The following is a 55044-nucleotide window of genomic DNA, read 5'->3' as shown; positions in this document are numbered from 1 at the left end:
GCCGGTCCCGGACGACGGCGCCGATGCCGGCCGGGCGGTCCTCCTGGCAGGCTTGGCGTCCGTACTGATCCTCGGCGCCCTGCTCCTGATGCTGTGAGCCACCGGCGCGGAACGCTTCGGGCCGCGGCCCCGTTGGCGAGTGCCGGCCGGTGACGGCCCCGAGGATTCTCGTATCCATGCGTCAGACCCCGGACGGAACCCTCGCCCTGCTGATCGCGGCCCTGCGCGAGGGCACGGCGCATGTCGAGGCGCTGCTCACGCTGGCGCGGACGGAGGTCGACGGCAATTTCCGGGCGATCGTGTCGCTGATCGCCATCGTCGGCACGATCCCGGTGCTGCTGATCGTCACCTTCTTCCTCGGCCTCGACGCCGTGGTGAAGCTGCTGGCCGTGCCGTTCGGTGCCGAGGCGCCGGCCGCGCTGATCGTCGCCGCGCCGTTCCTCGTCATCGCGCTCGGCCTCGGCTGGATGGGCGCCCGCCGGATGGCGCTCTCGAACCTCGAGCCCTGGCGGACGTGGCGGCAGGTGAAGCGCGACGTCCGGGAGGTGACGCGCGCCGGCGCGTGATACCGGGACCGGAAAACCCAAAGGTATCAACGCGATTCAGAGGAATGCTCGCGCGCGGCCTGAGCGCGGGTCGACCGCGCGCCACGCGCGCCGTGCGGAGGGGCGCGTTCAACCGATCTGCCAGGATCCGTGCTCAAAGCTCTGCTCCGACGACTGAATCCGCCCGAGCCGGGCCGCACCTAGCCCGTCGGCGCCAGCATGGTGCCGAGACCCGGATCGAGCGGGACGTCGAGGCGGCAGCGCAGGCCCTCGGCCTCGAAGGCGAGGTCGACGGTGCCGGCGAGTTCGCGCCGCACGCCGCCGGCGATCAGCCGCGTCCCGAAGCCCACCCGGGTCGGCGCCCGCACCGGCGGGCCGCCGCGCTCCTCCCAGCTGAGCCGCAGGCGCCGCTCCCCGGCCGCGCCGGCGGCGAGCGACCACGCCACCCGGACGCGGCCCTCGCGGACCGAGAGGGCGCCGTACTTGGCCGCGTTGGTGGTCAGCTCGTGGACCGTCATGCCGAGGGCCAGCACCTCGCGGGGGCTCAGCGACACGTCCGGCCCGTCCAGGCGGATCTGGTCGTCGCCGGTCCGGTAGGGTCCGAGCTCGCTCTCCAGCAACTCGCGCAGGGGGGCCCCGCTCCAGTCCTCGCGGGTCAGGAGGTCGTGGGTCTTCGACAGGGCCAGGATCCGCGCCTCCAGGACCTCCGCGGAGCCGCGGGACTGCCGGGCGAGGGCCTGGACGGTGGCCAGGGTATTCTTCACCCGGTGGTTCAGCTCGTGCAGCATCGTGCCCTGCTGCGCCTGCAGGGCGCGCCCGCGCTGGATCTCCGCGCGCAGCTCGGCGGTGTTGCGCTGGAGGGTGCCGGCCATGGCGTCGAGCTTGCTGCCGAGCCGGTCGAACTCCGCGGCCCCGCGCAGGCCGGTGCGGGCGGCGAGGTCGCCGGCCTGCCACGCCGCCGCGGTGCGCAGGAGCCGGTCGACCGGTCGCCGGATGAACACCCGCCCGGCCACGAGGGCGGCGGCGAGCGCCAGGGCCGCCCCCAGGGCGATCAGAACCAGCCCGCGGCGGGTGGCGGCGTCGATATCCGCGAAGGCGGTGGCGTAGTCGCGCCCGACGACGACGCGCACCCCGGCCAGCGGGCCGTCCGGCATCGCGGTGGCGATGATTCGCTTCCGGCCGTCGAGGCCGGCGGCGACGCGGACGTCGCTGCCCTGGGCCTCCAGCATGGCGGCCCGGTCAGGCGGGATCGGCCTGCCGATCCAGGCCGCCTCGTCCGGGCGGCGGGCGATGATCAGGCCGTCCCGGTCCGTCACGGTGATCGCCGTCTCCGGCTGATGGAGCGCCTGCTCTAGGTGATCGGAGAGCCAGTCGAGGTCGACGGCGGCGAGCAGGACGCCCGCCGGGGCCCCCGCCGACTCGCCGACATGGACGGCCCGGGCGAAGTGGATCGACGGCCGCTTCGTCTGGAAGCCGACCGCGTAGCCGCCCATCGCGTAGCCGCCCTGCTCCAGGGCGCGGCGGTGATAGGCCCGGCCGCGGCTCGAGTAGGAGCCCGCGGGCGCGCCGGCGCTGTCGCAGATCACGGCCCCGTCGGGATCGGTGAGGGCGATTAGCAGCACGTGCGGCAGCCGCGCGGCAGCCCGCCGCAGGTAGGCGGTGCAGGCCGCCGGCTCCCGCACCTGCACGGTGGCATCCTCGGAGATCAGGTCGAGGGCCTGCTGCATCCGCTCGGAGATCTGGGCGAAATCCTCCGCGACGTCCCGCGCTGTGGCGCGGGCGTCGGCCCGCACGGCCGCGTCGCGGCTCGCCCGCAGGGCGACCTCGTTGTAGCCCTGGATCGCCAGCGCCGGGGCGAGGGCGAGCAGGACGAGCAGCAGGATGCGGGTCGTCAGTGACAGCGGCATCGGCGGTCAGTCGCGACCGGCGATCGGCGCGGGCGCCCGCGCGGCCAGGGTCTCCACGGAGCACGGCTCGGTGATCATCCGCATCCCCGATTCGAGTCCGCAGGTGGCGAAGGTCGCGTTCTCGGCGGAGCCGGTGATGACCTGGACCCTCGGATCCGGCCGTCGCGGCCACCGGGCAGGCCGCCATGGCCGACCAGCCGCCCGGCCGTCGCGTCCGCGCCCATGGGGCGCCGCCGGATCGGGCGGATGCGATCGGCGCGCGCGTTGGCGGATTCGAGGGCCGGACGCCGTCTCATGTCGGCGTTGTTGCAGAACCGGTCGGCCCTTGCCAGTGCGCCGCGCGGTCGGGGCGGCGGGAGCGTGGGCCGGCTCGCCTCAGCGCCCGCGGGGCCGGCCGGCCTCCGGACGCAGGTGCAGGAAGCTGCGCTCGCCGGTCGCGGCCTCGGCCACGTGCTGGATCGTGTCGAGCAGATCGGACACGGCCCGCGGCCCGACTGGCCGGAAGCCCGCCCTCGGCTCGACCCAGCGTCCCTGCGTGCGGTCCGCGGCGATCTGCGCCTCGCTCAGCGCGTCGAAATCCCGGCGTCGGGTCATGGCTCAGCCCTCCGCTGGGGACTCTGTCGGGGGCATGGTTGACGAAAGGTTAACGCCGGATCCGGCGAGGCGGCGCGCCGCGAATACCCGCCGGCTTGATCCCCGGCACAGGCCTCTCTAAAGAGCGAAAACCGAGGTAAATCAATAGATTAGTGTGATTATAAACTGCGGTCTCCGGACCGGCCCGGATCGCGGCACCAATCGCGGTACGGCGTGCGGGGGGCGATGACGGGTTCCGCCGAACCCGCCATCGGCACCCGGGTCGTCGACACCCTGGCGGCCCTGCGGCCGCTGGCGCCGTTCTTCTGCCTGTACGTGACCTTCGGGGCGACGCTCGGCTTCCTGTCCGGCGGGGCGCCGCTGATCCTGCGGGCGCGGGGCGTGGAGCTGGCCGAGGTCGGGCTGCTGCAGCTCATCAACCTGCCGGTCGGGCTCACCTTCCTGTGGGCGCCCCTGCTCGACCGGCTCCGCCTGCCGATCCTCGGCCACCGGATCGGCTGGATCGCGGCCGCGCAGGCCGCCTCGGTGCTCCTGCTGGTCGTCCTGAGCCTCGGCGAGGCTTGGCCGCTCCTGGCGCTGCTCGCCCTGGCGATCGCCGCCTGCGCCTGCGTGGCGACCATGGACATCGCCCTCGAGGCCCTGGTGGTCGAGACCGTGCCGGCGGAGCGGCGCGCCTTCGTGGCCTCGGCCAAGCTGTGCGGCGCCTCCCTCGGCGGGATCCTGGGGGTCGGCGTGCTGGTCGGCTCCTACGACAGCCTGGGCTGGCGCGGGGCGGTCCTGGCCTGCGCGGCCCTCGACGCCCTCTGCCTGCTGCCGATCCTGGGCTACCGGGAGTCGCGCCTGCGCGAGACCCGGAGCGCCGGTGCCGGCACCGCGGCCGGTGCGGGCCCGGAACGCTGGTCGGGCTCCCTGGCGCGGCTGCGCCGCCTGGGCGGTCGCGTGCTGGTGCTCGGCGCCTACTTCGCCGCCTCCTACCTCGTGGGCGGGCCCAACACCCTGGCGCTCCTCGATCTCGGCGTCCCGCTCGGGCAGGTCGGCACGCTCACCGGCACCGTGCTCCCGGCCGTGAACCTCGTCATGGCGCTGGCGGCCGGATGGCTGGCCGCGCGGTTCGGCACGGTCCGGCTGATCGCCGTGGGGGCCCTCGGCGTCCTGGCCTCCGGGGGCCTGATGGTCGTCGCCTGCGCGGGCCGGGTGCCGGATCTCGGCATCACCGCCGCCGTGCTGGGCTTCGTCGCGGGCGGGTTCCTGGGCGTGCCGGTCTTCAACATGATCTACCGCTGGGCCCAGGGGCCGAAGCCCGCCACCGACTACGCGCTCCTGTTCGGCGCCGCCTTCTTCGCCGCGATGCCGCTGCGGGTGGCGGCCCCGGCGCTCGCCGGCTGGATCGGCTGGCCGGGCTACTTCGCCGCCACCCTGCCGCTCTACGCCGCCGCGGTGGCGTGGCTCGCCGTCGCCGTGGACCGGACCCTGCGCGACGACGGGGCGGCGCGATGATCGCCGAGGTCGCCGCCCAGGTTCCCGACACGCTCGCGGCCTACCGGGACGGGGTCGCCGAGGGCCCAGGCGGCCCGGACGCGCTGCCCCTCGGCGCCCTGCGGGACGAGGCCGTGTTCGACGCGACGATGGCCGCCTTCGGGGCCGGGTTCGGCGCGGAGTTCCGGACCGCCGACCCGCGGGTCCGGGTCTCCTACTGGAGCCAGTTCTACCTCGCGGCCCTGGCGACGCCGGCGCTGACCGCCCTGGTGCGCCTCGGCCGGCCGCTGCCGCTCGCCTTCGACGCGGTCAGCCTCGAGCTCGACGCGGCCGGCCGGCCACGCCGCTTCCGCCTGCCCGCGGACGGGTCGGCCTGCGCGGCCTGCCCGGCGCCCGGCCTGACCGGGCTGGTGGAGGCGCATCTGCGCCCGTTCGTCGAGCTCTGCCACGCCCGGTGCGGGATCGCCCCCAGGGTCCTCTGGGGCAACGCCGCGGTGATCCTCGACTACGTCGCCCGGGAACTCGGGGACCCGCTCGCCGGGCTGGCTGGGGACGGGGAGGGGGCCGGCACCACCTGCGCGAGCGCCTGTTCCACCACCTGCCCTACCGCCCGCGCCGCCGCCTGTGACGACGTCGCGGCCTGCCTCGGATGGCGCGCCGGCCCCGGCTGCGCTAGGAGCCCGCTCGAGAGTCCTCTTGCGCAGGCGCTCTGCCCGGGACCTTCGGGCTGCCGGCGGCGGCGCGTCTGCTGCCTGCGCCACCGCCTGCCGGGGGTGCCGTCCTGCGGCGCGCTCTGCCCCGTCGAGTGCGCCGCCCAACGTTGATCCGAGCCGCGCGATGCTGAAGGCCTTCCTCGCCTATTACCGGCCGTACCGGACGCTGTTCCTGGTCGATTTCGGCTGCGCGGTGCTGTCGGGCCTGCTGGAGCTCGGCTTCCCCATCGCCGTGAAGGGCTTCATCGACAGCCTGCTGCCCCGGCAGGACTGGGGCCTGATCCTCCTCGCCGCGGCCGCGCTGGCGCTGGTCTACGTCGCCAATGCCGGCCTGATGGTGGTGGTCACCTACTGGGGCCACGTGCTCGGCATCAACATCGAGACCACGATGCGGGCGCGGGCCTTCGACCACCTGCAGAAGCTCTCCTTCCGCTTCTACGACGGCCAGAAGACCGGCCACCTCGTGGCCCGGGTGACCAAGGACCTGGAGGAGATCGGCGAGGTCGCCCATCACGGGCCCGAGGACCTGTTCATCGCCGTGATGACGCTGTTCGGCGCCTTCGCACTGATGCTCTACGTCCACGCGCCGCTGGCGCTGATCACCGCGGCGATCCTGCCGCTGATCGCGTTCGTGTCGATCCGCTACGGCGGCCGCATGACCCGCAACTGGCAGGCCCAGTACGGCCGGGTCGGCGCCTTCAACGCGCGGATCGAGGAGAATGTCGGCGGGATGCGGGTGGTGCAGGCCTTCGCCAACGAGCCCCACGAGCGCGCCCTCTTCGCCCTCGACAACGCCCGCTACCGGGACACCAAGCTCGAGGCCTACCGGCTGATGGCGGCCGGCCTGTCGATCAACTACCTGGGCCTGCGCCTCGTCCAGATCGCGGTGCTGCTCGGCGGCGCCGCCTTCGTGGTCCGGGGCGACCTGACGCCCGGGGGCTTCGTGGGCTTCCTGCTGCTGGTGGGCGTGTTCTACCGGCCGCTGGAGAAGATCGGCGCCGTGGTCGAGACGTATCCGAAGGGGGTCGCGGGCTTCCGCCGTTACCAGGAACTGCTGGCCACCGAGCCCGACATCACCGACCGGCCCGGCGCCCGCGCGGTCGGCGCCCTGCGCGGCGACATCCGTTTCGAGGGGGTGGGCTTCGGCTACGGGCCCGGCCGCCCGGTCTTCGCCGGCCTCGACCTCGCGGTGGCGGCCGGCGAGACGGTGGCGTTCGTGGGTCCCTCGGGGGTCGGCAAGACCACCCTCTGCGCCCTGCTGCCGCGCTTCTACGAGGTCGAGGCGGGCCGCATCACCGTCGACGGGATCGACATCCGCGACATCACCCTGGCGAGCCTGCGCCGCCAGATCGGCATCGTGCAGCAGGACGTGTTCCTGTTCGCCGGCACGATCCGCGAGAACATCGCCTACGGTCGCCTCGACGCCGCAGAGGCCGAGATCGACGCCGCCGCGCGGCGCGCCCGTCTCGGCGGGCTGATCGACAGCCTGCCGGAGGGCCTCGACACCGTGGTGGGCGAGCGCGGCGTGCGCCTGTCGGGCGGCCAGAAGCAGCGCATCGCCATCGCGCGGGTCTTCCTCAAGAACCCGCCGATCCTGATCCTCGACGAGGCGACCTCGGCGCTCGACACCGAGACCGAGCGGGAGATCCAGCGGGCGCTCGCCGAGCTCGCCCGCGGGCGCACGACCCTGGTGATCGCCCACCGCCTCGCCACCATCCGGGACGCCGACCGCATCGTGGTCCTGGGGGAGGGCGGGGTCGCCGAGGAGGGCCGGCACGCGGCTCTGCTCGCCGCCGGCGGCCCCTACAGCCGCCTGCACGCGGCGCAGTTCGGGCGCGGCGAATCCGGCGCGGGCGTCCTCGCGGCGGAGTGAGAGCCGGCCTCGCTAGGGTGCCGCCGGCGCACTCGACTCGCGCACGACGAGGCGCGCGGGGAACAGCGTCTGGGCAAGGTCGTCCGGCGGCCGCGTCCCCTCGATCAGTTCGACCAGCGTCGCGAAGGCGGACCGGACCATGTCGAGCACCGGGACATCGACCGAGGTCAGGCTCGGGATCGCGTAGGCCCCCTGGCTGAGGTTGTCGAAGCCGACGACGCGGATCTCCGCGGGGACCCGCACGCCGCCCTCGTGCAGCGCCCGCAGTACGCCGAACGCCACCCGGTCGCTGGCGGCCACGACGGCGTCCGGCCGGGCGCCGGGTCCGGCCTCCAAGAGAGCCCGCGCGGCCCGGTAGCCGCCCGCGGCGGTCCCGTCGCAGGAGACCACGAGGGCGTCGCGCAGGGGCAGCCCCGCCTCCGCGAGGGCATCCCGGTAGCCGCGGAACCGCTCGGTGGCGGCGGCGGGCCGGCGCGCGTCGCCCGCGAGCAGGCAGATCGACCGGCTCCCCGCCGCGATCAGGTGGCGGACGGCCCCGTGGACCGCGTCGCGCTCCGCCAGCGCGACGTAGTGCGTGCCAGGCACCTCCAGGCCGAACACCACGAACGGGCATCGCTTGGCCTGGAGCAGGCCGATCAGCGGGTCGTCCCGATCCTCGGCGAAGACCACGAGGCCGTCGACCCGGGCCTCGCTGACGAGGCCGGCGATCCGGCCCGGGCCGTCCGGGTCGTCGGCGCGGCGGCAGCGGTGGACCAGGGTGTAGCCCTGCCGATCGGTGACGGTGCCGAAGGTCCGGAGGACGTGGCCGTAATCGGCCGTCTCCCCCGGGCGCCCCCCGTCGGCGGCGGGCTCCGGCGCCGGAGCGAACACGCAGGCGATGCTGCGACTGGGCTTCTTGCGCAGGGACCGGGCGGCGAGGCTGGGCACGAAGTCCAGGTCGCGCATGGCCGTCTCGATGGTCTCGCGCGTGGTCCGGGCGACCTTCTGCGGGTGGTTCAGGACCAGCGAGACCGTCTGGAAGCTCACGCCGGCCCGTCGGGCGACGTCCTTGATCGTCGTCTGGCCCATCGTCACCTCGAGAGCCGGTCCGGATGGCCGCGCGCCCCGCGCGGCGCCGCCTCGTTCGGTGCGCCAATCTAGATCTGTATCGATCGGAGATAAAGCCGCGGGCCGGGCGGCGAAGACGGCGTATTCCCGCGCAAAGGCTGCGCAGGACCGGTCATTCGCGCGCGAAATCCGATCCATCCTGCGGTTTCTCGGTGCCCCGATCCCGCCGTTCGGACGGCCCGCCGGGCAGGAACCTTGTCCCCCCTGTGCGGTTCGCCGGGCAGCACCTCAAGCGATGATCGGGGCGTCGGGTGCCTCACCCAATCCGGATGCCACTCCCATGATGCACCGTCGCATGCACAGACGCGCTCTCCTCACCACGATGCTGGGCGCCACCGCGGCCCTGGCGGTCACCCGCACAGCCCTCGCGCAGGTCACACCGGCCGGCGCGATTCCGACCGGCGCCTATCTCCAGATGGCCACCAGCGGCGGCCTGTTCCTGGAGAACACGGCCCGCGACGCCCACGCGAAGACCACCAATCCCGCCGTCAAGAAGTTCGCCCGCGCGGAGGTGGTCGAACAGGTGAACCTCGCCCGCAAGATCAGCGCCTACACGGGCGGCGCCCCGATCCCGGGCGCGGCCGCGGCGGGCCCGGGTGGCCTGATCGGCGGCCTCGTCGCGGCGCCGGTGGCGGTGGCCGGCACGGCCGTGAATGCGGCGGGCAGCGTCGCCGGCGGTGTCGTCGGCGGCGTGCTCGGCGGACCGGCTCCGGCCCAGGGCATGACCACCGACGCGCAGAAGGCGCAGATCCTGGCGCAGCTCAGCGCCATGCCGCCGGGGCCGCAATACGACGCCACCTTCGTGAACGCCTCGCTCCAGGGCCATCAGGAGGCGCTGGGCATCCACGGCGCCTACGCCCGGTCGGGCGAGGATCCCGGCCTGCGCGCGATCGCCCGCGGCGCCCTGCCGCTGATCAACCTGCACATCGCCCGGCTCGATCGGATGCAGGCGATGATGGGCGCTCAGCCGGGGTAAGCGGCCGGACGACGGGGTCGGTGCGCCGCGCGGCGCACCGGCCTCCTCGCGGTTGTCTCGCAGTTGTCTCGCAATTGTCCCACCGGCCTCGAACAGGACCCCGTCAGCCGGCCCGATCGCGCAGGCGCCGCACCAATCTGAGCAGCACGCCGCGGATATGGGATCGAAGCTGGGTGTTCTCTGCCATGGGACGCCGTTCGAAGCGCCGGATCGCGGCGCCTCGAGAAACACATCCCTTGGACGGACCGTTGCTACGTAAAAAGCGGGATCGTTGCCGCGGCCGAGCCGCAGAACCACCCTCCAAGGACGTAGCCCGTGGCCCGGATCGACGGCGCCCCGCGGCCCGTATGATGGGACCGGATCGTCGACAGCACGCTCCTGATGTGCGCGCGCAGCTTGTCCTTGCGGAGCGCGGCCGTCTCGGCGCACGGGTCTGGCGGGTTGGCGGAGGTCGACATGTCACGGGGCCCCGGCTCAGGCGCGCCACCGCTCCGGGCCGTCGGACGACGGCGGGGGGACGCTGGGGATTCTTGTACTTGATAACGTGAGCGGAATCTCGGGCGGACGGCGCAGATCCGAGCAAACTCCATGTTTTAGATGCATTAAGGTTTATCCGACCGAAGACCTTTCCCAGTCGTGTATCGCACTACGTTGAGATATCCGGACGATCGCCGCGGGGCTGCAGCAGGGGGGAGGTCGGTGTCCGAGCGCTTCTACTTCGACCTCGAGAGCGGCGAGGAGACGATCCGGGACGACGACGGCGTGGAGGTCGGCAGCCTGGCCGAGGCCATGGCCGAGGCGCGCAGCGTGATCGCCGAGATGGCCGACGAGGTCTGCGCCGCCGATCCCGACCGGTCCTGGAGCTTGGTCGTGCGCGACGCCGCCGGGTACGCCCGCCACCGGCTGCCGATCCGGCGGTAGCGCCCGACAAGAAGCCCGCCGCGGCCTGGCCGGGCGGGCTTGAAGGTGATCTCGTCTCGGAGAAGGCCCGACCGTAGACCCGCCACAGGGCGACCGCATCCCCCATCCGGAGGACGCCGACGCACGATCCCGCGACCGCCTGCCCGCGACTGCCGACCGGCGACCGCCCGCTGCGGCAGCTCGGACGCCGGAGGACCCGCCCCGCTGGAGGAAAGATCTGCGCAGGGGACTCACGTCCTCGGCGCCGGGTCGGTCAGCCCGCGAAGGCGCGGGGCGGCAGGCCGGCGACGCCGACGTCGAGCTCGAACAGCGCGCCGGCCTCCGGCACGTGCTCCGCCCCCCGCGCAGCCGAGGTGACGAACAGCCGGTCGAGGCCGGGACCCGCGAAGGCGCAGCTCGTGATGTTGGGGGCGGGCAGGGGGATCGCGCGCAGCAGGCGCCCCGCGGGATCGAAGCGGCTGAGCCGGCCGCCGCCCCAGTGGGCGATCCACAGGCAGCCCTCTTCGTCCGTGGTCATGCCGTCGGGCCAGCCCCAATCGTCGGGGAAGCGGAGGAAGGGCTGCTTGCCCGTCAGCGCCCCGTCGGCGGCGAGGTCGAAGGCGTAGACCGTCCGGGCGGCGCTGTCGCTGTGATAGAGGATCCGGCCGTCGCGGCTGAAGGTCGGCCCGTTGGCGACGCCGTAGCTGGTATCCATCCGCCGCCACGTCAGGTCCGGGTCGAGCCGGTGCAGGGCGCCCGACACCGCGGTCTCGGCCTGGTGCATGCTCCCGGCCCAGATCCGGCCGGCGAGATCGACCTTGGCGTCGTTCAGGCGGTTGTCGGGATCGTCGGGCTCGGGGTCGCCGATCGGCGCGAGGCGGTCGGCCTCCAGGTCGTAGGTCGCGAAGCCGCTCTTCAGCCCGACGACGAAGTCGCGCCGGCCCGCGCGGGGGATGATCCAGCCGAGCGGTTCCGGGAACGGGCGCGTGCCCACGGCGCCGTCGGCGAGGTCCAGCCAGTTCAGGGCCGGCGCCTCGATATCGACCCAGAACAGCACGCCCCGCTCCGGAACCCAGACCGGGCCCTCGCCGAGCCGGTCGCGCCGGGGCCGGTCGAGGATGCGGATCCGCAGGTCCATGGCGGGCTCCCCGATCTGGCCGACGCTCAGACGCCGGCCGGCCGCGCTGCGGCGCCGGTCCGGCAGCCCCAGAGCGCGTAGAACAGGACGTAGAGCTCGCAGGCGGCGGTGATCAGGAAGGAGTGCTGCAGCCCGTACCGGTCCGCCGCCCAGCCCTGCACCACCACCAGCGACCCGCCCGCGATCGCCATGATCAGCAGCCCGGCGCCCTCCTCGGTGAGCGGACCGAGGCCGCGGATGCCCAGGGTGAAGATCGTCGGGAACATGATCGCGTGGAACAGGCCGACCGAGATCAGCGCCCACAGGGCGAGGTGGCCGGTCGCGAAGGTCGCCACCAGCATCACCGCGCAGGCGCCGATCGCCGCGCCGGCCAGCACGGTCTCGGCCGGGCGCCGCTGCATCAGGTAGCTGCCGACGAAGCGGCCGACCATCATGCCGCCCCAGAGCAGGAACAGGTAGCGCGAGGCCTGGGCGTGGGTCAGGTCCCCGATCTCGGGCTGCGACACGAAGTTGATGAACAGGTTCGACACCCCGATCTCGGCGATCAGGTAGATGAAGATCGCCGGCACGCCGAGCACGAGGTTGCGGTGGCGCCAGAGCGACAGGCCGGCGCGCTCGGCCCTGGCGGCCCGGGCGGTGATGCCGCCGGAACCGCTGATGGCGGGCAGCGGGAAGCGGGCGATGACCGCGGCGAGGACGACGAGCACCACCGCCACGATCAGGTAGGGCAGCTGCACCGACTGCGCGTCGGCCAGGCGCTCGGCGGGGGTCAGGGTGGCCCCGGCGGCGGCGTTGCCCGAGGCCGAGCGGCCGAGGATCAGGTAGCCGCCGAACAGCGGCGCCAGGGTCGTCCCGAGGGAGTTGAACGCCTGCACGAGGTTGAGCCGCGCCGGGGCGCTCTCGGCCGGGCCGACCACCGCCACGTAGGGGTTCGCGGCGACCTGCAGGAGGGTGATGCCGCTGGCGATCACGAACAGGGCCGTGAGCGTGATCGCGTAGGAGACCCGGTGGGCGGCCAGGATCATCCCGAGCGTGCCCAGCGCCATGATGCCCAGTCCCGTCACCAGGGCGCGCTGGTAGCCGACGCGCTCGATCAGCTTGGCCGCCGGGATCGAGGCGACGAAGTAGGCGATGAACCAGACGGACTCGATCAGCGTGGTCTGCGTGTAGTCGAGGTCGAACACGCTGCGCAGGTGCGGCAGCAGCGTGTTGTTGATGACCGTGATGAAGCCCCACATGAAGAACAGGCTCGCCAGCAGCGACAGGGCCGGGCGGTAGCCGCCCCGGTCGCGCGCGGCCTCCGCCCCCGTCCGGGGCGCCGCGGTCCCCGCGGTCGCGATCGGTCCTGCCATCCGGCGTTGTCCTCTGCCTCTCGGGCCGCCTTGTCGGGGTCCCGTGTTGTTCCTTTTATTTGTCTGAGTATATATCGGGCTCGCGGACGTCAACCGCGAGTCCCGTCGCGGTCCGGCGCACGACCGGCGCGGCGGGCGGAATCACGAAGGGGGAGAGCGCGATGCGTGGAGTGGGATCCCTGGCGCTGTGCGCCTGTGCGGCCCTGCCGGGCCTGACGCCGGAACCGGCCCGGGCGGCCGAGCCGACCCGGGCGGTGTTCGGCACGCTGCCGGACGGCCGGACGGTGGAGGAGGTGACGCTGACGAACGGCAAGGGCGTCACGGCGCGGATCCTGTCGTGGGGGGCGCTCCTGCGGAGCCTCGACGTGCCGGACCGCTCCGGCAAGGCCGCAGACGTCGTGCTCGGCTACAACGACCTCGCCTCCTACCTGGCCAAGGGCAACTATTTCGGCGCGAGCGTCGGGCGCTACGCCAACCGCATCCGCGCCGGGCGCTTCACCCTCGACGGCCGGACCTACACGCTGGCCACCAACGACGGCCCGAACGCCCTGCACGGCGGCGCGTCCGGCTTCGACAAGCGGCTCTGGACGATCACCGCGGTCAAGGGCGGCGCGGCCCCCTCGGTCACCCTGCGCTACGTCAGCCCGGACGGCGAGGAGGGCTATCCCGGCACGCTGACGGCGACCGCCACCTACGCGCTGGACGAAACGAACACGCTCACGGTCACCTACGAGGCGACGACCGACAAGCCGACGATCGTCAACCTGACCAACCACAGCTTCTTCAACCTCGCGGGCGAGGGCTCGGGCCGCTCGATCCTCGACCAGATTCTGACCATCCCGGCGGAGCGCTTCACGCCGGTCGACGCCACCCTGATCCCGACCGGGGCGCACCTGCCGGTGGCCGGCACGCCCTTCGACTTCCGCGAGCCCGCGGTGATCGGCGCGCGGATCCGCGACGGGCGGGACGCGCAGATCGTGCGCGGGCGCGGCTACGACCACAACTGGGTCGTGACCAACGCGCCCACGGCCGAGCCGCACCCGGTGGCGCGGGTCGAGGATCCGGGATCGGGCCGCATCCTCGACGTGGCGAGCAACCAGCCAGGCCTCCAGTTCTACGCCGGCAACTTCCTCAACGGGACCGCGGTCGGTAAGTCCGGCCTCGCCTACCGCCAGTCGGACGCCCTGGCGCTGGAGCCGGAGCTCTTCCCCGACACGCCGAACCAGCCGGCCTTCGGCTCGGCCCGGCTCGATCCCGGCAAGACCTACCGGAACGTGATCACCTACCGCTTCTCGACCAGCCCCGCCCACCGGACCCAGAAATGACCGACCGACCGATTGCACGGCCCCTGCGCTCGCGCGCGTGGTTCAACAACCCCGACAATATCGACATGACGGCGCTCTACCTGGAGCGCTACCTGAACTTCGGCCTCAGCCTGGAGGAGCTGCGCTCGGGCAAACCGATCATCGGCATCGCCCAGACCGGCTCGGACCTGTCCCCGTGCAATCGCCACCACCTCGTCCTCGCGGAGCGGATCCGCGAGGGCATCCGCGAGGCGGGCGGGATCGTCCTGGAGTTTCCCGTCCACCCGATCCAGGAGACCGGCAAGCGGCCGACCGCGGGCCTCGATCGCAACCTCGCCTATCTCGGGCTCGTGGAGCTGCTCTACGGCTACCCCCTCGACGGGGTCGTGCTGACCACGGGCTGCGACAAGACCACCCCGGCCTGCCTGATGGCGGCCGCCACCGTGAACATCCCGGCCATCGCCCTGTCGGTGGGGCCGATGCTCAACGGCTGGTTCAAGGGCCAGCGCACCGGATCCGGCACGATCGTCTGGAAGGCCCGCGAGATGCTGGCGGCCGGCGAGATCGACCACGACGGCTTCATCAAGCTGGTGACCTCGTCGGCGCCCTCGACCGGCTTCTGCAACACGATGGGCACCGCCACCACGATGAACACGCTGGCCGAGGCGCTCGGCATGATGCTGCCCGGCTCGGCCGCGATCCCGGCGCCCTACCGCGACCGGCAGGAGGCCGCCTACCTGACAGGCAAGCGCGTCGTCGCCATGGTGGCCGAGGACCTGAAGCCCTCCGACATCCTGACCCGCGACGCCTTCCTCAACGCCATCGCGGTCAATTCCGCGATCGGCGGCTCGACCAACGCGCCGATCCACCTCGCGGCGATCGCCCGCCACATGGGGGTCGCGCTCGACATCGCGGACTGGCAGACCCACGGCCTCGACGTGCCGCTCCTCGTCAACCTGCAGCCGGCGGGCGCCTATCTCGGCGAGGATTACTACCGCGCCGGCAGCTTGCCCGCGGTGGTGGCGCAGCTCATGCGCCGCGGCCTGATCCGCGAGGGCGCCCTCACCGTGAACGGGCGCACCCTCGGCGACAATTGCCGCGGCGCCGTGATCGAGGACGAGGACGTGATCCGGCCGATCGACCGGCCGCTCAAGGAGGCGGCGGGCTTCCTGGTTCTGCGCGGCAACCTGTTCGACGCCGCGGTGATGAAGACCAGCGTCATCGGCGCGGAGTTCCGCAGCCGCTACCTGTCGAACCCGGAGGATCCGGACGCCTTCGAGGGTCCCGTCGTGGTGTTCGACGGGCCGGAGGATTACCACGCCCGGATCGACGACCCGAGCCTCGGCATCACCGAGGAGACCCTGCTGGTCATGCGCGGGGCCGGGCCCGTGGGCTATCCGGGGGCGGCCGAGGTGGTGAACATGCGCCCGCCCGCGCAGCTGATCCGGGCCGGCGTGCACGCGCTGCCCTGCCTCGGCGACGGGCGCCAGTCCGGCACCTCCGGCTCGCCGTCGATCCTCAACGCCTCGCCCGAGGCGGCGGCCGGCGGCGGCCTCGCCCTCCTGCGCACCGGCGACCGGGTGCGGATCGACCTGCGCCGCGGCACCGCCGACATGCTGGTCGACGCCGACGAGATCGCGCGGCGGCGCGCGGCCCTGGAGGCGGCGGGCGGCTACGCCTATCCGGCCTCGCAGACCCCCTGGCAGGCGATGCAGCGCGCCGCGGTGGGGCAGATGCACACCGGGGCCATCCTGGAGGGCGCCGAGGCGTTCCAGCGCATCGCGCAGACGCGGGGCGTGCCGCGCGACAACCACTGAGGCCACTCGGGCCACTCGGGCAATGTCCGGGCCGGCGGCGCCCCGCCGCCGGCACCGTCAGGGCCGCATCGCCAGCTCAGTGTCGGCGAGGGCGAGGCGGACCAGCTCGGTCATCGTCGCGCGGGCGGCGTCCGGGTCGCCCGCCACGATCGCGTCGTAGAGGGCGCGGTGATCCGGCATCGGGTCCCGGGGCAGGCCCTGGCGGCGGTGCTTGAAGATCGTCGTCCACGTGACCGCGGCGGCGATGGAGCTCGACAGGGCGATCAGCGCGCCGTTGCGGGCCGCTTCCAGGATCGTGTTGTGGAAGGCCTGGTCGGCGGCCCGCCCGGCCTCGGTGGCGAGGCCGTGGCGGCCCATCTCCTCCAGGGCGTGCCCCATCCGGGCGATGTCGAGGCCGGAGCGCCGCTCGGCCGCGAGCGCGGCCGCGGCCGGCTCGACGATCATCCGCAGCTCGAACAGGTCGCGGATGAAGGACTCGCTCGGCTCCGACTCGAAGGCCCAGGCGAGGATGTCGGGATCGAGCAGGTTCCAGCGGCTGCGCTGGCTGACGCGGGTGCCGGTGCGCGGGCGGCTCTCGACGAGCCCTTTCGCGCTCAGGATGCGGATCGCCTCGCGATAGGCGGTGCGCGAGACGTTCAATTTCTCAGAGAATTCGATCTCGCCGGGCAGCACGTCCCCGGGCGCGTAGCGGCCGCCGAGGATCGCCGCGCCCAGATCGCGGGCGACCGAGCCGTGGATGCGGCGCGACCCCGAGGCGAGGGGCAGCGTCACGTTCTCCGAGCTCCGCTCCTGCCTCACCGCATCCACCTCCGGTCCGGGCCACCGGGTCGGGGCAGGAACGGCGTGATCGTATCCTGAAGTTGTAGGAGCGCAAAGAGGAACGCCCGCCGCACCGAAGTCGCGGCCGCGCTTGCGGCCGGAGGCGAACTGCTCTAGCCTAATTGTATGAGTAGTGAATCGACAGGATTCGCAACGGTCCGCGGAAGCGTCCGGGTCGGCGCGGGGGTCGCCCCCGCGATGGTGCAGGGCGGTCCGTTCCCGGCGACCTCGGGCGGCCGCAACGGCGCGGTCGGGCCGCTGGCGACCGAGCGGTTCCCGCGCCCGGCCCGCCACCGGGACTTGGCGCGCCGGATCGACGGCGCTCGCGCCCCGCAACCCGGCCGCTGACAGGCCGCCGCGCGACCCTCGACGGCAGCGCGTTCAGGACGCCCCGAAGCGGGCATCCCCGGGAGGACACAGATGGGACGATCACTCCTACAATTCCGCGCGGCCGACGGGCAGCGGGCCGTCGCGCTGCTCGCCGACGGCCGGGCGCGGCGGGTGCTCGGCGTCGACAGCGTGCTCGCCCTGGCGCACAGGGCCCTCGCGGCGGGGGACGATCTGACCGCGACGGCGGAGCGCGCGGGGCTCGGCGCGCCCGTCGATCTCGACGCGGTCCGGCTCCTGCCGCCCATCGACCACGCCGATCCCGCGCACCTGATGCTGAGCGGCACCGGCCTGACGCATCTCGGCTCCGCCGAGGGCCGCGACGCGATGCACCGCGCGGCCGCGACAGACCCGGCGCCGACCGATTCGATGCGCATGTTCCGGATGGGCGTCGAGGGCGGGAAGCCGGCGCCGGGCGAGACCGGCGCGCAGCCCGAGTGGTTCTACAAGGGCGACGGCGGCGAGGAGCCGGAGATCGCCGGGATCTACCTGATCGACGCCGACGGAACGCCGGTGCGCCTCGGCTTCGCCCTGGCGAACGAGTTCTCCGACCACGTGACCGAGCGCGGCAACTACCTGTGGCTCGCCCATTCCAAGCTCCGCCCGGCCGCCCTCGGCCCGGAGCTGTGGCTCGGGGCCCTGCCGCCGGACGTGCGCGGCACGAGCCGCATCCTGCGCGACGGAGCTGTGCTCTGGGAGAAGCCGTTCCTGTCCGGGGAGGCCAACATGTCCCACAGCATCGCCAATCTGGAGCTGCACCACTTCAAGTACGCGCCGTTCCGGCGCCCCGGCGACGTGCACGTCCACTTCTTTGGGACCGCGACCCTGTCGTTCAGCGACGGCGTCGCGACGCGGCCGGGCGACGTGTTCGAGATCGCGGCGGCGCCGTTCACGCTGCCCCTGCGCAACCCGCTGGCGATCGCGCCGGCGGACGCGCCGTCCGTGCGGGTGCTCTGACATGGCGGCCCCGATCCGCATCGGCCTCGTGGGCGTCGGCAAGATCGCCCGCGACCAGCACCTGCCGGCCATCGCCGCCTCGCCGGACTACGCGCTCGTGGCGGTGGCGAGCCGGCACGGCGGCCTCGACGGGGTGCCGAGCTACGGCAGCCTGGAGGCGATGCTGGCGGCGCACGGCGACCTCGACGCCGTCGCCCTATGCCAGCCGCCGCAGGCGCGGTGCGCGGCGGCCCTGGCGGCGATCGCGGCCGGACGCCACGTCTTCCTCGAGAAGCCCCCGGGCGCGACGCTGGCCGAGGTCGGGTTCCTGGTCGCGGCCGCGCGGGACCGGGGCGTGAGCCTGTTCGCGAGCTGGCACTCCCGCTGCGCGCCGGGGGTGGAGCCCGCCCGCCGGTGGCTGTCGGGCCGCAGGATCCGGTCGGTGGCGATCGCCTGGCTGGAGGATGTCCGGCACTGGCACCCCGGCCAGGACTGGATCTGGGACGCGGGCGGGATGGGCGTGTTCGATCCGGGGATCAACGCCCTGTCGATCGCCACCCACATCCTGCCGCCGTTCTTCCTCACCGGCGCGACCCTGTCGGTGCCGGAGAACCGGCAGGCGCCGATCGCCGCCGACCTGCACTTCGCGGACGCCGCCGGCACCCCGATCCGCGCCCGGTTCGACTGGCGCCAGACCGGGCCGCAGACCTGGGACATCCGCGTCGAGACCGACGACGGCCCCCTGGTCCTGTCGCGGGGCGGGGCCGCCCTGTCGATCGCCGGCCGCGACCAGCCGCTCCCGTCCGAGGCGGAGTACCGCGGCCTCTACGACCGCTTCGCCGCCCTGGTCCGCTCCGGCACCAGCGACGTCGACCTGAATCCGCTGATCCACGCCGCCGACGCCTTCATGCGCGGCGAGCGCCGCGCGGTGGAGGCCTTCACGGACTGACCGGGAGGCCCCCCTGCGGGACACGAACGCGACAGAGCCAGGCAAGGCCGCGCGGTTAAGGGGGAGTCACACATGGGAAAGCATCGGGGAAAGCATCGGGGCAAGCATCGGGCAAAGCATTGGCGATGGGCCGCACTGGCGTTCTGCGCCGCGTCGATCACGGCGGGCGCGGGCCCGGCGGTCGCGCAGGTCGAGGCGACGGCACCGGACGGGGGACCGGCCCCGGTGAATCCGAGACCGAAGGCGAGCCCGGCGCAGAAGGCCCGGTACCGGGCGAACCGCGCCCGGCGGCGGGTCATCCGGGAGGCGCGGAGCTTCTCGGGCGCCAGCAGCGCCGCCGCCAGCCTCGACGTGCAGGGCAGCAGCGCGACGCCGCCCAGCCTGCCGCCGGGCACCCTCGATCTCGGCAACGGGATCAGTATGGTCCTGAACTACACGGGCGAGTTCGCCGCCAACCCGTCCGGCGGCATCCGGCAGGGATCGGCCTATGCGGGCCAGATCGCGTTCGGCCTCGACGCCGATCTCGGCCGCCTCGCCGGCATCGACGGCGGCTCGGTCCACACGATCGTTACCCAGCGCCACGGCCGGAGCTTGGCGCAGGATGACATCGGCTTCAACGGCAGCGTGCAGGAGATCTACGGCGGCGGCCAGACCGCCCACCTGACGCTGCTGTCCTACGAGCAGAAGCTGTTCGACAACCGCCTCGACATCGAGGTCGGCCGCCTGCTCGCCAACCCCAACTTCCTGGCCTCGCCACTCTACTGCAACTTCCAGAACAACGCGACCTGCGGCGCGCCCAAGTCCATCTTCAAGCTGACGAACTTCACCTACTGGCCGATCGCGACCTGGGGCGGCCATGCCAAGGCCTGGGTCACCGACAGGGTGTTCCTGCACGCCGGCATCTACGAGGTGAACCCGCGCGACCAGCTGCCGACCCGGAACGGCGTCGACTGGTCGACCAGCGGCGCCACCGGATACCTGGTGCCGGTGGAGGTCGGCTACTCGACCAATTTCGGCAACGACCCGCTGCCGCGCAACTACAGCATCGGCGCCGTGTTCGACCGGTCGGACTACACGGATCCCGTGCTCGACCGGCGGGGCGCCGCCCAGGTCTTCAGCGGCCTCGATCCGCTGACCCGGTTCGGCCGGTCGGCGGTCTACGCCCGCTTCGACCAGATGGTCTGGCGGCCGGATCCGAACGGCGTCCAGGGCCTGTCGGTGTTCGGCGTCGCGATCGGCGGGACCGGCGGACGGCAGACCCAGGATTACTTCCTGGAGGGCGGCGCCGTGCTGACCGGCACCTTCCCGGGCCGGCCCTACGACACCCTCGGCTTCGTCTTCGCCATGGAGAAGCTCTCCCCCGTGGGCACGGCCAACATCCGGGCGGCGCGCGCGTCGCTGGGGCTCGGCACCCGGACCGTCGAGTCCCTGCAGACCATCCTCGAGCTGAGTTACGGCATCCAGCTCACCCCGGCCGTGCGGCTGATGCCGAACCTGCAATACGTGATCGACCCGGACCAGACCCGCTTCCCGTTCCGCCCGAAGCCGATCCCGGACGCCTTCGTGATCGGCGCGAAGCTGTCGGTGGACCTGTTCACCCTGGCCGGACTCGCGAAGGGCCCGGGCAGCCAGTGACGCCCTGACCGCCCCGGCGCCCGCTCCCGGCGGGCGCCGGGCCTTCCGACCTGACCGGGGGAGGGACCGTCCCGCGGCCGCAGAGCCCGCGCTCGCCGGGTCCCGGATCGTCTCGCCGAGGCCGACGTCCGCGCCGCGCGCCCGTCGGGCAGGCGCGCGGTGCCGGCCGCGCGGCGGCGTTTCGCGCTGCGCGCGGCTTCGTGTACGAGACCGGGCTCCGCGGCCCGTCGCGCGGTCGACGGGCCGCCCGCCCGTGGGACGACGGCAGAGACCTCGACATGGCAGTGACCGATCACGACGCGGCACCGGTCTCCACCGGGGTGACCGGCCTCGACCACATCCTGGCCGGCGGCTACGCGTCCCAGCGCTCGCACCTCATCGAGGGGCGGCCCGGATCCGGCAAGACGACGCTGGCGATGCAGTTCCTCCTCGACGGCGTGCGCCGGGGCGAGCGCTGCCTGTACATCACGCTCTCGGAGAGCCGGCGCGAGCTCCTGAACGTCGCGGAGCGCCACGGCTGGTCCCTCGACGGCATCGAGATCTGCGAGCTCGTCGCGCCGGAACTCAGCCTCGACCCCGGGCAGCAGCAGAGCCTCGTCCACTCGTCCGACCTCGAGCTCGGCGAGACCGTCCGGATGGCGATCGCCGAGATCGAGCGGCTCAAGCCGCAGCGCGTGGTGTTCGACAGCCTCTCGGAGATCCGGCTGCTCTCACAGGGATCGCTGCGCTACCGCAGGCAGGTCCACGCCCTGCGCAGCTTCCTGCTCATCCAGAACACCACGGCGCTGCTCCTCGACGATCTCACCGCCGAGACGGACGACCTGAACCTGCACAGCCTCAGCCACGCCGTGATCCGGCTGGAGCAGCTCGCGCCCCTGTACGGCGGCGAGCGGCGGCGCCTGCGCGTGATCAAGATGCGCGGCACGCCGTTCCGGGGCGGTTTCCACGACTACGTCATCCGGCGCGGCGGGCTCACGGTGTTCCCGCGCCTCGTCGCGGCCGAGCATCTCGGCACCTTCCCCGACGACCAGTGCGGCACGGGCAGCCCCGAACTGGACCAGCTGCTCGGCGGCGGCCTCGACCGGGGCACCAGCACGATGCTGATCGGACCGTCCGGCGTCGGCAAGTCGACGGTGGCGCTCACCTGCGTCACCGCGGCGATCGCCCGCGGCGAGCGCGCGCTGATCCTCAGCTTCGACGAGACCACCGGCGTCCTCAGTCGCCGGGCCCGCGGTCTCGCCATGCCGGTCGACGACGCGATCGCCGCCGGATCGCTCATCGTCGAGCAGATCGACCCGGCCGAGGTCTCGCCCGGCGAACTCGCCGACATCGTCCAGAACGCGGTCGAGCACCGGGGCGTGACGACGGTCGTGATCGACTCCCTGACCGGCTATCACAACGCCATGCCGGAGGAGAATTACCTGCTCCTGCAGATGCACGAGATGCTGACCTACCTGAACCAGCAGGGCGTGCTCTCGCTCCTCGTCCTGGCCCAGCACGGCATGATCGGGGCGATGGGCGCGACTGTCGACCTCACCTACCTCAGCGACACGATCCTGCTGTTCCGCACCTTCGAGGCCGACGGGCGGCTGCGGCGCGCGATCTCGGTCGTGAAGAAGCGGACTGGCAGCCACGAGGACACGATCCGCGAATTGCGGATCGACTCCGGCGGGATCCGCGTTGGCGAACCGCTCAGCGCGTTCCGAGGTATCATGACCGGCGTTCCGACATTCGAGGGTGAGCGGTCGTCGCTCCTGCCAACCCGCGCGGCTGATGACCGAGGCTGAACTGCCGGTTCTCATCTTCGCGCCGGGTGGCCGCGACGCCGCCGTCGCCGCAGCGATCCTCGGCGAGGCGCGGATCGCGGCACAGGTGTGCGCCAGCCTCGCGGACGTGGTCTCCCGGCTCGACGCGGCCGCCTGCGCGGTCCTCACCGAGGAGGCGCTGCTGTCCTCGAACCGCCAGGCCCTGGCGGACTGGATCGCCGCGCAGCCGCCCTGGTCCGATCTCCCGTTCATCCTCCTGCGGCTGCGGGGCGCCGAGCCCAACGCGCAGCTGACCGACATGCTCGGCAATGTCAGCGTGCTGGAACGCCCGTTCCACCCGGCGACGCTGATCATGGCGGCCCGCTCCGCCCACCGCGCCAAGCGCCGGCAGCTCGAGGCGCGCGCCCATCTCGAGGAGCGCGAGCGCACGACCGAGCGGCAGGCGCTCTTGATCCGCGAGCTGCATCACCGGGTGAAGAACACGCTGGCCACTGTGCAGGCGCTGCTCGGGGCCTCGGCCCGGTCCGCAACCAGCGTCGACGCGTTCTATGCGTCGTTCTCGGCGCGGGTGATCTCGCTGGCCAAGACCCACAATCTCCTGACCGAGGATTACTGGCAGCAGGCGCCCCTGCGCGAGATGCTGATGAACGAGCTCGGGCCCTACAACGACGTCGAGGGCGCCCGCATCCAGCTGGACGGCCCCGCGATCGACCTGATGGGCGACCTCGCGGTCCCGACCGGCATGGCCATCCACGAGCTGACGACCAACGCGGCCAAGCACGGCGCCCTGTCGGTCCCGGAGGGCCGGATCGCGATCCGGTGGGATATCGAGCAGACGCCGGCCGCCCGCATGCTCCACCTCGACTGGACCGAGCGGGGCGGCCCGGCCACGGCGGCGCCGACGCGGAAGGGCTTCGGCTCGACGCTGCTGCAGCGCGTCCTGAAGGTCCAGTGCCAGGCGGAGATCGCCTTCGATTTCCAGCCGGCCGGGCTGCACTTCACCATGCGGGCGCCGCTGCCCGAGACGCGCGTCGTCCCGGCCTACTGAGGCCGTCCGGGTTCCGAACCCGGCGCCGCGCCGGTCGCGGGGTGTGCGCTTTCACACAGAAGTGTCTTGCGTTCTGCGGCCCTGATCGAACTTATCGCAGGTGCGAGATTTGGGATGTCGCAGCACAGCGATATATCTTGCGATGAATAGATTTGCTCCTCTCGTGGCGGCCGCACTGGCCTGGGCCGTGTTCGGTACCTGGGCCGAAGCCCGTCGCTCGTCCTTGCAGAAGGACATTCCGGCGCTCCGCCCGGGGATCGAGGCCGATCTGGCCGCGAGACACTGTCCGGCCGTCCGGATCGACACGGAGCGCTTCCGTCAGTTCTCGCGCGAGAACCATCTGAATCACGCGGACTTCTTCACGAAGAAGCGCTCGGTCGCCCTGCAGCATGACCTCGACGCGGAGCTGGCGCAGCTCCGCGAGCGTCCCGAGGAGGCCTGCGCGCAGATGTGGACCAAGTACGGCGACGACGGCACCGTGCAGCACCTCCTCGTCCGCAAGTAGGCACCGCCTTCCGATCCGGAGCCGCCCGGGCGCGTCGTCGAGGACGGCGGCGATGACGACGCTGACGACCGCGAAGGTGTCACCGCGGGCAGCGTTCCGGCCGCGCCGGATTACCCCTCCGCCCCGGATCCCGGGCTTGGCGATTCGGTTCCAGGTCCGCCCGCGTACCGAGAACACGCTTCTCCCGCCGGGCGCTCCGAGAGAATAAAACCCCGCCTCTGGCGCGAATGAACCGCCGGCACGCAAGATCTCGCGCCCGTTCTGCGCGGCGGTCGAGATGAAATTCCATATTTGTCGCCCGATTTCGGGGAGAACGTTTTTCCTTCACCGGTCAATTGGGAACGCCGTTTCATTGACGGCGGAAGTCGCAGCCATCAATTCTAGCGGCCTGTTCGGATGTCCGGCCGCGCAACCTCCGTTCTTCGGGATCGGGGCGGTCCGTCATCCTGTCTCGCAGCAAGGCATCCGGAATGACACGACCGAGACTCGTCGGGCTGAGCGCCAACGTGCAGCGGCCCTCGAAGACCCGCACGCTGGTAGATGCCGTGCTCCGCGAGGCCAGCGCCCAGGCTTCCCTCGACGCGGAGATCCTCGACTTCGTCGATGCCGGGACCGGCCTCGGCGCCGCCTGGACCCGGGACCAGCTCTCGCCGGCCGCACGCGGCGTGCTCGCGGCCATCGAGGAGGCGGACGGGCTGGTCGTCGGCTCGCCGGTCTACAAGGGCGCCTATACCGGCCTGTTCAAGCACCTGTTCGACCTGGTCGATCCGGGGGCGCTCGCCGGAAAGCCCGTGGCGATCGTGGCCACGGGCGGCGGCGCGCGCCACGCCCTCGTGGTCGAGCACGCGTTCCGGCCGCTCTTCGGCTTCTTCGGGGCGCTCCAGATCCCGACCGCGGTCTACGCCTCCGATCCCGATTTCAGCGACGGCGCGCTGACGGAGGCCGGGGTGCGCGCCCGCGCCCGCGAGGCCGGCGGGCAGCTCGCCGCGCTGCTCGTGCACCGGGCGGCCGCGGCGCCGCTCACCCTCGCCGCCGCCGAGTGAGCCGGCCGATGCTCGACCGTCGCGCCCTGCTGGCCGCCCTCGCGGCCCTGCCCCTAGCACCGGCCCTCGCGCCGGCCCTCGTCTCGGGCGCCCGGGCGGGCGAGCCCGGCGTGCTGCGGATCGGCTACCAGAAGAACGGCATCCTGGTCGTCGCCAAGCAGCAGAAGATCATCGAGAAGCGCCTGGAGCCCCTCGGATACGCAGTGCGCTGGGTCGAGTTCTCCTTCGGGCCGCCGCTACTGGAGGCCCTGTCACTGGACGGGATCGATCTCGGCCAGACCGGCGACGCCCCGCCGATCTTCGCCCAGGCCGCGCGCTCCAACCTCGTCTACGCGGCCGCCCAGGAGGCCGGCGGCTCCGGCGCCGGGATCCTGCTGCCGAAGGGCTCAGAGATCCGCAGCCTCGCCGAACTCAAGGGCAAGCGCGTCGCCTTCGCCAAGGCGTCGAGCTCCCACAACCTGACCATCGCGGCGCTGGAGAAGGCCGGCCTGAGCTACGCCGACATCGAGCCGGTGACGCTGGCGCCCGCGGACGCCGCGGCCGCCTTCGCCCGGGGCAGCATCGACGCCTGGACGATCTGGGACCCGTACTTCGCCATCGCCGAGCAGGGGGAGGGCGTGCGCGTGCTGGTGCGCGCCACCGACGTGACCCCGCAGAACAACTTCTTCCTGGCGAGCCGGCCCTTCGCGGAGAGCCGGGCCCCGGTCCTCACCGCGGCGATCGACGCCCTGGGCGAGGTGGCGGCCTGGTGCACGCAGAATCGCGGCGCGGTGGCGGAACTCCTGTCGCAGGGCACCGGCGTGCCGCTGGCCGCGACGCGGCGGGCGGTGGACCGGACCGACTACGTGATCGGACCGATGACCGACCGCGTCGCCGCCGAGCAGCAGCGGGTCGCCGACCGCTTCCACGCCCTGAAGCTGATCCCCAAGCCGATCCGCATCGCCGACGCGGTCTGGACGCCCCCCGCCCGCAACGGCTGAGACGACCGCAGAGAGCCATGACCGACCGATCGCCCCGCGCGCTGTCCCTGTCATCCGCCGGCGCCCCGGCCCCGAACCGCCGCCTCCTCCTGTCCGCCGGCCTCTGCCTCGCGGCGGCCGCGCTGCTGCGGCCGGCCCGCGCGGCCGGCACCATCCGCATCGGCTACCAGAAATACGGGTCCCTCGTGCTGCTGAAGGCCCGCGGCACCCTGGAGAAGGCCCTCCAGCCCCTCGGCACCGCGGTGGCGTGGTCCGAGTTCCCGTCCGGCCCGCCGCTCCTGGAGGCGCTGAATGCCGGGGCGATCGATCTCGGCTCGGCCGGCGAGGCACCGCCGATCTTCGCCCAGGCGGCGAGCCCGGAGCTGCGCTACGTCGCCGCCGAGCCGCCGGCGCCGCGGGGCGAGGCGATCCTCGTGCCCAAGGACAGCCCGATCCGCAGCGTCGCCGACCTGCGCGGCAAGACCGTCGCCCTCAACAAGGGATCGAACGTCCACTACCTGCTGGTGCGCGCCCTGGAGCAGGCGGGCGTCCCCTACGACGCGGTGACGCTCGCCTATCTGGCGCCGGCCGACGCCAACGCCGCCTTCGTGCGCGGCTCCGTCGATGCCTGGGTGATCTGGGACCCGTTCCAGGCCGCCGCCGAGCGCGCCACGGGCGCCCGGGTCCTGGTCGACGGGCGCGGGGTCGACGGGCACGCGCTCGCCCCCAACCGCCAGTTCTACCTGTCCCGGCGCGGCTTCACCGACACCAGTCCCGCGATCGTCTCGGCCGTGCTGCAGGCGATCGGGGAGATCGACGCCTGGGCCGAGGGACATGCCGACGCCGTGGCGGCGGAACTGGCGCCCTCGGTGGGCATCCCCGCGCCGGTCCTCGCCGTGGCGCTCGGCCGCCTGTCCTACGGCGTCGCGCCCCTCGACGCGGCCGCGATCGCCGACCAGCAGAAGGTCGCCGACAGCTTCCACCGCCTCGGGCTCCTGCCGAAGCCCGTCCGGGTCGCCGACGCGGTCTGGACGCCCCCCCGGCCCGCGGACGCCCTCAAGTCCGAGAAGCGGACGGAGAACCGCTGATGCGCCCCTCGAAGCTCGTTCGCCTGCGCGACTCCGCCGTGCCCTGGCTGCTGCCGGCCGCCATCCTGCTCGGCTGGCAGGCCGCGGTCTCGGCCGGCCTCGTCTCCAACCGCTTCATGCCGGCGCCCCTCGACGTGGTCCGGGCCGGCTGGGAGGCCGGGCGGACCGGGGAGCTCTGGACCAATCTCGGCGTCAGTACCCTGCGGGCGCTGGCGGGCTTCGTGATCGGCGGCGGCATCGGCTTCGGGCTCGGCCTCGCCAACGGCCTGTCGCGCCTGTCGGAGCGGCTCACCGACACCTCGGTGCAGATGGTGCGCAACGTGCCCCACCTGTCGCTGATCCCGCTGGTGATCCTGTGGTTCGGCATCGGCGAGGAGGCCAAGCTGTTCCTCGTGGCGCTCGGCGTGTTCTTCCCGATCTACGCCAACACCCTGCACGGCATCCGCTCGGTGGATCCGGGCCTCGTGGAGATGGGCCGGGTTTACGGCATGTCCCGCACCGAGCTGTTCACCCGCGTGGTGCTGCCGGGCGCCCTGCCGTCGATCTTCGTGGGCCTGCGCTACGCGCTGGGCATCATGTGGCTGACGCTGATCGTCGCCGAGACGATCTCGGCCTCGTCGGGGCTCGGCTACATGGCCATGCAGGCCCGGGAGTTCATGCTGGTCGACGTCGTCGTGCTGGCGATCTTGATCTACGCCGCCCTCGGCAAGTTCGCCGACGCCCTGACCCGCCAGCTCGAGCGCGCCTGCCTCGCCTGGAATCCCGCCTACAGGAGCGCCTGATGCTGCTCGACGCCGTCCGCCGCGAGGCGCTTCCCGACCCGGGCACGGATCCGCGCCCGGCGCCCGGCCCCGCCCCGGGGCACAGGCAAGCGGATCTGCCCGCGGATCTGCCCGCGGATTCGCCCCCCTCGCCGCCGGCCCGCGGGATCGCCGTCACCGTCCGCGACCTGGACAAGAGCTTCGACGGCACCGCCGTCATCGAGGGCCTGAACCTGTTCCTGCCGGCCGGCGGGTTCACCGCGGTGGTCGGCCGCTCCGGCTGCGGCAAGAGCACCCTGCTGCGCCTCATCCTCGGGCTCGACACGCCCACGGGCGGGCGGATCGACCTGGAGGGGCCGGAACGCTCCCCGCGCCGGTCCGAGCCGCCGAAGCGGATCATGTTCCAGGAGCCGCGGCTGCTGCCCTGGGCGCGGGTCGTCGACAACGTGGCGGTCGGCCTGTCGGGGCACGGCTCCCGGGCCGAGCGCCGGGAGCGGGCGCTCGCGGCGCTCGCCGAGGTCGGCCTCGCCGACAAGGCCGGGCAGTGGCCCGCCACCCTATCGGGCGGCCAGCGCCAGCGCGTGGCCCTGGCCCGGGCGCTGGTGAGCCGGCCGGGCCTGCTCGCCCTCGACGAGCCGCTGGGCGCCCTCGACGCCCTGACCCGGATCGGCATGCAGGACCTGATCGAGCGGATCTGGCGGGCGCAGGGATTCACCGCGCTCCTCGTCACGCACGACGTCACCGAGGCCGTGGCGCTGGCCGACCGCATCCTCGTGGTCGAGGCCGGCCGGATCGCCCTCGACGTGCGGGTCGACGTGCCCCGGCCGCGCCGGCGCGGGGATCCGAACCTCGCCCGCCTCGAGGGCCGCATCCTCGATCACCTGCTCGGATCGCAGCCGACCACCTGAACGCGGGGCCGCCCTTTCCCGGAAGCGGCGGCCCGCCCTAGCTCTCGACGATCACCGGATCCGCGCAGTCGGGTCCGGCTTTTCCGCATCCGGCCACCGGGCCGCACAGGAGATTCCGATGACAGCAGCCAATGACGGGCGCGCCGACGTCCTCTGGTTCCTGCCGACCCACGGCGACGGCCGCTATCTCGGCGCGCGGGAGGGGGCCCGGGACGTCTCGCTCAGCTATCTCCGGCAGATCGCGCAGGGGGCGGACGAGCTCGGCTATTACGGCGTGCTGCTGCCCACCGGACGCTCCTGCGAGGATTCCTGGATCGTCGCCTCGGCGCTGGCGCCGCTGACCAAGCAGCTGCGCTTCCTCGTGGCGGTGCGGCCGGGCCTGATGGAGCCCTCCGCGGCGGCCCGCATGACCGCGACCCTCGACCGGATCTCGGACGGGCGCCTCCTGATCAACGTCGTCACCGGCGGCGACCCGGTGGAACTCGCCGGCGACGGCGTGTTCCTGTCCCACGACGAACGCTACGCCGTCACCGACGAGTTCCTGACGATCTGGCGCGGCCTGCTCGCGGGCGAGACCGTGACCTTCCGGGGCGATCACCTGCGCACCGAGAACGGCCGGCTGATCTTCCCGCCGGTGCAGAAGCCCTACCCGCCGCTCTATTTCGGCGGCTCGTCGGCGGCCGGCATGGCGGTCGCGGCCGAGCATTGCGACGTCTACCTGACCTGGGGCGAGCCCCCGGCCCAGGTCGCCGAGAAGATCGCCGCCGCCCGGGAGGCCGCCGAGGCGAAGGGTAAGACCTTCTCGTACGGCATCCGCCTGCACGTCATCGCCCGCGAGACCGAAGCCGCGGCCTGGGAGGCCGCCGAGCAGCTGATCTCGAAGCTCGACGACGCCACCATCGCCAAGGCGCAGGAGACCCTGAAGCGGCAGGATTCCGTCGGCCAGAGCCGCATGATGGCGCTCCACGGCGGCAGCCGCGACAAGCTCGTGGTGGCGCCGAACCTCTGGGCCGGCGTCGGCCTCGTCCGCGGCGGCGCCGGGACGGCCCTGGTCGGCTCGGCCGACCAGGTCGCCGACCGGATGAAGGAGTACATCGATCTCGGGATCGACCGCTTCATCCTCTCGGGCTACCCGCACCTGGAGGAGGCCTACCGGTTCGCCGAGCTGGTCTTCCCGAAGCTGCCGCTGCGCGCCACGACCGGGCGGCCGGCCGGCAATGCCCGCAACGACGGCCCGTTCGGCGAGATCATCGCCAACGACCTCGTGCCGACCCGCCGCGTCAGCGCGCACTGACCGGCGGCCCCGCCGGCACGGGGCATGGCTGATCTGCGTTCGGGCGGCCCGGGCGTCATGGTCATGCCATCCTTGGCGCCCATCCGCACCGCCCATCGCCGCGCGACCCGCTCGCGCGGCCTGGACGAGCGTAGGATTTCGATGACTTCGACCAAGACGGCCCTCCTGGCCATCGGTCTGTGCCTCGGCCACGCCGCGGCCTTCGCGGAGCAATCCCCGGCCCGGGAAGCCCTCAAGCAGTACTGCACCGGCGACTACATGGATTTCTGCAGCGCCTACGCGCCGGGCGGCCCGGAGGTCGAGGCCTGCTTCAAGGCCAACCTCAAGAAGCTCTCCCCGAACTGCTCGGCGGCGATCACCGCCTACAAGAAGGAGCAGCGGGCGACCAAGCGCGTCAGCGAGGCGCGCTGAGGGCCGAACGCCCGTCGCGGCGGCCGCGACCCGGGAGCCCCCGACGGCGCGGCGGATCGGCTGATCCGCCGCGCGATCCACCGCGGCGATCGCACAATGCTGTCGCGCGGAAGCGGCCTGCACGATAATTTAAGCCGGCGCCTGCCATCGGTTGAGAACTGGCGTGGCCAAGGTCAGGTCCTGCGATTCGGCGACGATCCGTGCGCGTGATCGCACGGGATCTGCACCGGGATCTGCGATCTCCGCGCCCATCGGGATTTCGAGACGCGGGTACCGTGCCGATGACGACAACCGACCTGACGTCCGCCGGGACCGCATCCCCGGCCGGCGGCCGCGCGGCGATCCTGCGCGGGGCCCGCATCGGGGCGGCGGCGGCCGTCACCGTGATGGTGCTGCTCCTAGACCTCATCAGCTACTCCCAGCTCATCTTCTCGGGGCCGCTGGTGGAGAGCCGCGCGGCCGGCCTGTCGGCGCTGCTCGCGGCCTACGTGCTGGGCAGCCTCGTCTTCATCGCGCTGCGCCGCACCGCGCGGATCTCGCTGTCCTTCATCGGCGCGGCCGCGATCGTGCAGGCGGCGATCGCCGCGGCGGTCGCCGGGCAGCTCGAGGCCGCGGGCGTCACCGATCCGGAGACGGTCGGCCAGCTCGTGCTCGTCGCCTGCGGCGTCTCGACCTTCGCCACCGGCGTGATCTTCGCGCTGCTCGGCACCCTGCGGGCCTCCCTGCTGGTGCAGCTCCTGCCCTACCCGGTGCTCGCCGGCTTCCTCGGCGGCGTCGGCCTGCTGTTCCTGCGCAGCGGCGTGCAGATCGGCGGCCATGTCGACGACCCGCTCGCGGCCCTGCTCCACGCCGTCGATCCGGCGAACCTCGATCCGGGCCGGATCGATGCCGGGGCGCTCGCGCGCATCGCCCTGACCCTCGTGATCGGGTTCTGCGCCTTCTACCTCCCCAGGATCGTCCGGCACTGGGGGACCTACCCGACGGTGATCCTGTCGAGCCTCGCGGTGGTCCATCTCGGGCTGGCCTGGACGGGCACCAGCGTCGCGGCCGGGCAGGCATCGGGATGGCTGATCGAGCCGCTGCCGACGGGCACGCTGCTGCGGCCGCCCGCCATCGGCAGCCTGACGGACTTCGATCCGCACCTGCTCCTGCCGATCTGGCCCAAGATCGCCACCCTGGTCGTCGTGGCGGTGATCATCCAGATCCTCTACGTGGTGAGCGTCGAGCTGGAGATCCGGCGCGACCTCGACATCGACCGGATGTTCGTCGCCTCGGGCGCCACCAACTTGGTCGGCAGCGTGTTCGGCAGCTCCGCGATGGGCTTCGGCCGGACCTCGACGCTGCTGCTGCACAACATCGGCGGCGGCCACTGGCTCGGCTGGTGGCTGACCCTCGCGGTCATGGCGGCGCTCCTCATCGTCGGCGCGAGCCCCCTGGCGCTGCTGCCCCGCCCGCTGGCCGGCGGCGCCCTGATCGCCATCGGCATCGGGCTCCTGTTCAACCTCGGCGTCGCCAGCCGGACCCTCCCGCGCTGGGAGATCGCCATCGCGCTGGTCGTATGCACCGCCACCGCGTATTTCGGGGCCACCACGGGCTTCCTCGTCGGCGTCCTGCTGGCGATCCTGATCTTCGGGGTCCAGTACGGGCAGATCGGCGCGATCCGCCGGTCGCTCTCCGGGGCGGACCGGCGCAGCAGCGTGATCCGCGGCCCCGACGCCGCCGCGCGGCTCGAGGCGGCCGGCGACCGGACCCGGATCTACACCCTGCAGGGCTACCTGTTCTTCCTCAACGCGCAGGCGATCTTCCGCCGGGCCGCCGCGGAGGCCGGGGATCTGCGCGTGCTGATCCTGGATTTCCGCGAGACCGTGGGACTCGACAGCTCGGCGCTGATCGCGTTCCGCAAGGTCGGCCAGCTCGCCGAGCAGCGGCGCTTCGAGGTGCTGCTGGTCCACGTGGATCCGATCGCGCGCCTGCTGATCACCCGCAGCGGCCTCACCGCCGACCCGCGTGTCCGGATCCTCGACACGCTGGACGAGGCCCTACGCGCCGCCGAGGCGACGCTCCTGGCGGAGGCCGGCGGCGCCGGCCCGGGGGAAGTCGCCGTCTTCGCCCGGCACATGGCCGACCGGCTCGGCAGCACGTTCGGCCCGGACGACTTCGCGCCCTACCTGACGGTCCGCGAGCTCGCGGCGGGCGCGGCGCTGATGCGCCAGGGGGAGGCGGCCGATGCCCTCTACTTCCTGGAGCAGGGCCTCGTCTCCATCGAGATGGAGGTCCCCGGCCGCGGCAACCTGCGCCTGCGCACCACCACGGCCGGCACGGTGATCGGCGAGATCGCGCTGGTCCAGGGCGGGCGGCGCACCGCCACCGCCGTCGCCGAGAGCCCCTGCCGGGTGGTCGTCATCGACCGCGCCGCCCTCGCGCGGATGGAGCGGGAGCGCCCGGACCTCGCGCTCGCCTTCCAGCGCTTCCTGATCCTGGAACTGGCCGGCAAGGTCTCCGACACGAACCGGCTGCTCGAGGCCGAGATGCAGTGAGGCGCCCGGCGGCGCCGGCTCTCCCGGTCAAGGGTCAGGCCGCCGCCAGCACCACGGCGAGCCCCAGATGGGTGACCTGGTGCAGGAACTGGTCGATGCCGATCAGCCACCAGAACCGGGCGTCCGTGGCCGGCAGGCTCGTCCGCCGACCGACCAGCACCTTGCCGCGATCGATCCCCGTGTGGATCGCGAAATCGACGAGCGCCAGCCACCACAGGGCCGGCTTCACCGCCAGCGCGATCGCCAGCGTGCCGAGGCCGTGCAGGCCGGTATGGGCGCAGAGGGGCGCGAGCCAGGCGGACGACCGCTGCTTGCCCTGCGCCATCCAGTTGGTCTGAAAGAAGAAGTCCGCCGCGAGGTGCTTCACGGCGAACGCCAGGACCAGCAGCGCGAAGGCACCCACCGGGACGAGCGTATCGACGGACGGCATCGCGGCGCTGGCTCTCCTGCCGCGTTCCTGCGGGGAAGGGTTCGGCCGCGCGCACCACGCGCCGAATCGAGGAAGCGCCAGCATACACGCGCCGACGGACCCTGGCGCGACCGGAAATCCGGCGTGGCCGCCGGCCCGATCCCGGGCGTGGCACCGTGGAATGCAGAATCCGGAACGATTTCTCGCCCCGCGCCGGGGCGAACGTCCAGATCTTTCATCTATTCTCTCGAACCGATGTCGATATTTCGAGTTTTAATAATTCCAATCCACGAAGATAGACGTTGTTACACAGAACAGCCGCGTGTTACGCGTCCCACCCGCACGCGCCGTGCCGATGGGAGCTTGTGAGCGGAACAGTGGCGACCTGGAACTGCGACGCCGGTCCCTCCGGCCACGGGATCGCCGCGGTCCTGCCGGGCCGGCCCGGCCGCCCTCCGCCCAGCGGATCATGGAACCTCGCGGCGTTCGAGCGCCATCGCGCCGCCTATCTGGCGCGGGCGCGCCGCATCCTCGGCTGCCCGGCCCAGGCGGAGGACGTCGTCCAGGACGTGCTGCTCCGGCTGATCGCCGATCCGCCCCCGGCCGAGACCGCGATCCAGGCCGCCTATGTCGGGCGGATGGTGCGCAACCTCGCCCTGGACCGGGCGCGGCGGCAGGGCCTCGAGCGGCGCCTGTTCACCGGCCTCGACGCCGCGCCGGACCCGGCCGATCCCGGCACCGGGACCCCCGAGGCGGCCGCGGCGTCGCGGGAATCCCTGCGGCAGGTGGAGGCCGCGGTGGCCGAGCTGCCGGAGCCGGTGCGCACGGTCTTCCAGCTCCACCGGGTCGAGGGCGTTCCGCAGATCGAGATCGCGGCCCGGCTCGGGGTCTCGCGCGCGCTGGTGTGCGGCCTCGTGCGCCGCGGCCACCTGCACTGCCTCGCGGCCCTCGACCGGCGCTGCGCCGCCTGCCCGGCGCGCGCCGAGGCCCCAGGCCGGCAGCGGCGCCGGACCGCGCCCGTCAACTAGGACCTCGGCCGCGGCCCGGCGCAGGCGATCATCAGCCCGCCGGCGACGGGCCCGTGGGCGGGGGCGGGGGTGTCACCGGACGCTCACCCCTGTTCGCGGAAGGCGGTCTAGGCGGGCACCGCGGGAGGCCGCGGCGCGGCGTCGGCGGCGACCGCCCCCGGCACCCAGAGCCGGTCGCGCACGAAGTGCTCGCGCGACAGCGCGACCAGGGCCGCGCGCTTGTGGGGGAAGTCGACGGTCGCGATCGTCGCGAAGCCGGAGCCGTGGAGGTTCCGGATCTGCTGGGCGTGATCGGCCCGCGGCTCGCCGACGACGCGCTGCGTGCGCGGCTCGTCGAGGAACAGGTAGTGCATCAGCGACGGCAGCCAGGCCGAGAGCGCGGGCCGCCCGCGCACGGACGCGTCGCCGATCGCGACGTGCCAGCCGCGGTCGTAGGGGCCGGCCTCGTAGAGCGGCCCGAGGCGGCTCTCCCGCGCCCAGTACAGCTCGAAATAGCCGAACGGCCTGCCGTCGAGGCAGCCGAACAGCGGCAGGGTCGCGGGGTCGGCCTGGAGCCCGGCGATATAGGCGGCGTGCGCCTCCAGGGTACCGGTCTCCTGCCAGATCGCGGCGATCCGGGGGTCGTTCATCCAGGTCGAGAACAGGGCGACGTCGCCGGGCTCCGTCATCGTGCGGAAGCTCAGACGCCGGTCGAGCCACGGGATCGCCCGCGCGTAGACCGTGCCGGGCGGCGTCCGGGGCCGCAGCGGGTGGCGGCGGCCGGCCGTGGCGGTGAACAGCTCGGGGAAGGGCGGCCGGGCCCGCGGGAGCCAGCGGGCGGCGCATTGCCAGAGGAGCCCCGGCAGGATCTCGACCCCGTCGCCATCACCGAGGGGCCGCGCCGTGCCGAGGTCGAGCAGCCGTCCGGACGTCGCCGGATCGGCCGCGACGACGATGCGCAGGACCTGCATGTCCTGGGCGGTCAGCGCCTCGGCGCGCGCCAGGATCGCCTCCGCGGCCGCCGCCGGCGCGACCGGCTCGGCGAGGCGGATTACCGGCACTTCGCGAGTCCCCTCCAGAGTGAGGGGCACCGGCGCGGCGTCCCGCGCGGTTTCCCGCGCCCCGTCATCGCACGTCCTCGGGGGATGCGCCCCCGCGTCGCGCATCCGCTGGCTCGAAGCGTCCGTCATCCGTCCTCCGCGCGTCGCCGGCACCTCCGCGTCGCCGGCACCTCCCTGACGGATGGACCCGTTCGGCGTTCAGAGGTTTCGTGCGGGCGCCGTCCGCCGGCGCCGGGTGCGACAGCATGAACGGCGCCCCGCCTCAACCGTCACTCCGTCGAAGCCCGAGCGGCGCAGGAGCGAGCGGATGGACAGGCACGGCCAGGAAGCGGGCGCGGACACGGCTGCGGAGGCAGGTCCGGGCACGGCCGGGGACACGGCCGGGGACGCAGCCAGGGACACCGCCGAGGCCCGGGCGCCGTCCCCCGCGCGAGCCTCCGCTCGGACGGCCGCCTGACATGCAGGCGCCCGAACCGACCTTCGAGACCCTTCGCGACGCCCATGTGGCGGCGCTCACCGGCTCCCTGATCGACGGCGTCGAGCACGGCCCCGGGGGCGCCGGCTACGTCTGGTCGCGCAGCATCCCGGACCCGACCGTGAACTTCGCCTTCGGCGTGCACCGTCCCGACCAGTTTGCCTGGGCGGGCGCGGCCGCCCTCGGGCGAGCCCGGGCGCCGGCCTTCCTGGCCCGGGACGACGGCGAGATCGCGCTGCTGCGCGCCCTGTTCGAGCCCGCGATCCTCTACCCGGCGCGCTGGATGGTGGCGCGGGAGCTTCCGGCGCTGGCCCCGGCCGGCAGCGCCGTCACCGTGCAGGCGACGCCCGCGCCGGGGCCGGATTTCGAGAGGGTCTTCGCCCACCTGTCCGACGCGCCGGGCGTGCGGACGCATCTGCGCCGCTACTACATCCCGGCGCTGCGCGCGGCCCGGGGCCGGCACGGCCTCGTGACCCTGCACCTCGTCCTGCGCGACGCCGCCGGCCCGGCGGCCTGCGCCAGCCTCTACCTGCGCGGCGAGACGGCGGGCCTGTACAATGTCAGCACGCGGGCCGACCGGCAGCGCCGCGGCCTCGGCACCGCCGTGACGGTCGCGGCCCTGCGCGAGGCGCGGGCGCGGGGGGCGGTTCAGGTCTTCCTGCAATGCCCGGCCGACGGCAGGACCGAGGCCCTCTACGCGCGGGCAGGCTTCCGGACGGCCTGCGCGCCGACTCTGCTGTGCACGACCCCGCCCTGATCCGGACCCGCTCAGAACGGCTCCGCGCCGTACCCGTCGGGCGTGAGGCCGAGGACGAACCCGATCTCCGCATCCGCGTCGCGCAGGACGAGCGCGCTGGCCGGGCCGGTCACGACCTTGCCCCGTCCCTCGATCCGGGCGCCGTAGCGACCGCGGGGTTCGAGGGCGGCCAGCGCCGCGAGGGCACGGCGCACCGCCCGCGGGTGGCGGACGCCGTTCTCGTCGCGCCAGGCCGCCTCCTCGCTGGGCCAGAGCCGCCGGGGCAGGTGCTGCACGCCGGCGCGCGCGGGCGGCCGCAGGGCCGCGGCGAGGCGCGCGCGGAGCCTCACGGCCGGCCGATCCAGGCGGCGCGCAGGATCCGCAGGGGCGCGGCCGGCACGGGCCTCCGGACGGGCGCGAGCGGGAGCGCATCGAGCACCACCGCGCTGGCGAGCGCCGCGGCCAGGGGCGCGTAGTCGGCCAGATGCACGCCGTCCCGGTGGAGGCCCGGACCGGCGAGGCCGCCGGTGCCGGATCGCCACGGCGCGAACGGGTCGAAGAAGGTGCGGCCCCCCGCGGCGCAGAGTGCCGCGAGGCGATCCGAGAAGACCGCGACGGCGGCGGGATCGCGCCCGGTCGCCCCGGCACCGATCGGCGGGATCGCGGCGACGAAGACCTGCGCGGTCCAGGCCTCCAGGCGGCGCAGGATGTCCCGGACATCGGCCTCGAACCGGTCGACCACCCGGGCCCGCTCGGGATGGCGCCAGCGCTGGATGTCGTTGGTGCCGATGATCAGCACCGCGGCCGCGCAGCGGACCGGGACGCGCAGCGCCGCGAGCTGGCGGCCGCAATCGGCCGCGGTGCTGCCGCCGACCGCGACGTTGATGCAGGACCGGCCGCCGAGATCCGGCGCGCCGACGAGCTCCGCGTGGGAATTGCCGACGAGCAGCACGCTGCCGGGCGCGGCCGCCCGGAGGGCCGCGCAAATGCCGGGACGCCGCTCGGCGAAGTGGTGCCCGACGATCCGCCCGTGCCGCCAGTGCCGGGCCGCATTCTCGATCCAGTGGGCGCCCATGGCTGTCCTGATCAGGCGTGAGGGAGCGGCCGCTCCCGGACGGCCGGGATCGGAGGATGACGGGGCGGGCCGGTCCGCGGCCCGGATACAGGAAACGACAGGTCACGCGCGGCCGAACGACTTGCCGCCGCGCGATGGATCACCGGATAAACTTCGAAGAAACACGCGATGATATGATCCCGTACATCGGATCATCTTCACCACGTATATGTGGGAAAAAATCACACGTCAATCGCGGCGCGGACGCGATCGGGCGCATGTGCCGGGCCGGACACCTTCCGGCGGCCGCGGCGCCGCGCTACCTCGGGACTCGCGGGGCGCCGTAGGCTGCCCGGGAGCGGCGGGGAGCCAGGATGGCGAGCGCGATGATCAGGGACCGGGTCTTCATCGTCACGGGCGCGGGCTCGGGCCTCGGGGAGGCGGCGGCGCGGGGCCTCGCGGCGGCGGGGGCGCGGGTGGTCGTGGCCGACATCGCCCGGGAGGCCGGCGCCCGGGTGGCGGCGGACCTCGGGGCGCAGGCCCGCTTCGCCGAGACGGACGTCACCCGCGAGGCGGACGGCGCGGCGGCGGTCCGGACGGCGCTGGACGCGTTCGGGCACCTCCACGGGCTGGTGAACTGCGCCGGCATCGCGCCGGGGGAGAAGGTGGTCGGCCGCGACGGGCCGCACCGGCTCGAGACCTTCGCGCGGGCGGTCTCGGTCAACCTCGTGGGCACGTTCAACATGATCCGGCTGGCCGCCGACACCATCGCCCGCGAGGCGCCGGACGCGGCCGGCGCCCGGGGCGTGATCGTGAACACCGCCTCGATCGCGGCCTTCGACGGCCAGATCGGGCAGGCCGCCTACGCGGCCTCGAAGGGCGGGGTGGTGTCCATGACCCTGCCGATCGCCCGGGAGCTCGCCCGGCACGGCATCCGGGTGGTCACCATCGCGCCCGGCATCTTCGAGACCCCGATGATGGCGGGCCTGCCCCAGGACGTGCAGGACACGCTCGGCCAGAGCGTGCCGTTTCCGCCGCGCCTCGGCCGCCCGTCGGAATACGCGGACCTCGTCCGCCACATCTGCGAGAACCCGATGCTGAACGGCGAGACGATCCGGCTCGACGGGGCGCTGCGGATGCCGCCGCGCTGACGGCTCAGCCGATCGACACGCTGGTCAGCACCTCGGCGGCGCGGCGGACCTCGGCGGCGATCATCTCCTCGCTCGGGCCGTCGATCGGCAGGTCCGACAGGATCGCCGCCACGTCGCGCTTCACGTCCTCGCGGATCTCCGGGTTCTCCTCGGAGAGCCGCCCGATCAAGACGCCGAGCACGATCTCCAGGGCGGACAGCTTGGCGTGCAGGCGGGTGAACTCGTCCAGCGGCTCGGGCTCGTGCGCGGTCATGGCCTGCTCCATCGGGGGGACGTCCGCCGTCCCCGAGGGGCGCGCCGGATCGCCCGCGTGTCATACAGGGGCGCCGGCCGTCCGTCTCGCCGGGCCGTCGACCCCACGCGGCCCCAGGCGCCGACCCGGCCCCGCCCGGGCGACGGGACCCGAATTTTTTCCCGATCGCGGGCAACCGGTTTTCCGGACCCGACGTTTCACGCATCCGTGAACGAACCCGCGAAGGGACACACCGCCATGATCACCCGTCTCACCGCCGCAGCCGGCCTCCTGGCCCTCTCCACCGGCCTCGCCCTGGCCCAGTCGCCCACCGCGACGCCCGCCGAGCCGGCCTCCAAGGCCGACAGCAACATGAAGGAGTGGCAGGTCGCCAAGGTCGCCAAGGTCAGCCTCGCCCAGGCGCTCACCACCGCCGAATCGCAGGGCGACGAGAAGGGCGGCCGCGCTATCGACGCCGATTTCGAGAAGGCCGGCAGCAAGGATCCGGCCCACTACGCGATCAAGGTCGTCTACCCGAGCGGCAAGCTCGTCGAGTACGGCATCAACGCCGATACCGGCGCGCTCTACAAGACCGAGAACCAGCCGATCGAGCGCTACTTCACCCGGCTGAAGGCTTCCGACTTCCAGAACGCCAAGACCTCGCTGAAGGACGCGCTCGCCATCGCCGAGCAGAAGGCCGGCGGCGGCAAGGCCTACGAGGCCGAGGTCGAGAAGGACGGCTCCGCGGTGCAGTACGAGATCAAGGTCGCGGGCGCCGACAAGGAGCAGGAGGTCAAGGTCGGACCGGACGGCAAGGTCCTGAACTGAGATCTTGAGCTGAGGTTCTGGGCTGCGGCGGTGAAGGCTGCCGCAGCCCGCTCCGCCCTTGCGAGCGGAGCGAAGCAATCCGGGCGGCGCCACGCTTATCCAGGGCGCGCTGCCCTGGGTCGCTTCGCTCCGCTCGCGATGACGCCTGGGCCCGTTCGGTTGCTGCATCCTGTCGCTCCACCGTCCGGGGAGCCGTGAAGCCCTCACGGCGCTTCCACCTTGCGATGCGGCCCGAGGGGCCGCGAACGAGGAGGGCGGCATGGACGCCGGCGCGCAGGACACCGACGGCCATCTCGGCCGCCCCCACACCCGTGTCGAGGGAGCCGACAAGGTCACCGGCCGGGCCCTCTACAGCTCCGACCTCACCGGCCCGGACCGCGACACGGCCCACGCGGCCCTGGTGACCAGCACCATCGCCCGGGGCCGCATCACCGGGTTCGACCTCGCGGCGGCCGAGCGGGTGCCGGGACTCCTCCGGATCTTCACCCACCGGGACCTCGCGGGCGCGGTGGCGCCGGTGAAGCACCTGATGGCCGGCGGGTACGCCAACAGCTCGCACCGTCCGCTCGATTCCGACGCCGTCGCCTATGCCGGTCAGATCGTGGCCCTCGTGGTCGCCGAGAGTCAGGCGGCCGCCGAAGCGGCGGCCGGTGCGGTGAAGGTCGCCTACGCGGAGGAGCCCGCCGCCGGCGGCTTCGACGCCCCCGGGGCCGAGACCGTGCGCCTCGCCGACCTGAAGCCCCACCACGCGGACATCGCCCGGGGCGACGCCGAGGCGGGTCTGCGGGAGGCCACCGTCCGGGTCGAAGCGCGCTACGCGACGCCAGTCCAGCACCACAACCCGATCGAGCTGTTCACCACCCGGGCCGCCTGGGACGGCGAAAGGCTCACCGTCCAAGAGCCGACCCGCTACGTCGGCGCCGTGCAGCACGGGCTCGCGGCGCAGCTCGGGCTCGATCCCGCGCAGGTGCGGGTGGTGGCGGGGCTGATCGGCGGCCATTTCGGCTCGAAATTCGCCCTGTCGCAGCACACGGCCCTGGTCGCCCTGGCGGCCAAGCGCCTCGGCCGGCCGGTCTCGCTGGTGCCCAGCCGGCGACAGTGCTTCACCATCGCCAATTATCGGCCGGAATCGCGCCACCGCATCCGACTCGGCGCCGACCGGACGGGCCGGTTCACCGCCCTGGTCCACGAGGCCGAGACCGTGACGTCGCGCTTCGATCCCTTCGTCATGGAGGGCGCGGAGGTGACGGCGAGCCTCTACGCCTGCCCGAACATCCGCACCGAGGAGCGGGCCGTGCGGGTCGATCGCAACACGCCGGGGCCGATGCGGGCGCCCCCGGAGGTGCCGTTCCTGTTCGCCCTGGAGAGCGCCGTCGACGAGATGGCGGTCGCGCTCGGCATGGACCCGATCGCGCTGCGCCGCCTCAACGACACGGCGGTCGATCCGGTCTCCGGAAAACCGTTCTCGACCCGGCCGCTGATGGCCTGCTTCGACGCCGGCGCGAAGGCCTTCGGCTGGTCGCGCCGGGTGCCGCGCCCGGGCGCGATGCGCGACGGGCCCTGGCGGGTGGGTCTCGGCTGCGCGACTTCGGTGCGGCCCACCAAGATCGCGGCCGCGACCCTGCGGGTCCGGCTCGGCCCGGACGGCGCCGCGGAGGTCGCCTGCGCGCACCACGAGATCGGCAACGGCATCACCACGCTGCTGGCGATGGGCGCGGCGGACGGTCTCGGCGTGCCGGTGGAGCGGGTCACCGTCCGGCTCGGCGACACCGACCTGCCGGCGGCGGGGATCTCGGGCGGGTCGAGCACGACCACCAGCCTGATGAGCGCCCTGGCGCTCGGCTGCCGCCAGATCCGCGAGAGCCTGGCGCAGGCCGCGACCGGGCAGGGCGGGCGCCTCGCCGGCCGCGATCCGGGCAGCCTGCGCCTCGCGGGCGACCGGCTCGCGGCGCCGGACGGGGCCGGGATCGCACTCGGCGAGGCCGTCGGCCCGGAAGGCGTCGAGACGGTCGCGGAGTTCGTGCCCGAGGGCGGCGACCGGGAGAAGGCGCTCGCGGGCCTGCGGCAGGGCCATATCGGGCTCGCCCTCGGTGGGGGCGGGAAGGCCGTCTCCTGGGGCTTCGGCGCGCAGTTCGCCGAGGTCCACGTCCACGCCGAGACCGGGGAAATCCGCGTCGCCCGGCTCACCGGCGCCTTCGCGGCGGGGCGCATCCTCAACCCGCTGGCCGCGCGGAGCCAGCTCACGGGCGGGATGATCTGGGGCCTCGGCTCGGCGCTGCTCGAAGAGACGGTGGTGGACGGCGCCGCCTACCGCAACCCGGATCTCGCCGAGTACCTTGTCCCCACGGCGGCCGACGCGCCGGAGGTGGAGGCGCTGCTGGTGCCCGATCCCGACGATCAGGTCGATGCGCTGGGCCTGAAGGGCCTGGGCGAGCTCGGGATCATCGGGGTGAACGCGGCCATCGCCAACGCGATCCACCACGCCACCGGCCGCCGGATCCGCAGCCTGCCGATCCGGGTGGAGGACGTGGCGTGAGGGGCTGACTCTCCTCCCCCTTGCGGGGAGGAGTTTGGGGATCGCAGATCCCGCGTGGGAGTGGGGCCGGAAAGGGCTCGGCGGTTCCTTCTGAACCACCCCCACCCCTAACCCCTCCCCGCAAGGGGGAGGGGAATATCGGACGCGCTTGCCCGCCGCCTACTCCATCGTCGGCGCGAGCTTCTTCACGCTTGCCACGTCCTCGCCGAGCCACGCCGCGTTCTTGGCGGTGCCGTCGAAGGTGGCGCTCGTCTTGAACAGCTCGTACTTGCCCTCCAGCGCGTAGGGCTTCGAGCGCGACAGCAGCTCGGCCACCGTGGCCTTGTCCATCGGCTTGAAGGTCTTCACCGCCTCGAAGGCCTGGTCGAGGTCGCGCTGGTTCTGGATGCCGGTGATCACCACCGAGACCGGCAGGTTCAGCGAGAAGTGCAGGTACTCGAGCGGCTTGATCGGCGCGTCCGCCTTCAGGATCACCCCGTCGCCGAAGGTCTTCATGGCGAGCGGCGCGATGCCGTTCTGCACAAGATAGGGCAGGACGAGGTGGCTGAACGAGCGGAAATGCGCGTCCATCACGTTGACCGGCATCTGCACGGCATCGAAGTGAAAGCCGCGCTCGGCGGCGACCTCCAGCATCTGCAGGTGGATGCGCGGGTCCTTGTGGCCGGTGAAGCCGATGTAGCGCAGCTTGCCCTGCTTCTTCGCCTCCAGGAAGCCCTCCATGGCGCCGCCCTCGGCGAAGACCCGGTCCGGGTCGTCGTAGCGCAGGATCTCGTGGTGCTGGACGAGGTCGATCCGGTCCGTGCGCAGGCGCAGGAGCGACTGGTCGATCTGCTTGAGCGCCTCCTCCTTGGTCCGCCCGTCCATCTTGGACATCAGGAAGACCTTGTCGCGGTAGCCGCCCTGGGCCAGGGCCGCGCCCATGCGCAGCTCGGAGCGCCCCTCGTTGTAGTCCCAGCAATTGTCCATGAAGGTGATGCCGCGGTCGATCCCGGCATGGATCAGCCGCGTCGCCTCGTCGTCCGTCACGGCGCTCTTGCCGAGATGGAACCCGCCCATGCCGATCGCAGAGATCTTTTCGGAGCTCGTCCCGAACGACCGGTAGAGCATCTCGCCCCGGCGCTCGCCGGGATCGGTGACGAAGGGCAGGTCCGCGGGGTCCTGCGGGCGGTTGCCGGGGAGGACGGGGGCGTTCACGGCCGCACCCGCGCTGCCGGCGCCAGCGAGGCCCGCGCCGAGCACGGCGCCCTGGAGGAAGCTGCGGCGTTCCATCGGCTGTCTCCGTTCGAGGATGTCCTGGTGAGGGGAGGTAATGCGTCGGGCCGCGTCATCGTTCGGTCCCCGTGGCGAGGCGTCCCGCCGCGTGGAGCAGGCGCAGGGCGGCGCAGGCGGCGCCGTAGCCGTTGTCGATGTTGACCACCGTGATGCCCGGCGCGCAGCTCGCCAGCACGGCGTCGAGGGCGGCGCGCCCGCCCGCGGCGACACCGTAGCCCACGGAGGTCGGGACCGCGATCACCGCGCCCGCCACGAGGCCGCCGACGACGCTGGGCAAAGCCGCGTCCATGCCGGCGGCGACGATCACCACCGGGTGCGCCCGGATCTCCTCGATCCGCGACGTCAGCCGCCACAGGCCGGCGACGCCGACATCGGCGAAGAGCGAGGCCGCCCGTCCGGCATAGGCCAGCACCCGCAGCGCCTCGCGGGCGACGGGTACGTCCGAAGTGCCGGCCGCCACCACCGCGACCCGGGCCGGGCCGGTGATCCGGGGGGCCTCGCCGAACACCGCCGTGCGCGAGACCGGGCAGTAATCGAGCCGCGCGGCGTCCCGGAGCCGGTCGCGCTTCTCCGGGTCGAGGCGGGTGAGGAGCAGCGAGGCGCCGCGCGCCCGGGCGGCCTCCAGGATCGCGTCGATCTGCTCCGGGCTCTTGCCGGCGCAGAAGATCGCCTCCTCCAGCCCGATCCGCTCGGGCCGGGCGAAATCGAGGGTGAACTCTTCGGAGATGCTCACGCCCGGGCCTCCCGCGGCTCGACCAGGAAGGCGCTGCCGACCCGGTAGGGGGCGAAGCGGACCGGGCCGGCGAGACGGGCCGGCGCCATGTCCCGGATGCCCGCCCCGAGCGTCTCGCGACCCTCGGCGTCGAGGGCGGCGAGGCTCGCCGGATCGAGTTCCACCACCACGCCCTCGGCGCGGACCCGACAGCGGACGGCCCGTCCGGCGCCGTCGGTCGCAAGCGCTCCGCCGACCAGCCGCTCGACCGCGTGAATGAAGGTCAGGGTCTCCGGCTCGATGGCGATGCCGGTCTCGACCCGGCTCGACAGGCAGGGCGCGGCCGGCAATTCCGCCACGGCCCCGAGGCCGAGGTCGCGGGCGAGCGCCCGGACCGACGCCTTGTCGAACCCGGCCTCCACGTAAGGGTGGCGCACGCCGTGCTCCCGGGCGGCGTCGAGGCCGGGGCGGTACTCGCCGAGGTCGTCGCGGTTCGCGCCCGACAGGATCTGGCGGTCGGTGACGCGCCGGACCGCGCCGTAGAGGTTGGTCTTGCAGAAGAAGCAGCGGTTGACTGGGTTTGCCCGATAGGCCGGGTCGGCGAACTCGCCGGCCTCGATCACCCGTAAGGACCAACCCTCGCCGGCGCCCTCGGCGCGCACGCGCGCGGTCGCTTCCTCCGGCACGGCCGGCGAGACCGCGTGGACCACCAGAGTAGCGCTTGGCGCCAGCCGGTGGGCGAGGGTGGCGAGCGTCAGGCTGTCGACCCCGCCGCTCACCGCCACCGCGACAGGGCCGAGCCCGGCGAGGACGGATTCCAGATGCTGGCGCGTCACCGCTCCTCCTGCTCCTGTTCCAGGGCGAGGCGCTCGGCCTCGCGGCGTAGGGCGGCCCGGGCCGCGTGGTCCGGACGGTCGCGGGCGTCGTCGGCCTCGGCCTTGGCGGTGCGCCCGCCCGGTCGCGCCACGATCTTCACGCGAATCGACCGGCCCTCGTGCTCGACCGTGCGGGCGGCGCGCGCGAGCACCGCGCCCTCCACGGGGTGGTAACGCAGGCCGATGGTCGTGGTCTCCCGGAAGCAGGCCGCGACCGCCGCCTCCAGGCTCTCCGGACGGACCAGGACCTGGATCCGGGCCATCATCCGGCCCTTCTTGCCGATGACCGGCATCTGCACGACGTCCACGATGCCGGGCTCGGCGCGCAGCCGGTCGAGGCCCGTGGCGAGATCCTCGCCGGACTGGTCGTCGACCTCGAAGGCGATCACCGCGAGATCCCGCTGGCCCGGGCGGGACGCGGCGCCGTCCTCAAGCACGAGGGCGCGCAGGCAGTTGCTCAGGCCCGGCAGGACCTTCGTGCCGAAGCCGATGCCGGTGCGCCCGAGGATCCCCCGGGGGCGACCCCGCCCGGGATCGTCGCCGCAGAGGTGGCGCAGGATCGCCGCGCCGGTGGGGGTGACGCGCTCGCCGGGGATCCCGTCGTCGAGGGTCGCGAAGCCCGCCAGCAGCAGCGTCGTGGCGGGGGCCGGGACGGGGAGGGGACCGTGCTGGGTCCGCACCCGGCCGGAGCCCAGTGGCAGGGCCGAGACGCTCCAGCTGCGCGCCTCCAAGGCGGCGATCAGGTGGGCGGCGGCGACGATGTCGGCGATCGAGTCGGCGGCGCCGACCTCGTGGAACGCCACCGCGTCGACCGCGATGCCGTGGACGCGGGCTTCCGCCGCGGCCAGATGCCCGAAGATGCCGAGCGCGTGCGCCCGCACCGAAGGCGCGAGATCCGCCGCCTCCAGCGCGGTGCGGATCTCCGACCAGGGACGGTGGCCGTGGTCGTGGGCATGATCGTGGGCATGATCGTGGCCGTGATCGTGAGCATGCGGATGGTCGTGGTGCCCGGTATGCGCGTGCCGGTGCGGCGTGGGCTCCGACACGGGCGCCGACACGGTGAAGCGCGCGCCAGTGAGGATCCCATCGTTGTGCGCGCTGACCGCGCAGGCGATGCGCGCGTCGACCGCCTGGACGCTGGCGTACACGCCGGCCCGATGCTCGGGGAAGGCGTCCAGCAGGGCGGCGGCGAACATGTCGCCGGCGACGCCGCCGAGCGCGTCGAGGTGGATGTGCATCGTGTGTCGCGCGGGCGCCGGTGGCGGGTGACGGGTCCGCCTCAGATCGGCCGCGGCCGCCCCGCGGCAAGGCGCACGCGGCCTCCGATGCCGCGGCGTATCGCCCGCGCCGCTCAGGAGAGCTGCAGGTAGGCCGGATCGAACAGCCCGCGCTCCCGCAGTCCGTCGAGGTCGCGGATCGTCAGGCGGCGGCTGCGCAGGGCGACGAGGCCGCCGGTGCGCAGCTCCTTCAGGGTGCGGTTGATGTGCACGCTCGTCTGGCCGAGGGCGTCGGCGAGGTCGGGCTGGGTCACCGGCATCGGCAGCGTCGTCCCGTCCGCGAGGCCGACGCGCGTCAACCGCAGGTGCAGCTCGCAGAACAGGTGCGCCAGCCGCTCGATCGCCGAGCGCCGGCCGACGCTGGCGATCCACTCGCGGTGGATCGCCGTGGCGGCGAGCAGCTCCCGCCACAGACACTCCTCGACGGCGGGCCGGCCGCGGACCGCGTCGCCGATCTGCTCCGGGGCGATCCGCGCGACGGTGACGGGCGTCAGCGCGCCGATGGCGTGGTCCATGCGTGCCCGGCGGAACACGAACGGGTCGCACAGGTCGCCCGGCAGGAGCAGCGCGACGATCGCCCGCCGCCCGTCCGGGAACTGCTTGTACCGGCAGGCCCAGCCGTCGAGGATCAGGTGCGTGTGGTACGGGTCGCTCTGCTGCCCCTCGATATCCTGCCGGGCCGCGACGTGGCGGACATGCAGGCGCCCCAACCCGTCGAGGATCGCGCGGTCCTCGGGCGCGAGCCTGACATGCCGCTCCATCTTCCGTACGAACGGGTTGTCCACGTCCGCCTCCGGTCAGATCACCGGGGCGCCGGCGTGCCGGCGGCCGGGCAGTCGCCGGGACAGGCGCCGGGGAGGTCGCCGAAGCGGGGGGCCATGGGGGATCGGGCGACGTCGCGCCCATCCGAAGCGTCCCGAACGACGGCGCCGCCATGGGTATCGGTCAAATAATGAGGCACGGATATTTCTATCGGCAGGGGGCCAAACCGTCGCCCGAACATCGAAGTCCGGATCTTCTTGATCGGCTTGTGCCTGCAGCAGAAAAACGCGCGCCAACCTGTGTTAAGTCGGCGTTCTCGCCGGCGACGCGCTCCGCGAGCCCCCCTCGCTCAGGAGGCCGTGCCCCGGGTGAGGTCCGGGCGCCGCGCTACTCAGCGGCGGCGCCCACCGTATCGGCCATCCGCGCCCGGCGCGTGCCCAGGGGCTGCGGTTCGCCGACGGTCGTGTCCTCGGCGGTCTGATGCTCCATCTCGGCGTTCACCTGGGCGCCGGCCAGCACGATCATGGTCGAGAGCCAGATCCAGGTCATGAAGCCGATCGCCGCGCCGAGCGAGCCGTAGGTCTTGTTGTAGCTGCCGAAATGGCCGACGTACCAGGAGAACAGCAGCGACGCGACGATCCACAACACGGCCGCGAGGGCGCCCCCGGGCGTGACCCAGCGCCAGCGCGGCGCGTCCCGGCTCGGCCCGTAGCGGTAGAGCAGGGCGAGGCCGAGCAGCACCGCCAGGAGCAGGACCGGCCACCGCAGCAGCGCCAGCCACCAAGCGTCCGCGCCGAGCCCGACGAATTCCAGCACCACCGGCACCACCACCACCGCGGCCAGCGCCAGGAGGAGGAACAGGAGCGCCCCCGCCGTGAAGGCGAGGGAGACGAGATTGAGGACGAGGAAGTTGCGCTTCTCGCGCTCGTTGTAGACGAGGTTGAGGGCGTCGAAGACGTGCTTCACGCCGCCATTGGCGCTCCACACGGACAGGGCGATGCTGATGAGCAGGCTGAACCCGAGGGTGGTGTTGCCCTGCTCGTTCAGCCGCTTCACCTGGTCGCCGACGATCTCCAGGGCGCCCTGGGGCAGGATGCCCTGGAGGCTGGCGAGCTGGTCGTTGATGGTCGAGGCGTCGGCCACGAGGCCGTAGCAGGAGACCAGGGCCGCCACCGCCGGGAAGATCGCCAGGAGCGTGAAGAAGGTGACGCCGGCCGCGATCAGCGACAGGCGGTTCTCGCCGATGTCGTGATAGGCGCGCAGCGCGATGTCCTTCCAGCCCTTGGCGGGGATCTCGGTCGGCGTCGAGGCCTGCCGCCCGCGATCGGCCTCGGCCCGGGCCACGGCGTGGGCCTCCCGTCCCGCATGCGCGGGCGACGTCCGGCGCGCCCCGTCCCGGTCGGCGGACCGGCCGGGCGCACGGTCGACCGAGGCACCGACCGCGCCGCGCGCCGACCGGCGGGGGAGGGCGACGAGGCCGATCAGCGCGGTGGCGAGGGCGAGCGTCCAGACCGTCGAGGCGCCTCCCTCGGGCGCGGCGGCCCTGGCGGGGGCTGGATCGGGGGCAGGCATCGGCGACCTCGGCAGGGTTCGGGCAGACGGGGGCGGGCCTTCGGGGCCGCGCGTCGCAGCGTCCGGGTCGGCGCGCCCGGGACGGCGCGTCCGAATGGCCGCAGCTGCGAGGGGGAACGCCGCGGCGCGGGGAAGGGTTCGCCGTGCAGTTGCAACTCGACGACACACGACGCGGAGAACCGGCATGGCACGCCTGGACGGCGGGACGGTGGTCATCACCGGGGCCTCGAGCGGCATCGGCCGGGCGGCGGCCGAGGCCTTCGCGGCGCGGGGCGCCCGGGTGGTGCTGGCGGCGCGGCGGGCCGACGTGCTCGACGGAATCGCCCGCGACCTGCGCGCGTCGGGCGCCGAGGCCGTCGCGGTCCCCACCGACGTCACAGAGCCCGAGGCGGTGGACGCCCTGTCCCGGGCGGCACTCCGGGCCTTCGGCGGCATCGACGTCTGGATCAACAATGCCGGGGTGGGGGTGTTCGGCCCCCTGCTGGACGCTCCCCTGGACCTGCACCGGCAGACGATCGCGGTGAACCTGCTGGGCGCCGTGCACGGGGCCTACGCGGTGCTGCCGCATTTCCTCGACCGCGGCCGGGGGACGCTGATCAACACGGTCTCGATGGGCGGCTGGGCGCCGACGCCCTTCGCCGCCGCCTACACGGCCAGCAAGTTCGGCCTGCGCGGCTTCTCGGCGAGCCTGCGCCAGGAACTCGCCCGGCACCGCCACATCCGCGTCTGCGCCGTATTTCCCGCCATCGTCGACACGCCGGGCCTGGAGCACGGCGCCAATGTCAGCGGCCGGCGGCTCAATCCCGGGCACCTGTACTACGCGCCCGAGGCCGTGGCGGAGACCTATCTCCGCCTCACGCGCCACCCGCGCGACGAGGTCGCGGTCGGCTGGCCGGCCCGCCTCGCGCAGGTCGGCTACGCGCTGGCTCCGTACCCGACCGAGCACCTGATGGGTGCCGGGTTCCGGTGGGCCCTCGACCGGGCCGAACCCGGGCCGCGCACGCACGGGGCCCTGCGCGCGCCGACGCCGGAGGGCACGCGGGCCGACGGCGGCTGGCGCGCCCGCAAGGGCGTCCCCGATGCCGGAACCCTGAGTACGGCCCTCGGCACGGGGCTCGCCGCCGCAGGGGCCTGCGCGGCCGTCCTCGCCGGTCTCGCGGCGGCGCGGCGGTTCGGCGCCCGCGGCTGAGCCCTGTTCGGGACAGGCGTTAACCCATGTTGCGGCATGGGCGGCCGGGGCGCGCCACAACCGGTCTTCTGGGCTTGACCGGCCCGCCCGCCGACGACCGGACCGAATGCCCGACACCGAAGGCCCATCGCTCCTCGATCCCATCGCGGATGTCGCAGAGGAGGCCGGGGACGAGACCCGCTTCGGCCTGCCGGAGGCCGTGCGCGCCCATCTCGGCACGCTCCTCGGTCGCGCCTACGACCGGATCGACCTCGACTCGGACAGGGATGCGAACCCCTTCGCCGACCTGCTCGCGCGCCTGGAGACCGCCCTCGCGCAGGCCGAGGGCGAGCGCGACAGAACGTTCCGCGCGGGCCTGCTGCAGGTGGTGCCGGCGCTGCACCGGTTCGCGGTCTCGTTGACGCGCGACCCGGCCGCGGCGGACGATCTCGTGCAGGACACCCTGCTGCGCGGCTGGCGCGGCCGCGGCGGATTCACCCCCGGGACCAACCTGGAAGCGTGGCTGTTCACGATCCTCCGCAACGTCTTCTACAGCCAGCACCGCAAGCAGGGCCGCGAGGTCGCCGACACCGACGGCAGCTACGCCGACCGGCTGACCAGCATCCCCGAGCAGGGGGGCCATCTCGACCTGCAGGACGTGCGCGCGGCCCTGGATCGGCTCGCGCCGGTGATGCGGGAGGCGCTGGTCCTCGTGGCGATCGAGAACCTGAGCTACGAGGAGGCCGCCGTCGTCATGAACTGCCGGATCGGCACCGTGAAGAGCCGGGTCTGGCGCGCCCGCGAGCAACTCGCGCGCATGCTCGGCTACGGCGGCGACGAGATCGGCAGCGACGGGGTCATGCTCTCGGTGACCGGCACCTCGGCCTGATCGCGACGATTCTCACGATCGAATACGCCAATTCGACACTTCGACGGCCGTATTCGCAAGCAAATTGACTTAGGTGAAAGCGCCCGGGCCGCCGCCTGGGCGATATGGGGCGGGTTGGGTCGATCCGTCGACTCGGCCGGGCTCCCATCGGTGTGACACCCCCCCGATCCACCGATGGGAGCCTCTTCACCGGAAGCCGCAGCGGATGTGCGGGCCGGACACCCCCGCCCCCGATCTCAGGTCGAGCCGCCCCGATCCGCATCGAGCTGCTGCAGCAGCTCCGCCAGCCGGGGATCCAGCGCCTCGTCGATCACCGGATCATACATCGCCCGCATCTGGTGGCCGAGCCGCACGCGCGTCTGCGCGTCGAGGGTCGGGCCGCCCGCGATGGGGATCACCCGCAGGGCGGCGGGTGCCGCGCCGGGGGCGTAGCGCTCGGTCGGTCTCGGGGCGGCACGCCGGTGCTCGGGCCGCGGTTCAGGCCGGTGTTCGGGATAAGGCATGCCTCCTACATCGGCCCGCACCCCCGCCGCGGCAACCACCGGTCCGCCCGATGGCACGACCGGCGGCACGACCGGCGGCGTCTCGTCGTCCGCCTCAGGCATCGTCCTCCGGGGCGAAGACCTCGCCCTTCTCGGCCAGCACGGTGTTGGCCGCGTCGCGGGCCAGCTCGTCCCGCGCGGCCGCGGGATCGGGGCGGCCGAGGGCCCGCGCCAGGGCCCCGTCCCAGCCGGGCGCCGGCGCCTGGCCCTGCCCGACGAGGATCGCGCCGGCCCGGCGGCAGACCCGGTCCCAGTCCGGCGCGCCGAGGGCGGCCCAGTCGGTCCCGAGGCCGAGTTCGGTGGCGGCTTCGGTGGCGGCCTGAGTCGCGGCCCGGGTCGCGGCGTCGGCCGGGCCCGGCGGCGGGGCGGGGATGTCGGTCATGGCGATGCGGCCTCCTGCCGGGCTGTCGATGCTCCGGCGCACGATATAGCGCGCCGGTCCCCGCCCATCAGCGCAGGCCGTGGGCCGCGAGTTCCTCCGGCACGCAAGCGGCCGCGTCCTGGCGCACCAGGATCGCCTCGAGGGTGACCGGGCGGTCGTCCCAGGCATCCACGCCGACATCGCAGGAGCGCGTGGTGTCGGCGAGCCAGCCGTGGCTGTGCCCGTAGAGGTGGCGCGTCTCCCGCCACAGGCCCGGCCAGGCCCGGTGCGCGTAGTGCGACAGGAACAGGCGGTGCGGCCGCCCGCGCGCGTCCGCGACGGAGAGGCGGGCGCTCTCCACCGGCGGCTCGGCCCAGGGCAGGTCCAGGACACGGTTCGAATCGTGGTTGCCCCGGACGAGGCGCTTGGCGCCGTTCAGCCGCGCGAAGATCGCTGCGCAATGCGCTCGGCTGGCATGGGCGGCAAAGTCCCCGAGGTGCCAGACGACGTCCTCCGGGCCGACCACGGCGTTCCAGCCGGCGACCAGGGCCTCGTCGTGGGCCTCGACGCTGCCGAACCGAGCACCGCGGTGGCGGAGGATGTGCGGGTCGCCGAAATGCGTGTCCGCGGTGAAGAAGATCGCCATGGTGTCGAGACCTGGGCCGCGGGCGCGTCCCGTCCAGGCCGGCCGGCGCGGGGCGCGCGGCCGCACCGCCGCTTCGGGCCCGCTTCCAGCCCGACTCGGGCCCGCTTCCGGGAAGCCCCACGGGCCGGTAAGGCTGCGGCGATGCTGGATCCCGCCATCTACGCCCATCTCCTGGACGCGGCGCGCGCCCATCCGCCGCTGCGGGCCGCCCTCGAGCGGGCCGGTCCGATCCGGATCGAGCCGCCGGCGCATCCGTGCGTCGCCGACCGCCTGTTCGTCGAGGTGGTCAACCAGCAGCTCTCCGTCCGGGCGGCGGCGGCGATCTGGGCCCGGATCGAGGCCGCGGCCGCGGCGGCGGGCGCGAGCCCGAGGGGCCTGTTCGAGGCCGGGGACGCGGCGCTGCTGCGGGCCTGCGGCCTCTCGGGCAACAAGGTGCGGGCGCTCGGGGCGATCGTGGCGACCGAGACGGCCGGCCTCCTCGGGCCGGGCCTCGCCGCCCTGCCGCATCCCGAGCGGGCGGCGATCCTGTGCGGCATCCGCGGCGTCGGCCCCTGGACGGCCGACATGGTCGGCATCTTCCACTTCCACGACCCGGACATCTGGCCCGCGGGCGACGTGGCGGCGGTGGGCTGCCTGCGCCGCCTCACCGGGCAGGCCGACACCGTCGCGGTGGCGGCCGCCTTCGCGCCGTACCGCTCGATCCTGGCCCGCTACCTGTGGCGGATCAAGGACACGGCGCCCGCACCGGCGGACCTACCGGCGGACCTGCCGACCCGGACGGAACCGGCGCCCTGGGCCCGGCGCCCCCGCGGCACGGCGAAATCCGGGTGACGGCCGGCCGGAGATCGGCTATCCGTCGGCGCCTCCCGGGCCCGTAGCTCAATGGTTAGAGCCGGCCGCTCATAACGGTCTGGTTGCAGGTTCGAGTCCTGCCGGGCCCACCACCAATTAGCTAAGGCGCTGCAAACGCTTAAAGATCGTCGACCATCTCGCTTGCAATCGGGCCGGGATGCATCACAAATTGCCTAACATGGGCGACGACGTTCCTGAGGGTCGGCCAGATCTTGATCCGGCCGGAAGGTGAGCTTCCAAATCTCATTGGGCGGCTTGCAAGGCCGTTTCCCGGGCCATTCCTGGGCCGTTGGCCACCCCAGGGCGGTCTGAGGACCGCTCTCGTTGTAGTGCCGCCGCCTCGTCTCGATCTTGTTCCTCATGTCGGCCAGCGACAGGGACGCAGTTCGCGTTCAGGCACTCGTCGCGTCGGCGGCCGTCTTGTGTGGATGGCTCCCGCATTGCAAGTGGCGAATTGAGCTTCTGACGCGTTGGTCGGGTGCAGTCTTGTGTCCGGCCTGTCGATGCAGTCGTTCATGTTGACYGCTGGCCCTGATGGTATCCGTGAGCTGGGTCCCACTCTGCTTTGCGGGCTATGACGCCCTGGACAGCCGGCGGGGTGTCCCGGCTCCCGGTCTGACCGGTTCGCCATCAACTCTCATCGTCCTCGCAACCTGGAAACGTCTCCTNTGGGTCCCACTCTGCTTTGCGGGCTATGACGCCCTGGACAGCCGGCGGGGTGTCCCGGCTCCCGGTCTGACCGGTTCGCCATCAACTCTCATCGTCCTCGCAACCTGGAAACGTCTCCTCTACGTGCTGTCAGGCRGCCSTGGCCGCCGGTGCGCGGTAGGTGCCRCCGCGGGTCATGATCGCCCAGGCGACCCGCGCCGTGCGATTGGCCGCCGCCACAGTCACCACGCGCACTGGCTTACGCTGCAGCAGCGCCGGCAGCCGCGGGTCGACCGAGGTCGGTGTCGTCTTCGCGCGCCGGATCAGAGACGTCATGCCGACCACGAGCAGCCGGCGCAGGTAGCGGTCGCCCATGCGYGAGATCCGGCCCAGGCGCTCCTTGCCGCCACTGCAGTTCTGCAGCGGTGTCAGGCCCAACGAGGCAGCGAACTGCCGACCGGAACGGAAGCGCTCGGGCTCGCTCACCGAGGCGGCCAGCGCGGTTGCCGACACGATGCCGACACCCGGGATCGTCGCAAGCCGCTGCGACAGGTCGCTGTCTCGATGCCAGGTGAGCAACTCCTTCTCCAGTCGGGTGAGCTGAATCTGCAAGGCACCGATCTGATCGGCCAACCCGGTCACCACGCGCTGGGCTAACGGCGGCACCTCGGCCGCGTCTCCGGCCGAGAGCCGGGCCGCCAGTTCGAGCGCGTGCCGCAGGCCCCGCGCCATCTCGATCCCNCGCTGGGCTAACGGCGGCACCTCGGCCGCGTCTCCGGCCGAGAGCCGGGCCGCCAGTTCGAGCGCGTGCCGCAGGCCCCGCGCCATCTCGATCCCAAACTCGGCGAGCAGGCCKCGGATCATGTTCACCAGCTGCGTGCGTTGCTTGACCAGCAGGTCGCGCGTCCGGTGCAGCGCCAGCGCCGCCTGCTGCTCGGTCGCCTTCACSGGCACGAAGCGCATGCTCGGGCGCGTCACCGCCTCACAGATGGCAGCGGCRTCGTTCGCATCGGTCTTGCCGCGCTTGACGTACGGCTTCACGTAAGCCGGCGGCATCAGCCGCACGTCATGGCCGAGCTTYATGAGTTCCCGGGCCCAGTGRTGCGCYGTGCCGCACGCCTCCATGCCGACCAGGTAATTACCCACGCCCTTGCGCGGGACGGATTTCGCTGATTCTCTCGTGCGATGGGCCGCAGCGACCTTGAACGGCTGAGCCGCGAAGAGCTGATCG

52 protein-coding genes, 1 tRNA gene and 2 pseudogenes (1 of these 55 only partly in view) are annotated in these 55044 nt (G+C 73.2%); 32 read left to right on the top strand and 23 right to left on the bottom strand.

Annotated features, from left to right (window positions below):
• Together ASG32_RS14520 and ASG32_RS14515 are read left to right on the top strand one after the other, a co-directional pair.
• On the top strand, positions 1 to 97 hold the 3' portion of the coding sequence (locus ASG32_RS14520; RefSeq protein WP_056527282.1) for an RNA polymerase sigma factor region1.1 domain-containing protein. Its footprint begins 323 nt before the window's first position; the window shows 97 of its 420 coding nt (coding positions 324–420); its start codon lies beyond the left edge, outside the window; its stop codon occupies positions 95 to 97.
• 79 nt (positions 98 to 176) lie between these two features.
• The gene (locus tag ASG32_RS14515; protein ID WP_012318288.1) at positions 177 to 566 is read left to right on the top strand and encodes a phage holin family protein; all 390 of its coding nucleotides are present in this window, start codon (positions 177 to 179) and stop codon (positions 564 to 566) included.
• A gap of 179 nt (positions 567 to 745) precedes the next feature.
• On the opposite strand, the gene ASG32_RS14510 is transcribed toward ASG32_RS14515, so the two are convergent.
• Positions 746 to 2452 carry an HWE histidine kinase domain-containing protein gene (locus ASG32_RS14510; protein WP_056527279.1) on the bottom strand — a complete coding sequence of 569 codons (1707 nt, stop codon included), beginning with the start codon at positions 2450 to 2452 and terminating at the stop codon, positions 746 to 748.
• Between the two features lie 375 nt (positions 2453 to 2827).
• Positions 2828 to 3046 (bottom strand): hypothetical protein, encoded by a 219-nt coding sequence (locus ASG32_RS14505; RefSeq protein ID WP_056527276.1) that lies wholly within the window; start codon positions 3044 to 3046, stop codon positions 2828 to 2830.
• Positions 3047 to 3271: 225 nt separating this feature from the next.
• Between ASG32_RS14505 and ASG32_RS14500 the strand changes: the two genes are divergently transcribed.
• Genes ASG32_RS14500 through ASG32_RS14490 form a run of 3 tightly spaced genes read left to right on the top strand, consistent with a single transcriptional unit; the run spans position 3272 to position 7108 of the window.
• The gene (locus ASG32_RS14500) at positions 3272 to 4543 is read left to right on the top strand and encodes an MFS transporter (protein ID WP_056527273.1); all 1272 of its coding nucleotides are present in this window, start codon (positions 3272 to 3274) and stop codon (positions 4541 to 4543) included.
• Positions 4540 to 5346 (top strand): siderophore-iron reductase FhuF, encoded by an 807-nt coding sequence (gene fhuF / locus ASG32_RS14495; protein WP_056527270.1) that lies wholly within the window; start codon positions 4540 to 4542, stop codon positions 5344 to 5346. The genes ASG32_RS14500 and fhuF overlap by 4 nt, the downstream gene beginning before the upstream one ends.
• A gap of 13 nt (positions 5347 to 5359) precedes the next feature.
• Positions 5360 to 7108: an ABC transporter ATP-binding protein gene (locus tag ASG32_RS14490; protein WP_056527267.1), complete on the top strand. Its 1749-nt coding sequence runs from the start codon at positions 5360 to 5362 to the stop codon at positions 7106 to 7108.
• Positions 7109 to 7120: 12 nt separating this feature from the next.
• Here ASG32_RS14490 and ASG32_RS14485 read toward each other — a convergent pair whose 3' ends face one another.
• Positions 7121 to 8176: a LacI family DNA-binding transcriptional regulator gene (locus ASG32_RS14485; RefSeq protein ID WP_056527264.1), complete on the bottom strand. Its 1056-nt coding sequence runs from the start codon at positions 8174 to 8176 to the stop codon at positions 7121 to 7123.
• Between the two features lie 334 nt (positions 8177 to 8510).
• On the opposite strand from ASG32_RS14485, the gene ASG32_RS14480 reads away from it, so the two are divergent.
• Both ASG32_RS14480 and ASG32_RS14470 read left to right on the top strand, forming a co-directional pair.
• A complete protein-coding gene (locus tag ASG32_RS14480) occupies positions 8511 to 9191 on the top strand; it encodes a DUF4142 domain-containing protein (RefSeq protein ID WP_056527323.1) in 681 nt (226 codons plus the stop codon).
• A 699-nt stretch (positions 9192 to 9890) separates the two neighbouring features.
• Positions 9891 to 10112 (top strand): hypothetical protein, encoded by a 222-nt coding sequence (locus ASG32_RS14470; protein WP_056527261.1) that lies wholly within the window; start codon positions 9891 to 9893, stop codon positions 10110 to 10112.
• A gap of 253 nt (positions 10113 to 10365) precedes the next feature.
• Here ASG32_RS14470 and ASG32_RS14465 read toward each other — a convergent pair whose 3' ends face one another.
• Positions 10366 to 11229 carry an SMP-30/gluconolactonase/LRE family protein gene (locus ASG32_RS14465; protein ID WP_056527258.1) on the bottom strand — a complete coding sequence of 288 codons (864 nt, stop codon included), beginning with the start codon at positions 11227 to 11229 and terminating at the stop codon, positions 10366 to 10368.
• Positions 11230 to 11255: 26 nt separating this feature from the next.
• Positions 11256 to 12581: a sugar MFS transporter gene (locus ASG32_RS14460; protein WP_056527255.1), complete on the bottom strand. Its 1326-nt coding sequence runs from the start codon at positions 12579 to 12581 to the stop codon at positions 11256 to 11258.
• 161 nt (positions 12582 to 12742) lie between these two features.
• Here ASG32_RS14460 and ASG32_RS14455 point away from each other — a divergent pair, with 161 nt between their 5' ends.
• Positions 12743 to 13906, top strand: coding sequence for an aldose epimerase family protein (locus ASG32_RS14455; RefSeq protein ID WP_056527252.1), 1164 nt, complete (start codon positions 12743 to 12745; stop codon positions 13904 to 13906).
• The gene (locus tag ASG32_RS14450; RefSeq protein ID WP_056527249.1) at positions 13903 to 15702 is read left to right on the top strand and encodes an IlvD/Edd family dehydratase; all 1800 of its coding nucleotides are present in this window, start codon (positions 13903 to 13905) and stop codon (positions 15700 to 15702) included. Before ASG32_RS14455 ends, ASG32_RS14450 begins: the two co-directional genes overlap by 4 nt.
• A gap of 57 nt (positions 15703 to 15759) precedes the next feature.
• Here the strand turns inward: ASG32_RS14450 and ASG32_RS14445 are convergent, their stop codons facing one another.
• On the bottom strand, positions 15760 to 16473 hold the full coding sequence (locus tag ASG32_RS14445; RefSeq protein ID WP_244491948.1) for a FadR/GntR family transcriptional regulator: 714 nt from the start codon (positions 16471 to 16473) through the stop codon (positions 15760 to 15762).
• Between the two features lie 468 nt (positions 16474 to 16941).
• Here ASG32_RS14445 and araD1 point away from each other — a divergent pair, with 468 nt between their 5' ends.
• The 14 genes from araD1 (at position 16942) to ASG32_RS14375 (ending at position 32748) form a co-directional block, all read left to right on the top strand.
• Complete coding sequence (araD1, locus tag ASG32_RS14440) at positions 16942 to 17865, top strand: AraD1 family protein (protein ID WP_056527246.1); 924 nt, start codon at positions 16942 to 16944, stop codon at positions 17863 to 17865.
• A 1-nt stretch (position 17866) separates the two neighbouring features.
• Complete coding sequence (locus tag ASG32_RS14435; protein ID WP_056527243.1) at positions 17867 to 18793, top strand: Gfo/Idh/MocA family oxidoreductase; 927 nt, start codon at positions 17867 to 17869, stop codon at positions 18791 to 18793.
• 72 nt (positions 18794 to 18865) lie between these two features.
• Positions 18866 to 20428, top strand: a complete 1563-nt coding sequence (locus ASG32_RS14430) for a carbohydrate porin (protein ID WP_082557876.1) — start codon at positions 18866 to 18868, stop codon at positions 20426 to 20428.
• 278 nt (positions 20429 to 20706) lie between these two features.
• Complete coding sequence (locus ASG32_RS14425) at positions 20707 to 22215, top strand: ATPase domain-containing protein (protein WP_056527239.1); 1509 nt, start codon at positions 20707 to 20709, stop codon at positions 22213 to 22215.
• The gene (locus tag ASG32_RS14420; protein ID WP_056527236.1) at positions 22202 to 23242 is read left to right on the top strand and encodes a sensor histidine kinase; all 1041 of its coding nucleotides are present in this window, start codon (positions 22202 to 22204) and stop codon (positions 23240 to 23242) included. Before ASG32_RS14425 ends, ASG32_RS14420 begins: the two co-directional genes overlap by 14 nt.
• Before the next feature lie 142 nt (positions 23243 to 23384).
• Complete coding sequence (locus ASG32_RS14415) at positions 23385 to 23747, top strand: hypothetical protein (protein WP_056527232.1); 363 nt, start codon at positions 23385 to 23387, stop codon at positions 23745 to 23747.
• 470 nt (positions 23748 to 24217) lie between these two features.
• Entirely contained in the window at positions 24218 to 24790 is a 573-nt protein-coding gene (gene msuE / locus ASG32_RS14410; RefSeq protein WP_056527229.1) for an FMN reductase, read from the top strand.
• A gap of 8 nt (positions 24791 to 24798) precedes the next feature.
• Positions 24799 to 25770, top strand: coding sequence for an aliphatic sulfonate ABC transporter substrate-binding protein (locus ASG32_RS14405; protein WP_056527225.1), 972 nt, complete (start codon positions 24799 to 24801; stop codon positions 25768 to 25770).
• Between the two features lie 17 nt (positions 25771 to 25787).
• The gene (locus ASG32_RS14400; protein ID WP_082557875.1) at positions 25788 to 26837 is read left to right on the top strand and encodes a sulfonate ABC transporter substrate-binding protein; all 1050 of its coding nucleotides are present in this window, start codon (positions 25788 to 25790) and stop codon (positions 26835 to 26837) included.
• Positions 26837 to 27619 carry an aliphatic sulfonate ABC transporter permease SsuC gene (ssuC, locus tag ASG32_RS14395; protein ID WP_056527222.1) on the top strand — a complete coding sequence of 261 codons (783 nt, stop codon included), beginning with the start codon at positions 26837 to 26839 and terminating at the stop codon, positions 27617 to 27619. The genes ASG32_RS14400 and ssuC overlap by 1 nt, the downstream gene beginning before the upstream one ends.
• The gene (locus tag ASG32_RS14390; protein ID WP_199866120.1) at positions 27619 to 28506 is read left to right on the top strand and encodes an ATP-binding cassette domain-containing protein; all 888 of its coding nucleotides are present in this window, start codon (positions 27619 to 27621) and stop codon (positions 28504 to 28506) included. The genes ssuC and ASG32_RS14390 overlap by 1 nt, the downstream gene beginning before the upstream one ends.
• 118 nt (positions 28507 to 28624) lie before the next feature.
• Entirely contained in the window at positions 28625 to 29800 is a 1176-nt protein-coding gene (gene ssuD / locus ASG32_RS14385; RefSeq protein ID WP_020094784.1) for an FMNH2-dependent alkanesulfonate monooxygenase, read from the top strand.
• Between the two features lie 141 nt (positions 29801 to 29941).
• Positions 29942 to 30211: a hypothetical protein gene (locus tag ASG32_RS14380; protein ID WP_056527219.1), complete on the top strand. Its 270-nt coding sequence runs from the start codon at positions 29942 to 29944 to the stop codon at positions 30209 to 30211.
• Positions 30212 to 30492: 281 nt separating this feature from the next.
• Complete coding sequence (locus ASG32_RS14375) at positions 30493 to 32748, top strand: cyclic nucleotide-binding domain-containing protein (protein WP_056527216.1); 2256 nt, start codon at positions 30493 to 30495, stop codon at positions 32746 to 32748.
• A gap of 34 nt (positions 32749 to 32782) precedes the next feature.
• On the opposite strand, the gene ASG32_RS14370 is transcribed toward ASG32_RS14375, so the two are convergent.
• Positions 32783 to 33178, bottom strand: coding sequence for a DUF3307 domain-containing protein (locus ASG32_RS14370; protein WP_056527213.1), 396 nt, complete (start codon positions 33176 to 33178; stop codon positions 32783 to 32785).
• 344 nt (positions 33179 to 33522) lie between these two features.
• Between ASG32_RS14370 and ASG32_RS14365 the strand changes: the two genes are divergently transcribed.
• A complete protein-coding gene (locus ASG32_RS14365; RefSeq protein WP_244491946.1) occupies positions 33523 to 34185 on the top strand; it encodes a sigma-70 family RNA polymerase sigma factor in 663 nt (220 codons plus the stop codon).
• 107 nt (positions 34186 to 34292) lie between these two features.
• On the opposite strand, the gene ASG32_RS14360 is transcribed toward ASG32_RS14365, so the two are convergent.
• Positions 34293 to 35354: a GNAT family N-acetyltransferase gene (locus ASG32_RS14360; protein WP_244491944.1), complete on the bottom strand. Its 1062-nt coding sequence runs from the start codon at positions 35352 to 35354 to the stop codon at positions 34293 to 34295.
• 329 nt (positions 35355 to 35683) lie between these two features.
• Between ASG32_RS14360 and ASG32_RS14355 the strand changes: the two genes are divergently transcribed.
• Positions 35684 to 36457, top strand: coding sequence for a GNAT family N-acetyltransferase (locus ASG32_RS14355; RefSeq protein ID WP_056527207.1), 774 nt, complete (start codon positions 35684 to 35686; stop codon positions 36455 to 36457).
• 11 nt (positions 36458 to 36468) lie between these two features.
• On the opposite strand, the gene ASG32_RS14350 is transcribed toward ASG32_RS14355, so the two are convergent.
• A complete protein-coding gene (locus ASG32_RS14350; RefSeq protein WP_056527203.1) occupies positions 36469 to 36786 on the bottom strand; it encodes a hypothetical protein in 318 nt (105 codons plus the stop codon).
• Entirely contained in the window at positions 36783 to 37511 is a 729-nt protein-coding gene (locus ASG32_RS14345) for an SGNH/GDSL hydrolase family protein (RefSeq protein WP_056527200.1), read from the bottom strand. The genes ASG32_RS14350 and ASG32_RS14345 overlap by 4 nt, the downstream gene beginning before the upstream one ends.
• Positions 37512 to 37864: 353 nt before the next feature.
• Here ASG32_RS14345 and ASG32_RS14340 point away from each other — a divergent pair, with 353 nt between their 5' ends.
• Positions 37865 to 38641 carry a 3-hydroxyacyl-CoA dehydrogenase gene (locus ASG32_RS14340; protein WP_056527198.1) on the top strand — a complete coding sequence of 259 codons (777 nt, stop codon included), beginning with the start codon at positions 37865 to 37867 and terminating at the stop codon, positions 38639 to 38641.
• Positions 38642 to 38645: 4 nt separating this feature from the next.
• Here ASG32_RS14340 and ASG32_RS14335 read toward each other — a convergent pair whose 3' ends face one another.
• Entirely contained in the window at positions 38646 to 38894 is a 249-nt protein-coding gene (locus tag ASG32_RS14335) for a hypothetical protein (protein WP_026605197.1), read from the bottom strand.
• A gap of 237 nt (positions 38895 to 39131) precedes the next feature.
• Between ASG32_RS14335 and ASG32_RS14330 the strand changes: the two genes are divergently transcribed.
• Together ASG32_RS14330 and ASG32_RS14325 are read left to right on the top strand one after the other, a co-directional pair.
• Positions 39132 to 39701, top strand: a complete 570-nt coding sequence (locus tag ASG32_RS14330) for a PepSY domain-containing protein (RefSeq protein WP_056527194.1) — start codon at positions 39132 to 39134, stop codon at positions 39699 to 39701.
• A 259-nt stretch (positions 39702 to 39960) separates the two neighbouring features.
• Entirely contained in the window at positions 39961 to 42237 is a 2277-nt protein-coding gene (locus ASG32_RS14325) for a xanthine dehydrogenase family protein molybdopterin-binding subunit (RefSeq protein ID WP_056527191.1), read from the top strand.
• A gap of 159 nt (positions 42238 to 42396) precedes the next feature.
• Here ASG32_RS14325 and ASG32_RS14320 read toward each other — a convergent pair whose 3' ends face one another.
• From ASG32_RS14320 to ASG32_RS14295, 6 genes are all read right to left on the bottom strand, one after another.
• A complete protein-coding gene (locus tag ASG32_RS14320) occupies positions 42397 to 43506 on the bottom strand; it encodes an aldo/keto reductase (protein WP_056527187.1) in 1110 nt (369 codons plus the stop codon).
• Positions 43507 to 43561: 55 nt separating this feature from the next.
• Positions 43562 to 44242 (bottom strand): nickel pincer cofactor biosynthesis protein LarB, encoded by a 681-nt coding sequence (gene larB, locus ASG32_RS14315; RefSeq protein ID WP_082557874.1) that lies wholly within the window; start codon positions 44240 to 44242, stop codon positions 43562 to 43564.
• Positions 44239 to 45057, bottom strand: coding sequence for an adenine nucleotide alpha hydrolase (locus tag ASG32_RS14310; RefSeq protein ID WP_056527184.1), 819 nt, complete (start codon positions 45055 to 45057; stop codon positions 44239 to 44241). The genes larB and ASG32_RS14310 overlap by 4 nt, the downstream gene beginning before the upstream one ends.
• The gene (locus ASG32_RS14305; RefSeq protein ID WP_056527181.1) at positions 45054 to 46334 is read right to left on the bottom strand and encodes a LarC family nickel insertion protein; all 1281 of its coding nucleotides are present in this window, start codon (positions 46332 to 46334) and stop codon (positions 45054 to 45056) included. The genes ASG32_RS14310 and ASG32_RS14305 overlap by 4 nt, the downstream gene beginning before the upstream one ends.
• A gap of 113 nt (positions 46335 to 46447) precedes the next feature.
• The gene (locus ASG32_RS14300; RefSeq protein WP_042672072.1) at positions 46448 to 47158 is read right to left on the bottom strand and encodes a Crp/Fnr family transcriptional regulator; all 711 of its coding nucleotides are present in this window, start codon (positions 47156 to 47158) and stop codon (positions 46448 to 46450) included.
• Positions 47159 to 47522: 364 nt separating this feature from the next.
• A complete protein-coding gene (locus ASG32_RS14295; protein WP_056527178.1) occupies positions 47523 to 48707 on the bottom strand; it encodes a YihY/virulence factor BrkB family protein in 1185 nt (394 codons plus the stop codon).
• 184 nt (positions 48708 to 48891) lie between these two features.
• Here ASG32_RS14295 and ASG32_RS14290 point away from each other — a divergent pair, with 184 nt between their 5' ends.
• Both ASG32_RS14290 and ASG32_RS14285 read left to right on the top strand, forming a co-directional pair.
• A complete protein-coding gene (locus ASG32_RS14290) occupies positions 48892 to 49896 on the top strand; it encodes an SDR family oxidoreductase (protein WP_056527176.1) in 1005 nt (334 codons plus the stop codon).
• Positions 49897 to 50002: 106 nt separating this feature from the next.
• Positions 50003 to 50764: a sigma-70 family RNA polymerase sigma factor gene (locus tag ASG32_RS14285; protein WP_020094805.1), complete on the top strand. Its 762-nt coding sequence runs from the start codon at positions 50003 to 50005 to the stop codon at positions 50762 to 50764.
• Between the two features lie 236 nt (positions 50765 to 51000).
• Here ASG32_RS14285 and ASG32_RS14280 read toward each other — a convergent pair whose 3' ends face one another.
• The 3 genes from ASG32_RS14280 to ASG32_RS14270 form a co-directional block, all read right to left on the bottom strand.
• A complete protein-coding gene (locus tag ASG32_RS14280) occupies positions 51001 to 51267 on the bottom strand; it encodes a hypothetical protein (protein ID WP_020094806.1) in 267 nt (88 codons plus the stop codon).
• A gap of 94 nt (positions 51268 to 51361) precedes the next feature.
• The gene (locus ASG32_RS14275) at positions 51362 to 51688 is read right to left on the bottom strand and encodes a hypothetical protein (protein ID WP_056527173.1); all 327 of its coding nucleotides are present in this window, start codon (positions 51686 to 51688) and stop codon (positions 51362 to 51364) included.
• A 67-nt stretch (positions 51689 to 51755) separates the two neighbouring features.
• A complete protein-coding gene (locus tag ASG32_RS14270) occupies positions 51756 to 52313 on the bottom strand; it encodes a metallophosphoesterase (RefSeq protein ID WP_020094808.1) in 558 nt (185 codons plus the stop codon).
• Between the two features lie 141 nt (positions 52314 to 52454).
• On the opposite strand from ASG32_RS14270, the gene ASG32_RS14265 reads away from it, so the two are divergent.
• Positions 52455 to 53144 carry a hypothetical protein gene (locus ASG32_RS14265; RefSeq protein WP_056527170.1) on the top strand — a complete coding sequence of 230 codons (690 nt, stop codon included), beginning with the start codon at positions 52455 to 52457 and terminating at the stop codon, positions 53142 to 53144.
• A gap of 37 nt (positions 53145 to 53181) precedes the next feature.
• Positions 53182 to 53257 (top strand) — tRNA-Ile (locus tag ASG32_RS14260).
• Positions 53258 to 53408: 151 nt separating this feature from the next.
• Here ASG32_RS14260 and ASG32_RS35095 read toward each other — a convergent pair.
• From ASG32_RS35095 to ASG32_RS35085, 3 genes and pseudogenes are all read right to left on the bottom strand, one after another.
• Positions 53409 to 53591: pseudogene (locus ASG32_RS35095) on the bottom strand (integrase core domain-containing protein); the annotation flags it as partial.
• Between the two features lie 372 nt (positions 53592 to 53963).
• Positions 53964 to 54554, bottom strand: a pseudogene (locus ASG32_RS35090) (IS110 family transposase); the annotation flags it as partial.
• A 1-nt stretch (position 54555) separates the two neighbouring features.
• A partial coding sequence (locus tag ASG32_RS35085) for an IS110 family transposase (protein WP_280141580.1) occupies positions 54556 to 54959 on the bottom strand: 404 nt, incomplete at its 3' end.
• Positions 54960 to 55044: the final 85 nt, after the last annotated feature.

It is taken from the genome of Methylobacterium sp. Leaf361 (assembly GCF_001424445.1).
Classification (GTDB): domain Bacteria; phylum Pseudomonadota; class Alphaproteobacteria; order Rhizobiales; family Beijerinckiaceae; genus Methylobacterium.
Note: the sequence above shows the minus strand (reverse complement) of the source record. Positions and strands in the feature narration are given on the sequence as shown.

Excerpts from the sequence above, each read along its gene's own strand:
- fhuF (WP_056527270.1), top strand. The coding sequence starts at position 4,540 with ATGATCGCCGAGGTCGCCGCCCAGGTTCCCGACACGCTCGCGGCCTAC.
- ASG32_RS14280 (WP_020094806.1), bottom strand. The coding sequence starts at position 51,267 with ATGCCTTATCCCGAACACCGGCCTGAACCGCGGCCCGAGCACCGGCGT.
- ASG32_RS14420 (WP_056527236.1), top strand. The coding sequence starts at position 22,202 with ATGACCGAGGCTGAACTGCCGGTTCTCATCTTCGCGCCGGGTGGCCGC.
- ASG32_RS14290 (WP_056527176.1), top strand. The coding sequence starts at position 48,892 with ATGGCACGCCTGGACGGCGGGACGGTGGTCATCACCGGGGCCTCGAGC.
- ASG32_RS14510 (WP_056527279.1), bottom strand. The coding sequence starts at position 2,452 with ATGCCGCTGTCACTGACGACCCGCATCCTGCTGCTCGTCCTGCTCGCC.
- ASG32_RS14335 (WP_026605197.1), bottom strand. The coding sequence starts at position 38,894 with ATGACCGCGCACGAGCCCGAGCCGCTGGACGAGTTCACCCGCCTGCAC.
- ASG32_RS14305 (WP_056527181.1), bottom strand. The coding sequence starts at position 46,334 with ATGCACATCCACCTCGACGCGCTCGGCGGCGTCGCCGGCGACATGTTC.
- ASG32_RS14500 (WP_056527273.1), top strand. The coding sequence starts at position 3,272 with ATGACGGGTTCCGCCGAACCCGCCATCGGCACCCGGGTCGTCGACACC.
- ASG32_RS14345 (WP_056527200.1), bottom strand. The coding sequence starts at position 37,511 with ATGGGCGCCCACTGGATCGAGAATGCGGCCCGGCACTGGCGGCACGGG.
- ASG32_RS14355 (WP_056527207.1), top strand. The coding sequence starts at position 35,684 with ATGCAGGCGCCCGAACCGACCTTCGAGACCCTTCGCGACGCCCATGTG.
- ASG32_RS14320 (WP_056527187.1), bottom strand. The coding sequence starts at position 43,506 with ATGGAACGCCGCAGCTTCCTCCAGGGCGCCGTGCTCGGCGCGGGCCTC.
- ASG32_RS14455 (WP_056527252.1), top strand. The coding sequence starts at position 12,743 with ATGCGTGGAGTGGGATCCCTGGCGCTGTGCGCCTGTGCGGCCCTGCCG.
- ASG32_RS14390 (WP_199866120.1), top strand. The coding sequence starts at position 27,619 with ATGCTGCTCGACGCCGTCCGCCGCGAGGCGCTTCCCGACCCGGGCACG.
- ASG32_RS14275 (WP_056527173.1), bottom strand. The coding sequence starts at position 51,688 with ATGACCGACATCCCCGCCCCGCCGCCGGGCCCGGCCGACGCCGCGACC.
- ASG32_RS14460 (WP_056527255.1), bottom strand. The coding sequence starts at position 12,581 with ATGGCAGGACCGATCGCGACCGCGGGGACCGCGGCGCCCCGGACGGGG.
- araD1 (WP_056527246.1), top strand. The coding sequence starts at position 16,942 with ATGGGACGATCACTCCTACAATTCCGCGCGGCCGACGGGCAGCGGGCC.
- ASG32_RS14425 (WP_056527239.1), top strand. The coding sequence starts at position 20,707 with ATGGCAGTGACCGATCACGACGCGGCACCGGTCTCCACCGGGGTGACC.
- ASG32_RS14505 (WP_056527276.1), bottom strand. The coding sequence starts at position 3,046 with ATGACCCGACGCCGGGATTTCGACGCGCTGAGCGAGGCGCAGATCGCC.
- ASG32_RS14265 (WP_056527170.1), top strand. The coding sequence starts at position 52,455 with ATGCTGGATCCCGCCATCTACGCCCATCTCCTGGACGCGGCGCGCGCC.
- ASG32_RS14340 (WP_056527198.1), top strand. The coding sequence starts at position 37,865 with ATGGCGAGCGCGATGATCAGGGACCGGGTCTTCATCGTCACGGGCGCG.
- ASG32_RS14515 (WP_012318288.1), top strand. The coding sequence starts at position 177 with ATGCGTCAGACCCCGGACGGAACCCTCGCCCTGCTGATCGCGGCCCTG.
- ASG32_RS14490 (WP_056527267.1), top strand. The coding sequence starts at position 5,360 with ATGCTGAAGGCCTTCCTCGCCTATTACCGGCCGTACCGGACGCTGTTC.
- ASG32_RS14430 (WP_082557876.1), top strand. The coding sequence starts at position 18,866 with ATGGGAAAGCATCGGGGAAAGCATCGGGGCAAGCATCGGGCAAAGCAT.
- ASG32_RS14285 (WP_020094805.1), top strand. The coding sequence starts at position 50,003 with ATGCCCGACACCGAAGGCCCATCGCTCCTCGATCCCATCGCGGATGTC.
- ASG32_RS14485 (WP_056527264.1), bottom strand. The coding sequence starts at position 8,176 with ATGGGCCAGACGACGATCAAGGACGTCGCCCGACGGGCCGGCGTGAGC.
- ASG32_RS14270 (WP_020094808.1), bottom strand. The coding sequence starts at position 52,313 with ATGGCGATCTTCTTCACCGCGGACACGCATTTCGGCGACCCGCACATC.
- msuE (WP_056527229.1), top strand. The coding sequence starts at position 24,218 with ATGACACGACCGAGACTCGTCGGGCTGAGCGCCAACGTGCAGCGGCCC.
- ssuD (WP_020094784.1), top strand. The coding sequence starts at position 28,625 with ATGACAGCAGCCAATGACGGGCGCGCCGACGTCCTCTGGTTCCTGCCG.
- ASG32_RS14405 (WP_056527225.1), top strand. The coding sequence starts at position 24,799 with ATGCTCGACCGTCGCGCCCTGCTGGCCGCCCTCGCGGCCCTGCCCCTA.
- ASG32_RS14375 (WP_056527216.1), top strand. The coding sequence starts at position 30,493 with ATGACGACAACCGACCTGACGTCCGCCGGGACCGCATCCCCGGCCGGC.
- ASG32_RS14450 (WP_056527249.1), top strand. The coding sequence starts at position 13,903 with ATGACCGACCGACCGATTGCACGGCCCCTGCGCTCGCGCGCGTGGTTC.
- ASG32_RS14380 (WP_056527219.1), top strand. The coding sequence starts at position 29,942 with ATGACTTCGACCAAGACGGCCCTCCTGGCCATCGGTCTGTGCCTCGGC.
- ASG32_RS14465 (WP_056527258.1), bottom strand. The coding sequence starts at position 11,229 with ATGGACCTGCGGATCCGCATCCTCGACCGGCCCCGGCGCGACCGGCTC.
- ASG32_RS14370 (WP_056527213.1), bottom strand. The coding sequence starts at position 33,178 with ATGCCGTCCGTCGATACGCTCGTCCCGGTGGGTGCCTTCGCGCTGCTG.
- ASG32_RS14295 (WP_056527178.1), bottom strand. The coding sequence starts at position 48,707 with ATGCCTGCCCCCGATCCAGCCCCCGCCAGGGCCGCCGCGCCCGAGGGA.
- ASG32_RS14325 (WP_056527191.1), top strand. The coding sequence starts at position 39,961 with ATGGACGCCGGCGCGCAGGACACCGACGGCCATCTCGGCCGCCCCCAC.
- ASG32_RS14360 (WP_244491944.1), bottom strand. The coding sequence starts at position 35,354 with ATGACGGACGCTTCGAGCCAGCGGATGCGCGACGCGGGGGCGCATCCC.
- ASG32_RS14400 (WP_082557875.1), top strand. The coding sequence starts at position 25,788 with ATGACCGACCGATCGCCCCGCGCGCTGTCCCTGTCATCCGCCGGCGCC.
- ASG32_RS14480 (WP_056527323.1), top strand. The coding sequence starts at position 8,511 with ATGCACAGACGCGCTCTCCTCACCACGATGCTGGGCGCCACCGCGGCC.
- ASG32_RS14415 (WP_056527232.1), top strand. The coding sequence starts at position 23,385 with ATGAATAGATTTGCTCCTCTCGTGGCGGCCGCACTGGCCTGGGCCGTG.
- ASG32_RS14435 (WP_056527243.1), top strand. The coding sequence starts at position 17,867 with ATGGCGGCCCCGATCCGCATCGGCCTCGTGGGCGTCGGCAAGATCGCC.
- ssuC (WP_056527222.1), top strand. The coding sequence starts at position 26,837 with ATGCGCCCCTCGAAGCTCGTTCGCCTGCGCGACTCCGCCGTGCCCTGG.
- ASG32_RS14330 (WP_056527194.1), top strand. The coding sequence starts at position 39,132 with ATGATCACCCGTCTCACCGCCGCAGCCGGCCTCCTGGCCCTCTCCACC.